Genomic DNA, 57,671 nt, shown 5'->3' on the forward strand with positions numbered 1-57,671 from the left:
ATTACCCAAGAATCTTAGTAACAACTCCAGCACCTACTGTTCTACCACCTTCACGAATAGCAAATCTTAATCCTTCTTCCATAGCTATCGGAGTTATTAACTCTATAGTAAATTTAGCATTGTCGCCTGGCATTACCATTTCTACTCCTTCTGGTAATTCGATGTTGCCTGTTACGTCAGTTGTTCTGAAATAAAATTGTGGCCTATATCCATTAAAGAATGGTGTATGTCTTCCACCTTCTTCTTTTGTCAATACGTATACTTCAGCTTCGAATTTTGTATGTGGAGTAATTGTTCCAGGTTTTGCTAATACTTGGCCTCTTTCTATTTCGTCTCTTTGAACTCCTCTTAATAATGCACCTATATTGTCTCCTGCTTGGGCTTCTTCTAGTATCTTTCTAAACATTTCTACCCCTGTTACTACTACTGTTCTCGATTCATCTGTTAATCCTACTATGTCTACACTGTCTCCTGTCTTTATTACTCCTCTTTCTACTCTTCCTGTTGCTACTGTTCCTCTTCCTGTTATACTAAATACGTCTTCTACTGGCATTAGGAATGGTTTGTCTATTTCTCTTTCTGGTTCTGGAATGTCTCTGTCTACTGCTTCCATTAATTCTATTATCTTATCTCCCCATTCTCCATCTGGGTCTTCTATTGCTTTTAAAGCAGAACCTACTATTACGCTTGCATTGTCTCCGTCAAATTCATATTCGCTTAATAGTTCTCTTACTTCCATTTCTACTAATTCGATTAATTCTTCATCGTCTACCATGTCTGCCTTGTTTAAGAATACTACTATCTTTGGTACGCCTACTTGTCTGGATAATAGTATATGTTCTCTAGTTTGTGGCATTGGACCGTCAGCTGCTGATACTACTAAAATTGCTCCGTCCATTTGAGCTGCTCCAGTTATCATGTTCTTTACATAGTCAGCGTGCCCTGGACAGTCTACGTGTGCATAGTGACGATTTGGAGTTTCGTATTCAACGTGGGATGTGGATATTGTTATTCCTCTTTCCCTTTCTTCTGGTGCTTTATCTATGTTTTCATAGCTCATTACTTGTCCTGACCCATATCTTTTATTTAATACCATAGTTATTGCTGCAGTTAATGTGGTTTTACCATGGTCTACGTGACCTATTGTACCTATATTTACGTGAGGTTTCGTTCTTTCAAATTTTTCCTTTGCCATCTGAATTCCTCCTTAATAATAAAATCCCATAAGAAAACTCTTCCGGGTGTTTCTTTTTGTGTATGGAGCCCATGACCGGACTTGAACCGGTGACCTCTTGCTTACCATGCAAGTGCTCTACCTCCTGAGCTACATGGGCATCTAAAACCACTGTAACTTATTTTACTACCAAGATATTTAGTTGTCAATAGGTAATTTAATATTCTTTTAATTCCAAATATCTTTCAAGCTTTCGTTTTACTCTTTGCAAGGCATTATCAATGCTCTTTACATGCCTTTTTAATTCGTCTGCTATTTCCTGATAGGATTTCCCATCAAGATACGCCATTAAAACTTCCCATTCCAAATCACTTAATAATTCTACCATTTTATTCTCCATTGAATATAGTTCTTCGCTATTAATTAGCAATTCCTCTGGATCAGTTATTTTAGCACCAGAAATTACATCTAAAAGGGTTCTGTCCGATTCTTCATCATATAAGGGTTTATTCAATGATATGTAAGAATTTAGTGGAATATGTTTCTGCCTAGTAGCAGTTTTAATAGCAGTAATTATTTGCCTTGTAATACAAAGTTCCGCAAAAGCTTTAAAGGAAGTTAGCTTGTCCCTTTTAAAATCACGGGTAGCTTTATAAAGGCCTATCATCCCCTCTTGAATAATATCTTCTTTATCTGCTCCAACTAGAAAATAAGCTTTAGCTTTTACTCTAACAAAATTCTTGTACTTAGTAATTAAATATTCCAAAGCTTGAGGATCCCCTGTTTTGGCTTCTTCAACGATATCTTCATCCGCCATATCTTCATAATTGATTGCATCTAAATCATTGTATAATCCAAGACCCACCAAACATCCCTCCAAAACCATGTTTGAAACATACCCCATAATTAACTAAATTATAATTTAATAACCAAAAATAGTCAAGCTATTCATTATTCTTTTGCCATAAGTCCAATTTTTTTATCGTTTCCTCGTCTAATCTTCCTATGAATAACTCGCTTTTTTTCTCCTCTTTACTCCTTCTTTTCATCATCATTCTCTTTTTGTCCTTAATTTCTGCTTCCAGCTCTCTTGCAGAAATTCTGGTTCCACCCCTGGACAAAACTATCTGTTGCTCCATCCAATCGGAAGTGGCTACTCTTATCCGTTTGCTTTTGCCAATATGGTCTAAAACCCTCTCTATGTATTGGTCTGCGGTTTCATTTTCCTTAGTATAGACTACATCCACATCCTTAATGGTTTCCTTCTTGCCAACATTTTTCTTTACCATATGGGCATCGAATACTATAATAACCTTAATCCCAGAATAGTATTGATACTCCGCCATAATCTCTATTAGTTCTTCTCTTGCCACCTCTAAATTCAAACTACTCAGTTCTCTGAGTTCACTCCATGAATTTATAATGTTGTATCCATCAACAAATAGGTATTCTTTATATTTCTTACCTTTTTTGTTCATGGTTCTGCTCTACCACTTCATATATTAATATTGAGGCTGCATTAGATGCATTAAGAGAAGAAACATTACCAAACATAGGAATTTTTACTAGGAAATCGCATTTTTCCTTAACTAACCTAGATAATCCCTTGCCTTCACTCCCAATCACTAGTGCAATAGGTCCTTCAAAATTCATATCAAAATAATAATTTTCACCATCCACATCGGCTCCATATACCCATAAACCTTTTTCTTTTAATATGTCGATTGTATTGGATAAATTGCTTACCTTGGCAACCAACATATGCTCAACAGCTCCAGCAGAACTCTTATAGACTGTAACAGTAACTTGGGCTGCCCTTCGTTTAGGTATTATAACCCCATGTACACCTGCACATTCTGCAGTTCTGATTATAGCTCCTAAGTTATGTGGGTCTTCTATTCCATCCAAAAGGACTACAAAAGGTGATTCTTTCAATTTTTCAGCTTTACTAAGTATATCCTCTATGGAAGAATAAGTATAGGAACTGGTCAAAGCGGCTACCCCTTGGTGAGACCCGCCTTTAGCTAAATTGTCCAATTTGTTTTTGTCCACCTGCTGTATTGGAATATTTCTATCCTTAGCTATGCTAACTATCTTGCTAATAGAACCTTTTAGGTCTCCTTTTAATATTAATATTTTTTCTATCTCCTTATCCGATTTCAATATTTCTAAAACTGGATTCCTTCCGATTATATATTGTTGATCCATTCCTCATTCCCACTTTCTTTCTCCATAGTATCACAAATTTTTAAACTTTTTTCTGACTTTCACTATTTCACCACATGTCATACGTCCCTCTGGACAAGGCCCCTTCAAGCATGCAGGACCTGCATTTTTAAACAATATTGGATATATCCTTTTTACCAGTTTAAGCATTTCCACTGCAAGCTCCCTTATCTCCCATTGGGCCCTATTGCAAGTCCTAAGCCTGAAAAAATTTAATAAAGCCCTTGCATTCATTGTAAATACTATTTTAGTTTCACAAGCATTTGGAAATACATATCTTGCATCTTCTATAGCTAACTTCTCAGATTTTTGTTTAGCTTCCTTTTCATTCAGTCCTTGTTTAATATACCCCTCATAATAACTATTGAATAATATTTGGGTAATTTTATTATAATATTCTTGATCTTTTTCCATAGCTTCCACAAACAGCCTTTTTGCTTCTGGATCCCCCTCTATTGAAGGTGGTATTATATAATCGAATTGGTCTAACTTTACGTATCTTTGAGATTGCTGGGAATAGCTTGCAATTCTATGCCTTACAAGCTGGTGAGTCAATGTTCTAGAAACTCCTTCTACCCCAAATGTAAAAGCAACATGCTCTATAGGTGATTCATGCCCTAAATCCATCAATAGTTCTAAAAATCTTTCCATATTTTCTTGCCCTAAGTCCTTTTCTATAGAACCAATTCCAACAGATGAATAACAAAGCTTGGCTGCAGAAGCAATTAGCCTTTCTCCATCCGGCGTATACCTCAATAGTTCTACCTTCATTTTTTTCCCCCTTTTCTTTGGTTGAATCAGCTCTCCATAGGGAGACTGATAATTTTATCAAATAGCTCTATTATTCTATTATCTTGACCAGTCAAATATAAATAACCTATTAGGGATTCAAAGCCTGTAGCATATTTATAATCCATTAGTTCTGCATTCTTAGGAATGGATTTTGGTTTCGCATTTCTTCCGCGTCTAACTAGAGATTTTTCCTCTTCCGTTAAGAGGTTTTTTAAAGCATGCAGTATATTTGACTGGGCCTTAGCCTTAACATATTGGATGGTTTCACTATGAAGTTTTTTTACAGGAGTACCTTTGTTGAGCAGATAAGTCCTTATACAAAGTTCATATACTGCATCTCCAATATAAGCCAATTGGAGAGGAGAGAGCATATTTATATCCTCTCCCTTTAAATTTTTGTTCATATATCTGAAAGCGTTGCTATACTCTCTATCCATAGGCTAAATCCTTTTCCATTTCACTCCCTCTTGTGTATCTTCTAGTATTATCCCCATTTCCTTCAATTTATCCCTTATCTCATCAGCTAGTTTATAATTTTTATCCTTTCTAGCCTGAGTCCTCTTTTCTATTAACTCTAATATCTCATCTTCTAAAATTTCTTCTTTCTTTGATAAAATTCCAAGTATATTAGACAGTTCCATTAAATTATCATAAGTATATTGTATCACAAATTTAGCTGTATGTTCATTAAAATTGGAATTTGAATATTTGACTATTTCAAATAGACTAGCTATTGCATCAGCTGTATTTATATCATCTTCCATATTATCAATGAAACGCTTTTTATACTCGTCAATCTTTTCCAATTTGCTTCTATCCTCGTGGTTTAACTCTCTATCTATGCATTTCTCCAGCAGATATTCTAAATTGGCCTTACCATTATACAACCTTTCCAATCCACTTTTTTGCTGTTCCATTACTTCTCTACTGAAATTTAAAGGTTTTCTATAATGAGCAGATAGTAAGAAAAACCTTAAAACCTCCAAGTCAAATTCCTTTCCAATATCCCTTACCGTGAAAAAATTTCCTAAGGATTTAGACATCTTCTGGTTGTTTATAGTTAACATACCATTGTGCAACCAATAATTTGCAAAAGGCTCTCCTGATAAAGTTTCAGATTGGGCTATTTCATTTTCATGATGGGGAAATTGTAAATCCTCTCCTCCTGCATGAATATCTATGGTATCCCCTAAAAGGATTTTAGCCATCACAGAGCATTCAATATGCCATCCAGGTCTTCCATTACCCCAAGGACTATCCCAATAGGGCTCCCCTTCTTTTGCCCTTTTCCATAAAGCAAAGTCCATAGGATTTCTTTTTTCCTCATTTACATCTACCCTAGCTCCAGAAATTAGGTCCTCTATGCTCTTTTTAGACAGTTTCCCGTAATCCTTTGCACTATTTATGTTAAAGTACACATTTCCATCAACATTATAGGCTGCTCCTTTTTCTATTAACTTTTCTATGAATTCTATCATATGTTTTATATATTCCGTTGCTCTAGGATGTATGGTTTTCTCTTCATAAAGGTTCAGTCCCTTCGCATCCTCCTCAAAGGCTTTTATATATTTTTCAGCAATCTCCTTAGCAGTTTTACTTTCCTCATTAGCTCTATTGATAATCTTATCATCTATATCGGTATAGTTCACAACATATTTCACTTCATAGCCTTTATACATAAAGTACCTTCTTAAAGTATCGAATACTACCATAGGCCTTGCATTGCCTACATGAATGTAATTATAAACAGTAGGTCCGCACACATACATGGTCACCATTTTTTCATTAATAGACTTAAATTCTTCCTTCTTCCGAGTCAATGTATTATATAGTTTCATAATAAAACCTCCCCTTTATTCAATAGACAATGGACAGTTGATAATTGGCAATCCTTATTCAATCGACAATTAACAAGTGATAGTTGACAATTATTCCACAAACTTAACTTCTGATTTTCTTAATATAATAAGGATTTCAAAGGCCTTATAACTGACCTTAAATAATTGTCAATTGATAAAAAATTCCGCCTCTAATTAAAGAGACGGCTTTGCCGCGGTTCCACTCTTTTTGGTTAAAAGCCCGCTTTATTACGTGTAACGCCGTAATCCGTATTGCCCTACTAGTATTTCAGGTAATCAGTTCAAAGGTGCATTTTCAACCATAATTTAACCTTAAAGTCTCTTTCAGCCAGTGGAGACTCCTCTCTGAAAGGTATTATGGTCTACTTTCCCTCTTCACCACTTTATATTGAACTATTTACTTTAATTTCACTTTAAATTAAGGTGAAATTAACCCTAATATTATAAATAGCTTTTTTCTACATATTCTATTCTATCTAGTATGTTCTGTTTCCCTAAAAGATATATTATGCTAACCAATTCTGGTCCATGAACATAGCCTGTTAAAGCAACTCTAACTGGCATAAACAAGTTTTTCCCCTTTATTCCTGTGGATTTTTGTATTTTTTTCATTATGGTCTTAGCAAATTCCCCATCTATTTCCTCAATATTTTCTAATTCTTCCTTAAAGGCATTTAAAAGAAGCGGAACCTGTTCCCCTTTCAACACTGATAAAGCTTCTTCATTTTCCGGTTCAATCTGATTATTGAAAAATATACCTACCTTACCTACTATTTCAGATAAGTTGGATAGTCCTTCTCTTACCGTTTCCACCAAGGTTCTTATCCAATCATATCTTTCAGATACAAACTGGTCATCTATTAAATTGGCCTCCTTTAGATAGGGTATGGCAAGTCTTGTCAGCTTGTCTAAATCATAACTTCTAATATGATGGGCATTCACCCAGTCTAATTTGTCCTTGTCGAAAATTCCACCAGTTTTTGATACCCTTTCAAAAGAAAACTTTTTAATTAAATCTTCCATAGTGAGTATTTCTTCATTGTCTTCTGGACTCCAGCCAACTAAGGCTAAATAATTTATCAGTCCTTCAGGAAGATATCCTTTTTCCTTAAAATCCTCTACAGATACATCTCCATGGCGTTTGCTCAATTTTTTTCTATCCTTGTTAAGAACCGTAGGTAGATGAACATATACTGGCTTTTCCCACCCAAAGACTTCATATAGATATATATGCTTTGGTGTAGACGGCAACCATTCTTCTCCCCTTACAATATGGGTAATACCCATGAGATGATCGTCTACTACTACTGCCATGTGATAAGTAGGATAGCCATCAGATTTTAATAATACTTGGTCGTCTATATCTTCAGTATTTATGGTGATACTGCCTCTCACTAAATCGTCAAATTTAATATCCTTATTTGGAGGCAATTTAAGCCTAACTACATATTCTTCTCCCTTAGCAATTCTCTCCTTTGCTTCCTCCAGACTTAAACTTCTACAAAATCCATCATACTTGGGAATAAGGCCTTTTATCTTCTGTTCCTCTCTGACCTTATCTAATCTTTCTTTAGAGCAGAAACAATAATAGGCATGCCCTTTTTCAATCAGTTCATCTACGTATCTTTTATAAATATCAAGCCTTTCCGATTGGATATAAGGCCCATAGTCGCCTTTTTGAACTAATTTGCCATCTTCTATAAATACGCCCTCATCATATTCAATGCCTGCCCATTGAAGGGATTCTATTAAGTTTTCAATAGCTCCTTCAACATATCTGGTTCTATCTGTATCTTCAATTCTCAATATGAACTTACCATCATGGTGCCTTGCAAACAGATAATTATATAGTGCAGTCCTAAGTCCACCAATATGCAAATACCCTGTTGGACTAGGAGCAAATCTCAACCTAACCTCTTTCAAGTTCGAGTACCTCCTTCCATTTTAATTACTTCTATATTATATATCAGTTATTTTTTTGTGTAAACTCAAATAACATTATCCGAAAAACCTATTGAAAAATCTAACTATAGCATCAAGTATTCGTTCTAGGATGGATTTAATCTCTATATTTTGTTCAGTGATCTTATCTATTTTCCCAGATATATCCCTTAATTGCTGTTTGATGTCGTCTATATTCAAATTTAGTTTAGAGATATTTCTCATTAAAGAAACAATTTGATCTATTTGTTCATCCGTCAATTCTATTCCTAATTCCTGTGCCATTTGTTCAGCTACCTTCTTTATGGAACCCTTACTTTTTATATTGTTGTCAATTATATAGATTTTTATATTATTAATTAGTTCCTGAGCTTTCTCCTTTCCTATTTCATTTCCTAATGAAGCAGTTTTAGCAATCTCTTCACTGGCTATTTCCTTCTCCTTTTCAGATATGCTATCTCCAGTTAAATCCTCAAAGGCCTTTATAATTCCTGTTAAAGCTGCTGTCCCTGACACCTTCACAGGACTTGAAACGATTATTTTAGCATCTTTTATTCCAGCAGTTATAGAAGCATTTCGATACATATCCTCAGTAACCCAGGTAATATTATGGGTTTCAACTGTAATCCCTTCACCTTCCGGAAGCCTTTTAACGTATACTGACGATATGGCCCTACTGCCAATAATATTGCTGTCAATATATTTTCCAAAATACTCCCTTTCCTCTTCATTGGTAACCTCTATTATCTTAATGGACTCATCTACATTGAAGAAGTTTAGAATTTCTCTTTTCTGCTCTTCTGATAAATTTTTACCCAAGGCAACTACAACACCCCCATCATGTTCCGCAAAAATCAGTGATGGAATTAATAAAATCCATATTAGAATAAAAGCGATTATGCCTTTTTTCATACCTTCCCCCTCCAAGCAAAATATGTTCCTAAGATAGGATACCTTATTAAAATAAATATTTCAAGTTAAGTATATTATACTCTAATTTAATGAAAAAATTAATTAATATGATAGAGTGAAAAATAAGGCTGAAAACTCAGCCTTATTATATCTCCAACCCTTCTTCTTCAAATGATTTCCTTATGTTATCCATTATTTTATCAGTTGGGATCTCAATTCTTCCCTCTTCTTTTCTTAATGAAAATTCCACAATATTTTCATTTGCCTTTTTACCTACTGTAATTCGGATAGGTATGCCTATTAAATCCCTGTCATTGAATTTAACTCCTGCTCTTTCATTCCTATCGTCTAACAATACTTCTAAACCTTCATTAGATAATTCTTCATAAATTTTCTCTCCTAAATCCCTTTGTACCTCATCCTTAACATTTATAACGGTTATTATTACATGGTAAGGAGTAACAACCAATGGCCAGATTATACCGTATTCATCATGATATTGTTCTACAATAGCTGCCATAGTTCTTGAAACCCCTACTCCATAAGATCCCATTACAAAAGGTTTTTCTTTCCCATCCTCGTCTAAAAAGGTAGCTTGTAGGCTTGTGCTGTATTTAGTACCTAATTGAAATATATTTCCTACTTCAATCCCTCTCGCTATATAAAGAGGTTCTCCACATTTAGGACATATATCTCCTTCTTCAACTAATAATAGGTCCTCTGCTATTTCTCCTTCAAAATCTCTACCATAGTTGACATTTTTAATATGATAATCTGTTTCGTTTCCTCCAACAATCAGATTCTTCATTTTAGTAATTCTAGAATCTATTATAAGCCTTGTTCCTTCCCTTAATCCCACTGGGCCTGTAAACCCTTTCTTAGCTCCTGAAACTTTAATGATGGTTTCTTCATCTGCCATTTCTAATTCATGTTCTGGAATTTTCAAATAATTACACAATTTAGTTTCATTAAGCTCTCTATCTCCGGGTATTATAACTACTATAGGTTCACCCGAAGCTAAATACACTAGGGCTTTACCAAAATTCCCCTTGTCAGAACGGAAAAATTCCACTAATTGATCGATTGTTGTAATATCTGGAGTGTGAACTTTTTCCATATCTTTTTCTTCTTCATCTTTTGTTTTTATTTCATAGACTACTTTAGCCTTTTCATTTGTTGCTGCATAGTCACAATTATTGCAATAAGCTATTACTCCTTCACCAGTTTCTGCCATAGCCATAAATTCATGGGACTTATTTCCTCCCATGGCACCAGAGTCACCTTCTACGACCTTATATTTTAATCTTAATCTAGTAAAGATTTTTTCATAAGCTTCCCACATTTCCCTGTAGGATTTTTCCATTCCTTCTTCATCTTTATCAAAGCTATAGGCATCCTTCATGATGAATTCCCTAGCCCTTATTACCCCAAATCTTGGCCTTTTTTCATCTCTATATTTAGTTTGAATTTGATATAAGTTTAATGGCAACTGCTTATAAGATTTTATCTCATTTTTAATGAGATCTGTAAAATACTCCTCATGGGTAGGTCCAAGGCAAAATTCCCTATCGTTCCTATCCTTTAATCTAAACATCTCTGGACCGAAATTATCCCACCTTCCGCTAGCTTCCCATAGTTCTTTTGGTTGAATAGCTGACATTAACAACTCTTGAGAACCTGCCCTATCCATTTCTTCCCTAACTACATTTTCAATCTTTTTAATTACCCTATAACCGAGAGGTAAGTAGGAATAAACTCCCGACACCAATTTCCTCATCATACCTGCCCTTAAAAGCAATTTATGGCTAGGTATTTCTGCTTCCGCTGGCACTTCCCTCAAAGTTGGCATATATAGCTTCGACATCCTCATTTTACATTACCTCCTAACCTTATTATAATAAAATCTAAAATATTTCCATATATTGTTATCTGAAATGAAAAACCTTTCATCTCAAATAATAGAGACGAAAGGTTTGCTTCCGCGGTACCACTCTAATAGACTAAGAAAGTCCTCTCGAAATCTTAACGCGACTGACGTTTAAGCATACTTTAATTCTGCTTAAATGCTCAAGGACGGGTTGGGTATTAAGAAGGTCAGAAATCTCTCACCTAATGATTTCCTCTCTTAGACCGTTAATACCTACTATTTCCTATCATAGCATGTATTCGATTACTATTAATAATACTAAAATATAGATACCGTGTCAAATAGTTTTTGCCTTAACTATCAGAAATTAACAAACAAATACTCTGAGCACTTATTCCTTCTCCTCGACCTTCAAAACCTAGTCTTTCAGTAGTAGTAGCTTTTATGTTTATGCTTGATAAAGGTGCTTTAAGTACTCTAGCTATGTTTTCTCTCATATTCCCTATGTAAGGGGACATTTTAGGCTTTTGTGCTATAATCGTAGCATCGATATTCCCAACTCTATATTTAGCCTCTTTCATAATATTATATACTCGTTCTAACAAAATTAAACTTGAAATATCCTTATACTGATCATCATTATCTGGAAAATGTTCCCCAATATCTCCTAGAGCTAAAGCTCCTAAAATGCTATCCATAATGGCATGTACGAGTACATCTGCGTCTGAATGGCCCAATAACCCCTTTTCATAAGGGATATTAACCCCTCCAATAATAAGGGCTCTGCCAACTACTAGTTTATGAACATCATATCCTATTCCTATTCTCATCATTTATCATCCTACCTACTTTGTAAGATAAATTTCCTATTATCAAAGATTATACTCTTATTCTCTAAAAATAGCTCCCCTACTGCCAAATCCTCTGGAGTGGTAATCTTTATATTATCATAACTGCCCATTATCATCTTAACTTCTACTCCAATCCTTTCCACTAATGCACTATCATCGGTAGCTAAGTAATCATCACTTATAGCCTTCTTATATCCCTCTAATATTATTTCCTTTTTAAAACATTGAGGCGTTTGTGCTATCCATAGAAGACTTCTTTTAGGTGTATTCTCAATATTATTATCATCAGCTACAACTTTTATAGTATCCTTTACAGGAACTCCAATTACACAAGCTCCATATTTGGCAGCTCCCTTAATTCCAGATACTATATCCTTTATCTTAATAAAAGGCCTGGCTCCATCATGAGATAAAACTATACCGGCCTTCTCATCTAAAGCCAATATCCCATTATATACAGAATCTTGCCTCTCCTTTCCACCTCTAACAACCTTGGATATTTTGTTGAATTTGTATTTTTTTATTATTTCCTTCTTGCAGTATTCTATTTCCTCTTCTCTTGCGACTACTATAATTTCATCCACAAATCTACACCTTTCAAATTTTTCTATGGTATGAGCAAGAATAGGCTTATTTTTAAGGTTAATAAATTGCTTATTTATTTTAGATCCCATTCTATGGCTCATGCCTGCAGCTGCAATTATAACGGATACAAAGTGGTTTTCATACATATATTTCACCTCTTAAACATTATAGCATAGATATAATTTACTTAAAACATTTTTATATTCTAGGCCACCTAATAATTTAATGTATTGTAATAAAATCCCACACCAATCGATATAGACTCATAAAAAAAGGACCATATACCGGTCCTATACCGCCTTATCGATGATCGATTTTGGCTTAGCAAATATCATCCTACCAGCAGAAGTTTGAAGTACGCTTGTCACCAATACATCAATAGTTTCACCAATGTGCTTCTTGCCACTTTCCACCACTATCATAGTCCCATCATCCAGATAAGCTAAACCTTGCCCTGACTCTTTGCCATCCTTTATTACTTGAACTACCATTTCCTCTCCTGGTAATACTATAGGCTTAACTGCATTGGCTAATTCATTAATATTTAACACTTCTATACCCTGTACTTCTGCTACTTTGTTTAAATTATAGTCATTAGTCAGGATCTTCCCTTTCAATAATTTTGTAAGTTTTAATAATTTTGAATCCACTTCTTTAATATCATCAAATTTTTTATCATGGATTATTACTTCAATGTCTAATTCCTTTTGTATCTTATTTAAAATATCCAAACCCCTTCTTCCCCTATTTCGTTTAAGGGTATCCGAAGAGTCAGCTATATGTTGAAGTTCTTCCAATACGAACTCTGGGATAATTAAAGGTCCTTCAATGAAGCCAGTCTTACAAATATCTGCAATTCTTCCGTCTATTATAACGCTAGTATCCAATATCTTAGGACAGGATTTACATTCAACTGTCAATTTATCCTTTTTGAATCCCTTGCGAATATTCCCAACTGCAGATGTAAAATCCTCTTTTTTCCTAGTAGGAACCTTAATTCCCAAATATCCAAATAGTAAATATAGAGCTATGGATATAGCAACTCCTAAAAATGGAATTTCCAATTTATAAAAGGGTTGACTTAATAAATAAGCAATTACTAGCCCCACAATGAGCCCAATAGAACCTAAAGCAATATCAGAAGCTGGAACCTTCTGAAGTTCAGCTTCCATAAATCGAATCGCTTTTCTACCAATATTTATAATCCTATTCGATAATAAGAAGAATATAATTCCAAAAATTAAACTTATGCCAAGAGATAAAGCTAAATTAACCCATCCATTATCAATAATTATTCCAAAAGCCATTAAACCCGCTACTACTCCATAACCCAATAATAAACCAATTAAAGAAATAACTCCCCTGATGATCTTGTCAAGCATCAACTCACCTCCCATAGTATATTTATTACCATTTCCTAAAATAATATAACATATTTTATTATTTTATAATATTGAATTGACTGCTTCATCTATTATTTTTTCAGTTTCTTCCTGGCTGAAGTTTGTAGCTAATACCATTTCGCTTACAAGCATTTGCTTAGCACTATTTAGCATCTTGCGCTCTCCTGTAGATAGTGTCTTTTCAGCATCTCTTAGCATTAGATTTCTAACTACACAGGCTATTTCAAATATATCCCCAGACTTTATCTTTTCCATATTGGCTCTATAGCGCCTATTCCAATTTTGAGGCATTTTTGTACTGTCGCCTTTTAAAATATCTATTACCTTTTCCAATTCTTTGGCATCAATTATTTCCCTAATTCCTATTTCTTCAACATTGTCCACAGGAATCATTACCTTCATATCTCCTATAGGCATCTGCATTATATAGTATTTTCTCTTTTCACCTAAAATTTCCCTTTCTTCAATACCCTCTATAATACCAGCCCCGTGCATAGGATAAACCACTTTATCTCCAATACTAAACATGTTACAACCTCCTGTCTTATGGCTTCTTATTATATTATACAATAATTGCTAAAGGTTGTAAAGTATATATGATACCATAGCTTCAATTCACTTGTCAACTACTTTTTTTACTCTCTTTCCTAAAAATATTGCTAGAATTATTTGACAACAACTTGTCCCGGTAAGTATAATAAAAACATAAACAATATTTATTTGACAGGGGTGGAATTAAATGGACAGAAATACCATAAGTATTGATAACGATATAAATCTTGATAACTTTCAAACACAAGTAGATGACGTGCTTATTAGACATAGAAGCATTCTTGATATAATAACTAAGTTGGATGAATATACTTCAAGGATTAATAGAGCTGTGATTAAGTCTGCCACTTATTGTGGCTGTATTGAAGTTCACGCTACAAAGCAGGATTATAATAAGGAGTCCCTTGAGGAAATAAAAAATAATATGGAAAATCATATAAAGGGTAAATTATGCCCCAGTTGTAAGGACATTCTTTTAGAAGAAATAGGAGCCTATCTTTTCTATTTATCTGCTCTAGCTAATACTTTAGACATAAAAGTATCAGACGCCATATTAAACGAATATAAGAATATAAAAACATTAGGTATTTTCAGTCTTAAGTAATATTAAATATATAGGCTAGATATTAAAATATCTTAGCCTTTTATATTTACCTATGGAAATTGATTATAAAATTTAACTCAATATCCTGAATCCTCTAGTTTTGACCTTAATGTCTAAAATATCCACTTCCTCTTTATAGCCTAATAAACTGGAAATCAATCCCAAGTTGAACAATTGATGGAGATCCAATTGTTCTATATCGCTTATTATGGTTTTATAATCTTTATACCCTTCTTTTAAATAATCCTTTATTAGATTTCTCCTGTCATCTTCTATCCCCTTAATAAGCTCTTTAACCTGCATAGCGAGTAATCTTCCTTCAGTACCTAATTCAGAAATATACATATTCAACTCATTGCCTATCCGCCAGACAATCTCCATCTTCTGTATTGTGTTTACTACGTCATAAAGGGTAGCCATATTTCTAAGTTCTAATGTGGTCAGATTGTCCATTGCCTTATCCAGCATATACTTATACTTTTCTAAAGTTTGTATAGCTTGATTGGCTTTATTTAATATTTCATTTATATCCTTTAATATATATTTATAATTTGATTTATATAGTGTAATAACTCCCCTTCTTCGAGAGATGGCAATGACTAAAACTCCAGTCTGTTTTGCTACTCTTTCTGCTGTTTTATGCCTAGTTCCTGTTTCATGGGATGGTATAAGCAAGCATGGAAATAATTGAGCATTAGCATAAAGAATCCTCCTACAATCGCTGCTCATTATTATTGCACCATCCATTTTAGCTAATTCATAAACATTAGAAGGACTATATTCACAATTGATAAAAAAACCTCCATGACTAATACTTAATACCTCTTTAGTACTACCGATGACTATCAAAGCTCCTGTTTTTGCCTTTATTATATTGTCCAATCCCTCTCTCAACTTGGTCCCTGGTGCCACCAGTTTTAAGGTATTATACAAGTCCAAATTCATGAGTTTTCCTCCAAATAAATGTATTTAAAAATATTATATGGAAAACTTAATATTCTAATACTAAAAAACTGAAAGCAGTATGCTTACTTAGCTGCCAAAAACATGATCTATAACTTCCTGTAGAGTGTTCAATCTGATTATTTCAAGTCCTTCTAACTTTATATTATGTTTTATCCCATCTTTATATATATAAACTCTCCTATAACCCATTCTATCCAATTCTCTTATTCTAGCTTCCAGAGATGGAACTGGTTTTAATTCACCAGTTAAACCTACATCTGCAATAAATACCACATCGTTAGGTATCCCTTCATCCCTTACTGAAGATGCTATGCTCATTATTATTGCTAAATTTACAGATGACTCCTTTAATCTTAATCCTCCAGTAGTCTTTATCACCACATTCTTATCAAATAAGCTCATCCTACCCCTTTGTTCAAGGATGGATATTAAGGTACTCAACTGGTCTTTTCTTAAACAATCTCCTATCCTTGAAGGATACGGGGTAAAAGATCTGGACACTAAGCTTTCTATTTCAACAACTATTAGCCTTGAACCCTCTTTTGTCATCGATAAGGCACTACCTGGTATTAACTGTTTATCACTCCTATGGGTTACGAAAAACTCTGAAGAATTTTCTATAGGTATCAATCCCTTTTCTTCCATTTTAAATAATCCAACTTCTCCCGTAGGCCCAAATCTATTTTTAGTAGCCACCAAAGTCCTTAACTCTTCGTCGCTTGCTCCCTCCAAATATATAACCGTATCTACTAAATGCTCTAAAGTCCTAAGCCCTGCCATTTCATTAGATTTAGTCATATGTCCCACCATAATAACTGCTCTAGGCCTATTCTTGTTCTTTGCTACTTCAACTAGTGCATTAGCACATTCTATGGTTTGAATTGGAGAACCCGCCCTAGATGTAAACTCATCTAATTTAAAAGTTTGAATACTGTCAATGATTACCAGATCCGGATCTATTGCATCAACAGATTGTAATACATTATCCATGCTTATATCGGACAATATCCAAATTTTATCGGGGATATCATCTAATACTCTATTAGCCCTATTTTTGATCTGGGTTTCACTTTCTTCACCAGAGGCATAGAGAACTTTATACCCCTTTTCAGCAATATTTTTTGATATCTGCAATAATAAGGTCGATTTGCCTGCTCCAGGCCTAGCAGTTAGTATGGTTACTGAATCCTTAACAATTCCCCCACCTAACACCCGGTTAAATTCACCTATATCAGTTACCATTCTATGGCTTTCATCAATATCTATTTTGGATAACTTTACGGGAAATACCCTATTTTCATTTTTATGCTTTATTTGATTTTTGCCATTACCATCTAAAACCTTTTCTTCAAAACTATTCCAAGCCCCGCACTCAAAACAGCGTCCCAACCATTTAGGGCTTTCGCTGCCGCACTGGGAGCATATATATATGATTTTTTTCTTCATATTGGCCTCCTAATTATTAATAGCTTTAAACTTATTATAGCAATTATATTATTCTCATAAAAGAGAAAAACCATAGGTTGCCTATGGTCAAATATTTAAGAAAAAACTCATAGTCTATAAATAGACTATGAGCTCTTTTCAAATACCAATTTACCATCCCTATAATCGATCAATATATCATGATCTTTGGAGACAGTTCCTTTTAGAATCGCTTCTGCTAATTGATCTTCTATCATCTTAGTTATGGTCCTTTCCAAAGGCCTTGCTCCATATACGAGATCAAATCCCTCTTTACTTATATGGTCTATAGTTCTTTCAGTAACTTTGACATTTATATCCAACTTTTTCATCCTATTTTCTAAATCTTTTACCATAATGGTCACAATTTCTTTTACATCTTCTTCTTTTAATGAATGGAACACAATTACCTCATCTATTCTATTCAAGAATTCAGGTCTGAAAGTTCTTTTCAAATTATCCATTATGGTTTCTTTCATTTTCTCATACTCTTCTTTTTCTTCCTCCAATCCTGAAGAAAATCCTAGTACATTTTGCTTCCTAAGACTAGTAGCTCCAACATTGGAGGTCATTATAATTATCGTATTTTTAAAATCTACAGTTCTCCCTTTTGAATCCGTTAACCTGCCATCATCTAAAATCTGCAACAATATGTTAAATACATCTGGATGAGCTTTTTCTATTTCATCAAACAATATTACAGAATAGGGTTTCCTTCTAACAGCTTCAGTAAGTTGCCCTCCCTCATCATAGCCTACATATCCTGGTGGAGAACCAACCAACCTTGATACCGAGTGTTTTTCCATGTATTCACTCATATCTATCCTAATCATCAAATCTTCATCGCCAAATAAAGTCTCAGCTAAAGCCTTGGCTAAGTAGGTTTTTCCAACTCCTGTAGGTCCTACAAATATAAAAGTACCTACTGGTTTCTTAGGATCTTTCAAGCCTACTCTAGCCCTTCTAACAGCACTGGCCACCGCTTTTACAGCCTGTTCTTGTCCTATTACCTTTTGATGTAATATTTCTTCTAAATTTAAAAGTTTTTGACTTTCTTCAGTAGTCATTTTATCCACAGGTATACCAGTCCAACTAGATATAACATTAGCCACCTCATCATATCCTACAACCATATCTGAAGTCTGTTTTTCTTTTTCCCATCTATTCTTTTCTCTTTCCAACTCCTCCCTTATCTTCCTTTCCATATCCCTTATTTCAGCAGCTTTTTCAAAGTTTTGAGTATTTATAGCCTCTTCCTTTTCTTGAGACAATTCCTCTAACCTTTCTTCTAAGTCTTTCAATCCATCGGGAGCAACATAAGAATTTATTCTTATCATCGAGGCAGCCTCATCTATTAAATCAATAGCTTTATCTGGCAAGAACCTATCGGTTATATATCTACTAGACAGTTCTGCTGCTGCTCTCAATGCCTCATCGGTAATTTTAACCCGATGGTGAGCTTCATATCTATCCCTTAAACCTTCGAGTATTTTAACGGTATCCTCTACTGTAGGTTCTTCTACCATTATTGGTTGGAATCTTCTTTCTAAAGCAGAATCCTTTTCTATATATTTTCTATATTCATCTATGGTAGTAGCCCCAATTACTTGAAGTTCTCCCCTAGCCAAAACTGGCTTTAATATATTAGATGCGTCAATAGCTCCTTCAGCAGCACCAGCACCAATTATGGTATGAAGTTCATCTATGAAGAGTATTATATTACCTGCTTCTTTAATTTCCTTCATAACAGACTTTAATCTTTCCTCAAATTCTCCTCTATATTTAGCTCCAGCAATCATGCCTGGTAAATCTAAAGTTACCACCTTTTTATCCCTTATAATTTCTGGTACCTGTCCTTCAACAATCTTTTGAGCTAATCCCTCTGCTATAGCTGTCTTACCTACTCCAGGTTCTCCTATAAGTACGGGATTATTTTTTGTCCTTCTACTGAGTATCTGTATTACTCTTTCTATTTCTTTAGTTCTTCCTATTACAGGATCAATTTTCCCATCCATTGCAAGTTTAGTTAGGTCTCTTCCATATTTATCTAGATTAGGGGTATCTCCTTTCACCCTTTCAACGCCTTGTTTGCCCTGCCCCTTAGATAGGATGTTCAAAATTTCCTGCCTTAACTTTAATACATCTACTCCTAATTTATTTAATATGGTAACAGCTACTCCTTCATTTTCTTCTAATAAGCCCAGCAATATATGTTCTGTCCCAACATAACTATGTCCTAAGTTTCTCGCTTCTAAGAAACTCAACTCGAAAATTCTTTTAGTTCTAGGAGTAAAGCCCATTATATCCGCATTATAACTGCCTTCACCTATGGCTGCTATAACTTCATTTCTAGCTGTTTCTAAAGTTACGCCCATTTTTTTTAGGGATGTAGCTGCAACTCCTTCACCTTCAGCTAGCAGTCCTAATAATATATGTTCTGTGCCCACATAGTTATGACGTAATCTCTTGGCTTCTTCCTGTGCTAATAATATAGCTTTTTGAGCCCTTTCCGTGAATCTTCCAAACATTGCCATCTTATCCCTCCTAATCTATAATCTTTCTCTAATATAGCTTGCTCTTACTATATTTCTTTCATTTTCAGTCAATTCCTTGCTAGCATAGTTTTGAATATAAGCTGGTTGGATTGTAATCATTAGTTTATCAATTTTTTTCAGTTCTATATCATCAATTATACCCATTTCAATCCCCAATCTTACATTTGAAAGGAGCCCCATAGCTTCCTTCGAGGATATCATTCTGGAATGTTTTAAGATACCTAAGGATCTAAAAACCCTATCTTCTACTTCGTACTTCCTATTTTCTATTAAATTCCTTCTTGCATTCCTTTCTCTTTCCAAAATTTGATTAACTATATTTTCTAATATCCTTATTATCTCTTCTTCCCCTTGACCTAAAGTCATCTGATTAGATATTTGAAATAGATTCCCAACAGTCTCAGTTCCCTCTCCATAAATACCTCTAACAGCTAGCCCAATCTTATTTAAGCTATTAATAAAATTGTTAATATGTCCAGTAGCAGTCAATGAAGGCAAGTGAACCATAACTGAAGCCCTAAGGCCAGTACCAGTATTAGTAGGACATGCTGTTAAATAGCCAAATTCCTGGTGAAAAGCATAGTCTAAAAAGCTTTCTAGAAAATCATCTACTTCACTGATAATCTGCCATGCCTTCCCAAAATTCAAACCAGGAAGCAAAGCTTGTATTCGCAGATGATCCTCTTCATTTATCATAATAGTTATGTTTTCATCATCTCTTAATAAAAAACTACTATAATCAGGCCTTTGTATTAGCCCGGGGCTAATTAAGTGTTCTTCAATATAGACTACCCTTTCAATTGGAGTTAAATTGTTGATTCTAATAAATTTATAATTCATATTTCCAGTAATGTCCTTCATCACATTCAATATATCCTGAGTAAGCTTTTCCGACTCTTCCATATTCATCTTTTGAGGAAACCTGTAATCTTTTAAATTTCGAGCTAACCGAATTCGGGTGCTTACTACCACATCATCCTCACAAGCAAATCCATCTACCCATTTTACCACTTGCCACACCTCCTTTAATTCCCCAGTTCTTTTTCCAGTTTCCTAATCTGATCTCTTATAATAGCTGCTTCCTCAAAGGCTTCCTTTGCTACTAGCTTTTCCATTTCAGCTTTTAGACTTTGTATTTTCCTTTCCTTGGCTAAATTTTCATTTGCTCTTTTTGGAACTTTCCCAACATGCTTAGTATGACCATGAATCCCCTTAAATAGAGGAATTAAATTGGATTTAAAGGTTTCATAACATTTAGAACAGCCAAATTTGCCTGTTTGTCTAAATTGAGTATAACTTAACCCGCAAAAAGGACAACTATATTCCTCAGTCTTCTTTCTTGTGGCCTCACCCTGTATATTATCTATTAATCCTGCTAATAACTTATGGAATGAAAAACTGGAATCGAATTCAAGTTCACTGTGATTTTTAGAGCATTCATCACATAAATGTAATTCCTCTATCTCACCGCCTATTATTTTAGTATAATGAACGGTAGCCTCCTTTTTTTTACAAATATCGCATAACATTTTCTCACCTCCAGCTATCTAATATGATAAGTAGCATATTTTTCAGTATATCTGCCCTTAAATTGTTTCTTTCTGCAGTAACCCTAGCTAAAGCAGTATCTTCTATAGCAGCTTTCATCAACTTTTCTTCTCTCTTTGATATTATATCTTCCTCTCTTAAATTTTCAATCAAATGTTGAGCTTTGTTTTTAGTTATAGCATCTCCTATAACATTGATTATCAAATCCTTTATATCTTCATCTTCAATTCCAACTTTCATTATCTTAATATATCCCCCTCCACCTCTTCTACTCTCAATATAATAGCCCTTATGGGGGGTAAATCTAGTAGTTAATACATAGTTTATTTGCGAAGGGGCACAGCCAAACTGTTCTGCTAATTCGTTTCTCCCTATCTCTATAACCCCATTTTCCGCCTCCTCCAACATTTCCTTAATGAAGCGTTCAATGATATTGCTTAAACGTGGCATATCATCACCTCTTTGACTTTGACTATCTTTGCCCTTTGATATATATTATACACCAATTTATTCTATTTTTAAACCTTTTTTTTGTTTCAATTAGTCCCTATTATTACACTATCATATCTATTATACCCAAAATTTATTTTATCATTCTTAGATTATATACGTATAAAGATAAAAAGCTCGATTGAGAACAATCGAACTTTTTATGATCAATCCCTATTCCTTTTTAGATTTGGCTTCTTCAATGATTTTTTCTGCAATATTAGCTGGAACTTCTTCATATCTTACAAATTCCATGGTGAAGCTTCCTCTAGCTTGAGTCATACTCCTTAAATCTATGGCATATTCGAACAATTCAGCTTGAGGTGCTTCTGCTATAACCAATTGAGTACCATCTGGTTGAGGTTCCATACCTAATATTCTACCTCTACGCTTATTCATATCACCCATTATATCACCCATGTATTCTTCAGGAACTAATATTTCAACTCTCATAATAGGCTCTAGTAATACTGGATTAGCTTGTTCCATACCCTTCTTAAATGCAAGGGATGCGGCTATCTTAAAGGCCATTTCGTTAGAATCTACTGGATGGTAAGATCCATCAAATAATGTAGCCTTTATATTAACTACTGGATATCCTGCCAACACTCCTTCTTCTAGGGACTCTCTTAATCCCTTTTCAACTGCTGGGAAGAAGTTTTTAGGTACAGCTCCTCCAAATACCTCTTCTGCAAATACAAATTCTTCTTCACATGGTTCAAACCTTATATGAACATCTCCGTATTGACCTGCACCACCAGATTGCTTTTTATGCTTTCCTTGAACGCTAGCAGTTCCTTTTATGGTTTCCCTATAAGCAACCTTAGGTTTGGTTAAATTAACCTCTACTCCAAAAGTATTTTTCAATTTATCTATTATAACTGACAACTGTGTATTGCCTTGTCCGCCGATTAATAATTGTTTTGTTTCTGAGTTTCTTTCTATTACAAAAGTTGGGTCTTCTTCAGTCAATCTCTGTAAGGAGGCACTTATCTTTTCTTCATCACCTTTAGCTTTTGGTTCAACAGCTAAATATAATGTAGGTTGTGGATATTCTATTCTATCATATGTGGTTGGGTCAGCTTTTGAACAAATACTGTCTCCAGTTTGAGTTATCTGTAATTTAGAAGTAGCTCCAATATCCCCAGCTCCTACTTCAGATACCTCTATTTGGTTCTTACCTCTAAGTACAAATAAACCACTTAATTTTTCGGTTTTATCCTTGCTTGAGTTATAAATATCTTGATCTTTGGTAATCTTGCCAGATAATACCTTGAATAAGGATAATTTTCCAACGAATGGGTCTACAATGGTTTTAAAGACTATAGCTGAGAAAGGCTCATTAACGTCTACTTTTCTTTCAACTTTTTCTTCACCCTTGTAACCAGTATAAGATCCTACTTCAGCAGGATTTGGTAAGTAATCCTTTACAATACTCAACAATTGATCAATTCCCATGGCCTTTTCTGCTGAGCCAACCAATAGAGGTACCAAATCACCATTTGTTATGGATAGCCTTAAACCTTTTTTGATTTCACTCTCAGTAAATTCTTCACCTTCAAAGTATTTTTCCATCAATTCTTCGTCTGTTTCTGCAATTCTTTCCATTAGCATTTCCTTTATGGATTCAATTTCTCCTTGAATATCCGCCGGTACATCTACTTTCTTTGAATCTTTTCCGTTATATTCAAAAGCTGTCTCATCGATTACATTAACTACTCCCTTAAAGCTTTCCGCCTGCCCAATAGGTAAAGTAAATGGCACTACCTTATCTCCAAATTGCTCTTGAATTTCATTTAAAACCTTTTCAAACTCTACATTTTCCTTATCCATCTTATTAACGAATATGATTCTGGGAATTTTTTTCTCTTCTAAATATTTCCATGACTTTTCTGTTCCTACTTCCACTCCTGAAGAAGCATCTAAAATTATTACTGCAGATTCACTTGCTCTTAAAGCGCCGTACATTTCCCCCACGAAATCAAAATAACCAGGAGTATCTAAAAAATTATATTTAATATTCCCCCATTCCACAGGAATTGCTGCAGTTGCAATTGAAACCTTTCTTGCAATCTCTTCCTTATCAAAATCCGATACAGTATTTCCGTCATCTACTCTACCTTGCCTTTTGGTTATGCCTGTAACAAATAGTATTGCTTCAGTTAAAGTTGTCTTTCCACTACCGCTGTGCCCAACTAAGCTTAAGTTCCTAATTTCATTAGTTTGATATACCTTCATGAATAACTTTCCCCCTTAACCAGCATATTTGTTATTTATAATCAAAGATTTTATATTATAAAACCTTTCAAACAAAATTTATACCTATCCTTTTAGATTATATCATGAATCTATTGTTTGTCATAGTGTTTTTTATTGTCAGTAAAATTATACATGATATACTATAAATAGAATATAAATGAGAGGAGTTGTTCTAATGTCAATAGCCTTTAGAAAAGAACTAAGGGACTTAAAGCCTTATGTCCCAGGAAAGCCTATTGAAAGTGTTATGAAGGAATTTGGAATCAAAAATGTAATTAAATTGGCTTCCAATGAAAATCCTTTAGGGTTTTCTGAAAAGGTAAAGGAAATACTAATGAAATCTTTGGATAATTTAGCCCTTTATCCTGATGGCAATGCTACAAACCTTAAAGAAGCCCTTTCTGAAAAATTGGATATAGATGTTGATAACATACTACCCTCCAGTGGAGCAGATGAAATGATAGATTTAATAGCTAAAACGGTTATATCTCCAGGAGATGAGGCCATAACTGCAGATATTACTTTCCCAAGATACATATCCACAACTAAGATGATGGGAGGAACCCCTATAGTTGTTCCCCTAAAAAACTTCACCTTTGATTTAAACGGAATATTAAATAATATAACTAATAGAACTAAACTTATTTGGATATGCAATCCCAATAATCCTACTGGAACTATAGTTACAGAAAAGGAACTAATGGATTTCTTCGAAAAAGTCCCAGAAAACATATTAATAGTTTATGATGAAGCCTACAGGGAATATGTAACTCGAGATGATTATCCTAAAAATAGCATTGAATTCGTTAAAAAATACCCAAATATTCTTGTAATGAGAACCTTCTCAAAAGCTTATGGATTGGCTGGATTAAGGGTGGCTTATGCTATTGGAAGTAAAAAAATAATAGAAAATATAAATAAGGTAAGAGGTCCTTTTAACGTGAATTCCTTGGCTCAAATAGCAGCCATTGCTGCCTTAAAAGATGATGAATTTTTAGAAAGAATATATAATTTAAATCTAGAAGGTAAAAACTATTTATACGATCAATTTAAGAATATGAATCTTGAATTCCCACCATCGGAAGCCAACCATATTTATGTAAACGTAGGAAAAGATGCCCAAGAAGTATTTGTTGAGCTTCAGAAAAGAGGAGTTATAATTAGACCTATGGGCGGTACTTGGATTAGAGTTTCCGTAGGCACTATGGAAGAAAATAGGACCTTTATAGAAAAATTAAAGGAAGTACTAGGAATGTAGAAAGAGAGCCTACTAGGCTCTCTTATTTATCCTGCCTTTTTCCAATTTGATATAATCTTGAAACAGCTTTACTGTTTCTCCTATTTCATCATCTCCACCATAATAAATGTATGCTATCTAAAACTCTATAACCATTTCATAATACTTTTCTATTCTTACTTTTTCTCCATCTTATCCTAATCTGGCTTCTAAATCTTTTATCCACCCATCTTGTCCCTTCCCATATCCATAAACCGTATCTCTATCCATTAAGCTGCCATCTTGCCAGTCTATTTTTAAAACCATGTCTGGAACAGAGTTTACACCTTTTTCGGCATATTTATTTAATAAGGAAACATAAAAGGATATTATGGAGCCTTTATGATAATCGTCTACATACTTAGCATTCCTAACCCCATTTCTATATATATCGATCAGATCTCGTCCATCTTCTGTTATAAATTTCCCATTCTTCACTTTAAGGTCATTTATATTTAATCCTGTGTATTTCTTTATTTCCCTCATTAGCAAGTACTTTTCATATATATCTTTTGTTTTCTGTGGTGAATCAGCTCTTAAGGTCTGTGATATATGGTAAAATAATTCTCTTCCGTTATTACCTTCATTTAATACTGCTTCTATTAAACTCTTCATTTTTTTATCCTTAAGCCCTTCTACGGTTATTATATAATTAAATGGATCTACAGAAAAAGTTAACCTTTGCCCTAGAGGAATTTTAATATTGTTTTTTTCTAATATATTTTGAATCTGCTGATTTATCATATTCCTATTATGAAGTTTTCTTTTTTCGCTTTCTACAAATCCATTTGCAGGTCTAATACCCTCATATATGGGATCATATATACTCCAACTGCCCAAACCTCTTTCTTCGGTATAGTCTCTCTCAATTTGATAACAATAACTTCTTTGCTGCGATGTTAATCCATGAATATAATGAGGTGCACTGGGATCAAAATATCTCCGTTGTATATATCTTATTCTTTCCTGTTTTGACATATGTTTGGTTTCCTGATAAAGTCTATAATATTTCTCTTCAGCCATTCTCTTTAATTCTTCTTCCCTACCATAATATTGGTTTCTACTTTTTATCTTCGTTTTGGAAGCATCTTCATCTATGTTGTTCTTACTATAGTAATCATATGCATTGTTTATTCCAATGCCATCAATTCTCATCTCTATCCCTCCTATATTTTTCTATATTTGTTATCGGCATGGAAATTTATTCATTTACTTTTTTTTGATTTTTGAATATAAAATATTTGAGTATTTAATATTTTTCAATTATAAAAACACATTGACATGTACTGGATACCATGTTATAATTTTCCATAAAGGAGGGGTATTTATGTTAAAAAAGAAAAATCTAATTAAATCAGCCATTTTATTAATAATGACATTTTTCTTATTAACCTGCATACCTATGAATAAGAGTTATGCTTCCGATCCCATAACTGGAAACAATTCTTTTGAAACTGCCTATAATTTTGGGTATTGGAAATATAAGTACGGAACAGCAATTTTACCTGCAGGCGAAAATGAAGCTTATTTTTCCTTCACTGCTGATTCTGGAGAAAGAATAATGGCTCAGTCAACTTATAGAGATGAATACTGGGGAATGGAGATTACAATTTATGATGAAGCAGGGCAATTGATAGACACTAGAAATAACCCTGTAAAACCAGGATATGTCCCATTTATCTACGCTAAATGTGATCCTATTAAGATTAGACAGAAATTTTATGTAAAAGTTACAAGAGGTAATTATGAGGGGGATATGTATTTCACAGTATCCTTTGAGGACCGAATAAGAACTGGTCATAAAACCTTCAATTTCCCAGGAACGGCTACTAATCCAGGAAATAAAAATTATGACCCTAACGGGGTAGACTCAAATGTCCTGACATTAGATCTTAGAAATGATACCTCTATCCCAAATAAGGCAATTGTTAGGAGTGTGACAACTTCTGCTAGACAAACTCCCTCCCAAGGGAATGTTCACCATTGGATAATGTGTTCTCAAACCGAACATTGGTATGAATCGAAAGTCTCAAGTAGTAGTAGTGGACATTATTATATCACAGTAGAGGATAATTTAAAAGTTGCTAATGTATGGAACTTTAAATACAATGCTAAAGCTACTGCCCCTTCAAAGATGACAAATGTTAAAATGGATGTAGAGTACGAATATGACATCACCGATACTTACGTTCCTTATTAAATTTTTAATTTTCATCATATTTATAGCACCACCTTTTAAAAACTAAACCAAATCCTCTGCATGCTCATTTAAGTACAGAAAAGGGATAGTCCCTTTCACTTAAGACTATCCCCTATTCTGATTAACACTTTTCCAATTTTATTCCTGTCATATGTCCATTTAGATCCTGTTTTTCAAAAGAGTCGTCTTTTACTCTAGTGATGGATGCTGCTAAGGTTTCCTCCTTAATATAATCTTCAAATAGCCTTACTGCTTCTTCTATTTCGTCATCTCCATCATAATAGATGTTGATCCTATCCAACACCTCATAGCCATTGTTCTTTCTCATCTGCTGCACTTTGGAAATGAATTCCCTTGCATACCCTTCATTGATTAAATCCTTAGTAAGAGTAGTATCTAATATAACAAATAGGTTGTTTTCCATTGCTACATCAAAGCCTTCCTTAGCAGTTATGGTAACCATTACATAATCCTTATCTATCTCTACTTCCTCTCCATCCAAATTCAAAACTAACTTTTCCCCTGATTCTAATTTTTCTACCACCTCATGAGAATCGAGCTCATTTAAAGCCTTCCCAAAGGATTTTATCTTGGAACCTAAAACCGGACCTGCAACCTTAAAATTAGGTTTCAAGGAAAAATCCATGAACTGACTTAAATTCTTTTCAAATACAACTTCTTTTACGTTTAATTCTTCCTTTATTAGCGGAACTAAACCTTTAATCTTATTTTCATATTTTCCGTCTATCAATATCTCTTTTATAGGTTGACGTACTTTTATTCTAACAGCTTCCCTTGAAGCCCTTCCTAACCTTACTAAATCCCTAACTAAATCCATTTTTTCCTCTAATTCTAAATCTATTAGCCCTTCATTACAGTCAGGATAGTAATCTAAATGAACAGACTCATTGTTTGTCAAATTTCTGTATAGCTCTTCAGCTATAAAGGGCACAAAGGGTGCTATCATCCTGCTAATACCTACTAATATTTCATAGGTGGTATTATATACAGCCTTTTTATCATCATCTAGTTCAGTGGACCAGAAGCGTCTTCTGGAACGTCTAATATACCAATTAGAAAGGTCCTCTATGACAAATTCTTGGATAGATCTCACTACTCTAGTTAATTCGAATTTATCCATATCTTCTCTTACTTGTTTTATTAGGCTATTGTATTTCGACAGGATCCATCTATCTATCTCTTCCCTCTGTTCATATTCTACGAAAAATTCCCTTGGGTCTATATCGTCCGTATTAGCATACAAGGAGAAGAAATTGTATACATTTCTTATACTCCTAAAGAATTTGCTTTCTATCTCTCTAAGCCCATCTTCATCAAACTTAGTTGGAGTCCATGGAGGTGATACATAGATTAGATACCATCTTAGTGCATCAGCTCCATATTTTTCGAATAATTCAAAGGGGTCTACGGTATTTCCTCTTGATTTAGACATCTTCTTACCGTCTTTATCCAATATTAAATCGTTCACCAACACATTTTTAAAAGGAGATTTCCCCGTTACAAAGGTAGAAATAGCTATTAAGGAATAAAACCATCCTCTCGTCTGGTCTATTCCCTCACAGATAAAGTCTGCAGGAAACAATTTATCAAAGTTTTCCTTGTTTTCAAAAGGATAATGGTGTTGGGCAAAAGGCATTGCACCACTATCAAACCATACATCGATTACATCCAATTCCCTATTCATAATTCCATTACACTTCTCGCACTTAAAGTGGACCTTATCCACATAGGGCCTATGGAGTTCTATGGATTCATCAATATCCTCTATTGCCCTTTCTATCATTTCACGTTTAGAACCTACACTTGTAATATGACCACAGTCTTCACATCTCCAAATTGGTAGAGGCGTTCCCCAATATCTGCTTCTCGAAATAGCCCAGTCGTTAAGGTTCTCCAACCAATTGCCAAACCTTTTTTCCCCTACAAAATCTGGATACCAATTTACTTCATTATTGTTCTTTATTAATTGATCTTTTAATTTTGTTATTTCAATATACCAGCTAGGTTTTGCATAGTATAGTAGCGGTGTATGGCATCTCCAACAATGAGGATAATTATGGGCTATTCTCTCCTTCTTGTAAAGCTTACCATTTTCTCTTAACCATTTTATTATGTCTGGATCCGCATCCATAACAAATTTACCCTTCCAAATGGTATCGGTAAATTTACCCTCATCATCTACTGGTTGTAATACTGGCAAGCCATACCTTACCCCTGTATTATAGTCATCCTCTCCAAAGGCTGGGGCTGAATGAACGATTCCAGTACCATCCTCTGTAGTTACATAATCTCCTAATGTGATGAAGAAAGCTTTTTTGCCCTCCTGTACCTTCATAAAGGGGATTAATTGTTCGTATTCTACGTATTCAAGGCCTTTACCCTTCAACTCTTCTAATACTTCATAATCTTCTCCTAAAACCCTATTTGCTAATACTTTGCTTACATAGTATACCTCATCATTTTGTCTTACCTTTACATAAACCTCCTCTGGATTAACGGTAAGACATACGTTGCTAGGCAAAGTCCAAGGTGTGGTAGTCCAAGCTAAGAAATATTCATCCTTATCCTTTCGTTTAAATTTAACTATAACTGTATCCGTTTTTACCTCTTCATAGCCCTGTGCTACCTCGTGGGAAGCCAGCCCAGTGCCACATCGAGAACAATAGGGCAGTATCTTGTGGCCTTCATAGATTAGCCCCTCTTTAAAAAATTTATCTAAAATCCACCAAACGGATTCTATATAATCATCTTCCAAAGTAATATAGGGGTCATCCATATCGATTTCGTAGCCCATTCTATTGGTCATCTCTCTCCAGAGCTTTTCATATTGGAATACGGATTCTTTACACTTTTTGTTAAACTTCTCAATTCCATATTCCTCTATTTCTCGTTTGTTTTTCAAATTTAATTGTTTTTCCACTTCTATTTCCACTGGAAGACCGTGGGTATCCCATCCAGCCTTCCTCTTGACTCGATATCCTTCCATAGTCTTATATCTACAAACTAAATCTTTTAATGTTCTAGACATTACATGGTGAATTCCAGGCTTCCCGTTGGCTGTTGGAGGTCCTTCATAGAAAATATAGGGTTTGTTTTCATCTCTAGTCTCTACAGACTTATGAAGAAGGTCAATCTGTTCCCAGTATTTTGAAATCTCCTGCTCTCTTTTGCTTACTGGCTCATTTGATAACTCTTTAAACCTTTTCACCTTTTTCATCCTTTCTTAATTTAGTCTAAATAAAAATCCCTAAGCATATGCTTAGGGACGGATTTCCGCGGTACCACCCAAATTATAGGGTAAAATAATACCCTATCACTCATTTTAGTTAACGCTAATAGCGTAATACCCTACTAAAATTCAGGTATTATACTCAGAGGTGATCTTCGTAAAAGGCTTATTAATAATCTCTCAGCCAAGGATTATTTCTCTGTATAATAAATTCCTTTTACTACTCTCCTCGTCATAGTAAAATTTATTTATTTTGTTTATTAATATATAGAATTACCAGCCCTTTGTCAAGCTAATTATATTATACAAGTCATTATATCATCTTTTGTCATTCCTGAAAAATAATAACCTATATCTATTGTATCCAATATGCTGGAAATCTCGTCCTCTTTATACCTGATACCAACTAATTTATTCTCTACATCGGATATTTCTCCACTACCAAAGAAGTCACCATAGAATTTAATGCCTTTTATAATGCCTTCCTGTACATCAATTTTAGTTTCAACTTTTCCAGAAGAAAACCTTCTAGATTTTTCGATATTGAAATCTGGAGAGCTTCCAAAATTCCATTCCCAGGTAGCATATCTTTCTTCCATTAATTTATTTATATTAGCATAGTCTTCTTCCGTTAACTTATACTCTTTAATTTCCTTATTCCCTTTAAACATGTGCTCTAGTAAAAGCTGTTTAAAATCTTCTATGGTTATGTCTTCCTTTAAATGATCTTTAATGTTGGTTACCCTGCTTCTAACGGATTTAACGCCTTTAGATTCTATCTTATCCTTTGATACTTTCAATGCCTTTTCTAAAACCTCTAAATCCGTATCGAACAACATGGCTCCATGATGAAGCACTTTGCCTTTTTTCATATACTGTGCATTTCCACAAAACTTTTTACCATCTATGGTTATATCATTTCTTCCAGTAAACTCAGCTTTTATTCCCAGCTTTGCCAATACCTCTATTACCGGTTTAGTAAAGGCTTCAAAATTAAAAGCAGATGTGTCCTTGCTTTTAGATATTATTGTATAATTCAAATTACCATAATCATGATATACTGCTCCACCACCTGAAAGCCTTCTAACCACGTTTATATTGTTTTCTCTTACATAATCTAGATTTATCTCCTGTATAGTATTCTGATGCTTCCCAACAATTATGGAAGGCTCATTTATCCACAATAAAAAGATCTCATCAAATTGATCTAAATTATCGAAAACATATTGTTCTAAAGCTAAATTGAATTGAGGCCTGTTATCATCATTTCTAATATAAATCATCCCGTAACCTCCTCTAAATATTTATTAAATAATATAATAATATTTTAATAGATATTGCATTAATTGTAAATCATTCCCTATACTTTCAATATGTAATTTTAAAACAGGGAATCAAATTCCCTGTTTTAAGTATGACTCTCCATGTTACATTTTAGGTAAGTGAATAGCCTTTCCTAAACAATCGGCACAAGCCTCAACTAAAGCTTCTGAATAGGTTGGATGACCGTGGATAATCTGGCCTACCTCGTGGACTGTAATTTCCATTTCCATTAAAGCAGCAGCTTCATTTATCATTTCTGCAGCTCCTGGCCCTACAATGTGTACACCTAATATTTCTCCATATCTTTTGTCGCTAATCACTTTTACAAATCCTCTAGTGCTGCCAGATGCTAAAGCTCGACCATTCCCTACAAAATTGAATCTTCCTACCTTAATATCATATTTTTGTCTAGCTTCTTCTTCAGTTAAACCCACACTAGCAGCTTCAGGTACAGTATATATAGCTTGTGGAGTATTCTTTAAGTTTATCTTAACCCTTTCACTCATGGCATTTATTGCAGCTATTTCACCCATCTTAGATGCTGCATGGGCTAACATCTTCATTCCGTTAATATCTCCTGGTGCATATATTCCCTCTATACTTGTTTCCATATAATCGTTTACTTTAATTCTTCCTCTTTCCATTTCAAAATTCAATTCACCTAAAGCTTCCATATCTGGAACCCTTCCGATAGATAACAGTGCTTTATCAGCAACTACATCTTCTTTTCCAACTATTCTTAAAACAAGTCGATTGTTTTCCTCTTTAATTTCCGTTAATTCTGCTGATGTTAATACTCTTATTCCCCTTTCTTCCATTAATTCTTTCATAAATATGGAAATATCCTGGTCCATGTTGGGAACTAGCCTATCCATTTTTTCAATTATAGTTACTTCAGAGCCAAAGCTACTGAAGGCTAATCCTAACTCTATTCCGATTACACCACCACCTATTACAGCTAAGTGGCCTGGTACTTCCGTTAAATTGAATATTTCATCACTGGTCAAAACCAAAGGATTTTCTATACCGGGTATATTAATTTTAGCAACCTTAGAACCTCCAGCTACTATAATCTTATTTCCTTCCAAAATCTCCTTATCGTCTACTAGTACCTTCTTATTCTTTGAAATACGACCAACACCCTTATATATATCTATTTGGTGGTTCTTTAACAATCCCACAACCCCATTGACAAGTGTCATTACTACTTCATTTTTATATTGGATCAACTTTTTCAAATCCATATTAATACTACTTCCAACTGTTATTCCCCTTCTCTCTCCGTTTTTCAATTCTTCAATAATTTCTGCATTTTTCAAATAAGTCTTAGTAGGAATACATCCTTTATTTAGGCAAACTCCTCCAAAAGCACCCTTCTCAACTAAAGCCACCTTCCCACCTAGTTGAGCTGCTTTTATAGCTGCCACATAGCCCGCTGGTCCTCCACCAATGACTATTACATCATAGGTTTTATCATTAAATTTAATGATTTCCTTTCCCTCTTTTTCTAATACTTCTACCTTCATTCTTTCTTTTCCTTCACTTAATTGCTCAGGAACTTCTTCTCCTTTTTCACCTATATACGCTATTGTGGTTATTACAGGTACTTTAGCTCCTTCTCCATAAAGTATTTTTAATAGATATCCGGAAGTTTCAGCCTCTACTTCCATATTAACCTTATCGGTCATTATTTCTAAAAGAACTTCGCCAGCCTCAACGTAGTCCCCTTCTTTTTTCTTCCATTTAATTATCTGGCCTTCCTTCATATCCATGCCTGCTTTGGGCATTATTACTTCCGTAGCCATACAAACATCGCTCCTCTATAAATAAACTTAAATTAACATAGATAATGGGTTTTCCAATAAATATTTCAACTCTTGCAAGAACTTAGCTCCTATAACTCCATCAATAACCCTATGGTCTAAAGTCAGGCTTAAATTCATAACTGGTATTGTAGTTATTTCTTCGTCAATTTTTACTAGCTTATCAACTATTGCACTTACTCCTAATATGGCTGTATTAGGTGGATTGATAATAGGATTGAAATATGTGATACCAAACATACCTAAATTGCTAACAGTAAAAGTACTGCCTTGCAATTCATCTGGAGTTAATTTCCTATTCAAAGCCCTTTCCTGTAAATCCTTTGCTGACGCAACTATTTCAGATAAGCTCATTTCATGAGCATCCTTTATAACAGGTGTTAATAGACCATCTTCCAATCCAATAGCAAAGGCAAGATTTACATATTTATGGAGTATTATATTGTCTCCTGATAGACTGCTATTAATGAAAGGATGCTTCATTAATGCCCTGCTGGTAGTTAATAGTATTATGTCATTTATTGTTGCCTTTTTGCCTGTTTCCTTTAATATTATATCTTTTACATCTTCACGTAGCTTAATAGCCTTTCTCATGTTTACTTCTATATTCAAAGTAAAGGTTGGTGCTGAAAAGTAGCTTTCAGTCATCCTTTCGGCAATTATCTTTCTTACATTGGACATAGGAATGATCTCTGTCCCTGTTTCATCTAGAACATCATAATCTTCAAAGGATCCTACTCCTTTGCCTCCTAAAGCTTTTATTACATCTTCTTTTAAGATCTTACCATCATGTCCGCTGCCTTCTATAGTTTCTAAATTTATTCCTTCAATTTCTGAAATTCTCTTTGCTAAAGGTGTAATCTTGAATAAATCTTCTTTATAGCTTTCAACGTCAGCCCTTTGAATTCTTCCCTTGGGCCCTGTCCCTTTTATCTTAGTTAAATCTATATTTCTCTCTCTAGCAATCCTCCTTGCTGATGGAGTTGCCCTTACTTTGCCAGTTTCAACTATAGCCTCGGAGACTGTCCTACTTTCTTCCTGAATTAGCTCATTTTCAACAGAAGGTTTTTCCTGTTCTGATGGTATTTCTGCTTTTTCTTTTATTTCAGGTATATCTTCCCCTTTATCGCCAATATATGCAATAGTGGTTATTACAGGCACCTTGGCTCCTTCTTCATAAAGTATTTTTAGCAGATATCCGGAAGTTTCCGCTTCTACTTCCATATTAACCTTATCGGTCATTATTTCCAAAAGAACTTCGCCTGCCTCAACGTAGTCTCCTTCTTTTTTTCTCCATTTAATTATTTGGCCTTCCCTCATATCCATGCCTGCTTTGGGCATTATTACTTCCGTTACCATATAATTCACCACCTTTACCTATTCATTACCTTCAGTATTCCAGCCCTAATCTGTTCTTCACTTGGTACTGCTGCTGCCTCTAACTTTGGATTATATGGTATTGGTATATCTAAGCCAGCCAATCTAACAATTGGAGCATCTAAATAATCAAAAGCCTCGCTCTCAGCAATCATAGCTGCAATCTCGCCGATATACCCACCAGTTTTACAAGCTTCATTAACCAAAACCACTTTTCCTGTCTTGATAACTGAATTTATTATCAATTCTTTGTCTAAAGGCACTAAGGTTCTAGGGTCAACTACCTCTACACTAATTCCTTCGTTTTCAAGTTCTTCTGCTACTTTAAGGACTCTTGGAAGCATTCTACCATAGGTTACTACCGTTACATCTTTACCTTCCTTTTTTATTTCCCCTTTCCCTAAGGGTATAATGAAATCATCATCTAATGGAACCATTCCCTTTTCTTTATAAAGAGTTTTTTGTTCAACAAATACTACTGGATTATCGTCCCTAATAGCTGCTTTTAACAGCCCCTTAGCATCTGCTGGTGTGCCAGGTACTACTACCTTTAATCCAGGTATATGACAAAACCAAGCTTCTAGACTTTGGGAATGTTGTGCTGCAGCTCCAGTTCCAGATCCACCTGGGCACCTTAAGGTCATTGGGACCTTGGCCTTTCCTCCAAACATATATCTCATTTTAGCTGCTTGATTGACCAAAGCATCCATGGCAATAGTAGTAAAATCCATAAACATTATTTCAACTATAGGTCTCATCCCTGTAACAGCAGCTCCAGCTGCTGCACCAGTTATAGCAGCTTCTGAAATGGGAGTGTCTCTAACCCTTTCTTCTCCAAATTCTTCAATCATTCCAACAGATACTCCAAAAGCTCCTCCATAAATCCCAACGTCTTCTCCCATTAAAAATACATTCTCATCTTTTCTCATTTCTTCACGCATAGCAAGATTTATGGCATCCTTATATGTCATTTCCTTCATTTCCATCATAAAATTCCCCTCCTTTAAGCATATACATCTTCAGTTAAAATTTCCAATGGTGGTTCAGGACTTTCATTGGCAAATTCTACAGCCTTTTCAATATCATCTACAGCTTTCTTTTCAATCTTGTCCAATTCTTCTTCAGTTGCAATTTTGTTTTCCAACAAACAATTCCTTAATCGTTTTATAGGGCATTTAGCTTTCCATTCTTCAATTTCTTCCTTAGTCCTATATACTTGGGCATCAGATTTCGAATGGCCTAGCCACCTGTAAGTTCTACTTTCTATTAAAACCGGACCGTTTCCACTTCGTACGTACTCAGCTACTTCCTTTACTGTTTTATATACTTCTATAGCATCATTACCATCTATGGTATACCCAGGCATACCATAGGACTTAGCCCTATCTGCTATGTTTTTAATATTCATGGATTTACTTTGAGGAACGCTCATACCATAGAAGTTATTTTCACAGAAAAATATTACTGGCAATTTCCATACGGATGCTAAATTAAGTGATTCATGAAAGCTTCCTTCGTTAGTAGCACCATCGCCAAAGAAACACAAAACTAGTCTCCCTGTCTTTTTCATCTGTTGGGTTAATGCTGCTCCTACTGCTATAGCAATGCCTCCTCCCACTACTCCATTTGCTCCAAGGTTTCCTGCTTCTACGTCAGCTATATGCATTGAGCCACCTTTCCCTTTGCAATAACCAGTGTATTTTCCTAACAACTCTGCCATCATTCTGTTTAAATCTATACCTTTTCCAATTACCTGACTATGTCCCCTATGGGTAGAGGTGATATAATCATCTTCTCTCAAGGCCATACAAGAAGCTATACCTGAGGCTTCTTGTCCAATGGAAAGATGGGTTGTTCCATGAACCATCCCTCGAGCAAAAAAGTAACTTACCTTGTTCTCAAAAGCCCTCGCTTCATTCATACGCTTATACATTTCAAGTAAAATATCCCTACTTATATCCACCATCTTTTATCCCTCCTAGTTTTATATAAGTATTATTCATAATTTTTTAAAATTTCCTTAGCCACTTCTTCATCAGTAACCAGTACATCCATTAGTTTACCCTTTAAAGCTGCATGGATAGCTTCTGTCTTTTCTACTCCTCCTGCAACAGCAATTATTTTAGGTATTCTTTTTAATTCTTCTATAGTTAAAGCTATAGTTCTTTCTGATAAATGAGATTCAACTACCTTACCATTTTTGTCAATGAATATGGTGTTTATATCCCCTATTGCTTCTAATTCCAATAATTTAGATACATCTTCTTCACTAAGGGTCCCAATTTCTCTCATTACTGATGATAATATATTCCCGATGCTAACTATAGCAATATGGGCTTTTCTGCTAGTTTCAATGACTTTATTAATGCTTTTATCTTTAAAAATAACATCTTTTACTTCTTTACTAGATACAAAAACTGGCGCATATAATCCTAAAGAATTGCCTCCTAAATTATTGGCCATTATGTCGCATATAACATTTGAATGATACATATTCATTTCATTGCCTATACCGCCAACTAATGGAGATATGGTTAAATTGCTCTTGCCTTTTGACCTTATCCTGTTGGCAATCTGATATAAAGTTCTTCCCCAAGAAACAGCTATAGTCATATTATCTTCTATAATTTGATTTAAATAATCTATACAGCTATCGGCTAATTGATATAGTAAGTTGGTTTCGTTTTTTGATAACCTCGGAATTATTATTATCTTTTTAATTCCAAATACGTGCTCCATTTTTTTTTGCAGTTCTAAACAATATAGGTCTGAATCTTCAATCTGTATCTTTACTATACCTTTTGCTCTAGCCTCCGAAAGCATAGTAGATACCATGGACCTAGAAATAGAATATTCTCTAGCTATTTCACTTTGACTCATACCGTCAATATAGTACATATATGCAATCTCGGCTAATCGTCTCTTTTTATTATCATCCATAATATTTCACTCGCTTTTCTTCATATTGATTTCCTAGTTCAATTATTATTATATAGTCGCTATTGACAAATGTCAATAGCGTTGACATTTGTCAATAATGTTTTATTCTTTTTAAAAAATTAGGAACTCTTTTCAGCATACTTATTATCTTACTAAAAAGAGTTCCTATGCATTCTCAAATCAGTTTGAATTTATAAAGTATTTATCTAATAGGCAGCAAACATATCATATAATTCCCTTGAAAGAGCTATATTTTCATATCGCTACTTTGCTTTAAAATTCTTTTTCTATTATACAAGGCCAATCCAATTGAAATAACTCCCATTATAACAAGTCCTAATATGTCAAGTCCTCCTGTCTTTGCAAATATCCAGCTTAGTGGATTAGCACCGTCACAAATGCTAGATATTAAAGATGCGCCTTCAGGCATCGTAAAGTTTGCATCAATTGCCATTTGGGTATGCAATGGTGCAAGATTAGTAGCAATTAATAATCCAAGAGAAATAATAAGTAAGCCTACAATAACTGTTCTAAATACATTACCTTTAGTTACAGGTACAATCATTACTAAAGCAAATGGAATAACTGCTAAGTCTGCAAAAGGCAATACCTTATTCCCAGGTATTATTGCTGCTAGAACCACCGTCAACGGTACTAGTATTAATGAAACAGCTAATGTAACAGGATGTCCAACCCCAATAGCAGAATCTAGCCCAATGTATATTTTTCCGCCTTTAGAAGTTCTTTTTTGAATAAATTGCTGAGCAGATTCTGAAATGGGTAATAAACCTTCCATCAACATTTTTGCCATTCTAGGAATTAAAACCAATACTGCCCCTAATGTAATTCCCATTTGCAATATTTCTCCAATTGGGTACCCTGCTGCTACTCCTACCAAAATTCCTAATATTGTACCTACTAATATAGGCTCTCCAAAAACACCTAATTTTTTCTCCATTCCCTCTGCACTTATATCTATTTTGTTTATACCTGGTATCATATCTATAATTTTGTTAACCACTATAGCTATTGGTACATAAGCGGCTGAAAAACCATGGGGAAGAGAAATCCCTGGCATTCCTAAGTTTTCTTCAATCATTGGAGCAGTTAAATCTGCAAGAACCATAATTATGATCATATTGAAAGCAGCAGCTATTAATCCATAAGTAATTCTACCTGTAACTCCAGCAACTAGAGCACCAGTAAAGGCAAAATGCCAATAATTCCATATATCAATATTCATAGTTTCAGTAGTCTTAGTAAAAAGCATTAAAAGGTTCACTGCAAGTCCTAATGGGATAATTAAGGCTCCAACTTTTGAGGCAAAAGCAATAGCTGAAGCCGCTGGCCAACCAACATCAATTATTGTCAGTTCCAAACCTAGCCTATGTACCATAGCTTGAGCAGCTGGTCCTAAAGTATCTCCTAATAATCCAATTACTAAATTTAATCCTATGAAACCTACTGCTACTGTTAAGCCTGACCTTAGTGCTTTACCAAATTTAACTCCAAAGGCCAAGCCCATAATTGTAAAGATTATAGGCATTACCACCGTAGGCCCTAAGTCGACAAATTTATCTAATAATTCCACGTTTACCCCTCCTTATAAATACATGTTAATATTATTATGATTTTAATTTTTCTATTATATCTTCAATAACCTTATCCAGTCCTATTCCTGTTAAAAAAGGTAATCCAGATATAACTGGTATCTTAACATCTGATGGAACTTGGGTAGTTGAAACTATTAAGTCATAATTACTCCACAATGAAGAAACTTCTGCTACCTTACATTGATCTATAACTACATCTATGGCTTCATTCCTATTGGCTATTTCACTTTGTATCTTATTTGCTACCATTGTGGAAGTAGCTATGCCTGTCCCACAAGCTACTAAAATTCGTTTTTTCATTTTTCATACCTCCTTTTCCTTAAATAATATTTATTTATAATTTTATTACTTAAAAATTTTAGGCTCATATTTCATTCTCAAATATGTTGGCTATTTCCTCAAATTCCCTTGCTTTTCTCATCCTATTCAATAAATCATTTTGCTGAAATATAGTCATAAGCGTTTTTAACATTTCTAAATGTTTGCTTGGCTCATCTATGGCCATCATAAAAATAATGTTTACAGATACACTTTCTTCAGGCATTCCCATCATATGAAATTTAACAGGTTCTTTCAAAATTCCTATCGCTAATGCAGCTTTATTGACATGAGTTGCATCTGTATGAGGAATAGCAACTCCCATATCTCCGGAAGATAACCCTGTAGGATAATTAGCTTCCCGTTCTATAATTGCTTCTATAAAAGATTCTTTTACATAACCTGCCTTAAATAGCCTATTAGCTAGTTGTCTAATAGCATCTTTATCGTCTTTAGCTTCCAAATTTAGTATTATTAATTCTTCATTAAATAATCCCTTGATGTCACTCATTTCACGACCTCCTAAATAAAACTTCAATATCTTCAAAATCTTTTGTTTTTATTATTTCATTGTAGTTTTCATCGTTTTCAAAAAATCTCTTTAGTTCTAAGATTAGTTCCATACACTCATCATTAATAGCTAGTAAGAGTACAAGATTAACCTTATACCCACTCCAATCAATAGGATTTTTCAATAATCCTATTGCTATATGAGGTTCAACGACAAAGCTTGGATCTGCATGGGGGAGAGCTACACCTTCCCTTAAAAAAGATGGCCCTAACTGTTCTCTATTAAGAGCTGCATCTATAAAACCTTCTAACACATATCCTTCTTTGTGTAATAGATGACCTAATTCCTTTATGGTATCCTCCTTGTTCATAGCATCCATATCAAATATAGTGGTATTTCTATGGAACATATTTATGATTTTATTTTTTTGTGTTTTCTTGAATCCCACTTCCTTTGCCATTATGTTTTTTAATTTGGTATCTGCACTTCCATTCACAATATCTTCTATAGATATATAGGGAACATCTTTTACCATTGGGTTTATAGTCCCCACTGCTGCAATTATCTCATTATCCCTTTGAATTTCCTCTATGATATTATTAATATTCTCATCCAAAACTCCTATTGGGATTACGGTAACATCTTCTTTATATTCTCCAATAATATCTATAACCATTTCTTGAATTCTCTTAGCTGAACCCTGTCCTGTTATGCAAACAGTCAATATGATCTTAGGCTTTGGTAAACTCTGCTTACCACCCATTTTCTTTTCATATTTAGGTTCTCCTACTAGCGATTCTACTATTTCATCCAAGTTGGCATTAGGTAATATGCATCGTCTTACCGCATCGACGACCATTAAGGTATCAGTTCTTGAAATGGTTCTAGTTTTGATTCCTGTGGTCTTAGTAATTATATCACCAAAAGTAACCAATGACCCCATATCTACCATAAGAAGGACTCCTTTTCCTTCGTCAACTCTTTTTACTAAATCTATAGCTCTCTTTAAAGCTTGTTCTGGGTTTTCATCTAAGGACATTTCTATGGCCTTAGCATGGTTTACTCCCAACAATCTATTAGCCACCTCTGCCATACCAGTAGCAACATTACCATGAGATATCAATACAACTCCAACTCGTCCTTCCATTAAATTATCTTGAGACGTGGTCATTTGCAAATACATAGTGATAAAACCTATTTCATCTTCTGTAAATTTTATATTCAACTCTTGCTCTATAATATTTACCATATCTTTTGCAACTTCAAATTCTCTACTATATTCTTTCTTTATCTTATTTAATTGAGGATTTTTAATGAATATTCCCTTTTTTGCTCTATCCACCGTAGCCCTTAAATGGGTTGCTAAACAAAAATATAAACTATCCTCATTAACTCCTAACTTCCATTTAGCTATTTTTATTATATTTTCAACCACATTAATTATCTCAATTCCTACAATATTGGACAGGTCTTTTTTATCTATAGGATTTACAATTTTTTTCACCTTGTCCATTAATTTTTCAAGTTTCTCTTCCATTTCGTTACCTATGATATAATTTATCAATTCCTCATTTATACTTTGTTTTTGTAACTCCTTATATCTTCTTTCTATAAAACTATAAGTTTCATTAGGTAGGGTATAAAGATCCTCTTTTAAGGTTTCTTCAATTATTTCATCATCTGCATAAACTATTAAATCTTCGTTCCCAACTAGCTTGTCAATTTCCATACGATAATTCGGAATCTTCAATAACCCTTTTTTTGCACTTATAGGCAATTCATTTATGCTTATCTCCATAATTCTTGTTTGATTTACAACATGATTCAGAAAACTCCTAGCACAGGATACTTGTATATCACTCCTTAACTGCCCTATATTCCCTGGGCAGTCATAAAGAAGCAATGCCTTTAATGCATCATTGGAAATTTTTATAGAACTTTTTGTTCTATTGGCTTCCCTTCTCATGAAATCTATTATCATTCCTAATCTTTCGTTCAAGGGCCTTAGGCTTAAAGAAGGCAATTCTATGGTCATGGGTATCCTTCTTCTAAAGCTATCCAACAATATTGAATCGGGATTTTCAGTAGTGGCAGCAATAATCATCAAATTTGCCGTTCTCTTATTGTCAGTTTCGCCTAATCGCCTAAATTTCCCTCTATCAATTAAATAAAATAATAGTTCCTGTCCTTCTGGTGGTAATCTGTGAATTTCATCTAAAAAAAGTACTCCTCCATCAGCCTTTTCCACCAATCCTTCTTTGTCTTCGTCAGCTCCTGTAAAAGCTCCCTTTACATATCCAAATAACTGAGATATTAGTAACTGAGGATTATCTGCATAGTCAGCACAGTTAAAAACTATAAACTCAGAATTATGGTCTCCCTTGTTAATTTCTAACTTGTAATTATACATAGCTTGAGCTAACTCGCTCTTCCCCACCCCAGTGGGGCCTAATATTAAAGTATGAAGACCATTGGGAGGATACATAATTGCTGCTTTTGCTTGTTCTATTACAGGCTTTAAACTGCCATCAAAACCAATGATATTTTCGAAAGCCAATGGTTTTTTATAGGTTTTTTTAAAATCAGGCTTCTCTTTAGCAGCAACTTTAACTATATTGTCCATTTCTGAAATTTCTCTTTTCAACATTCTTACAGTGTGTCTAGAAACATTAAATCCGCAATCATTTATTTTCTTAGTTAGTTCGCGTTCTGACACACGATTATTTTCATTAATAAGGTCTCTTATCAAATGGAGTAGTACTTCCTTCCTTCTTTCCATTGAATTAGGAATATTAAGCCTACTACGCAAAGATGTTATAGTTTCTCTTTTAGTATTAAGTAGTTCAGCAAGTTCATAATCCGTATAAGGGTTTTTCTTATCCTCCTTTTCAATAATATTTAATAACCTATCTTCCATCTCTATCCTCCTTGCTACAATTAATAAGCAATATTCATACCAACTTTTTATAAAAATTCAAAAGTGTTAATTTACTAGCTTTAAAGTGCTTGCTCGACATAAAAAACCACTTTTTATAATTAAATACCCCAATTCGCCCACATATTCTACCACTTTTGCTACTAAAAATACCGATATAATAAAATAATCTGGTCAAACCGACCAGATTATTTTATGGTTTCTTCTTGTAATTGTCTAAGTTTATATATTAGGGTAGTTGTATCCAACTCAACCATATCGTAAGTCAAATATTCACCCTTTTTAATGTCCCTTTTTACTATTGTATTCTTATTAACTAATCCTATTGGAAGAAGTCTTTCTTCTTTAGCTTTCTTGTAAGTCTCTATACTGCCGTATACCGTAAATCCACCAATACCGTCTAGCCTTTCTCCAGCCTTTAAATCCCTCTTAGCAACTGTTATGGTTTCAGCAACGGGTTCTCCATCTAATGGTACTATAGTTGGTTCGTTATAAATAGCTGCCCTTGCAACAGTTAAAGGGGTTTCCAAACTAGTTAAATGATATGGTCTATATAATACATAGTTAGGACCAGGTCCCATACTTAAATACTGCATCTCATGATGTACCTGTGGTAATTTACTAGTAACTATGATAAATACTCCTGGAGCAACCCCATTCACATAATCAACTATCTTATATTGATTCAATATACCGCCGTCTTCTTTTAATCTATAGATGCCGGGTAATTCATTTACTGTTGCACTTACCCCATGTCCACCTCTTACATCTGGAATAAATCCTGTAGCATTAGCCATAGCAGTCATTTCAACCATGGTCTTTGTACCATCTTTAAAGGAAGTCAACATCTTTGGACTTACTCCAGATTTCAAGGCTTGTTCTCTAACATTATCAGGATTAGCTTCTAAATTAACTGGATTATTTTTCCCCTTCCCTATAGCGACAATATCAAATCCCAAAGCATCCGCAAAATCATAAAGTTCTTTAACAGCCCCTGGTTCATCACCAGCAGTTCCAGTATATACAACGCCAGCATTTTTAGCTAATTTATTCAATATATGTCCAATTACCACATCTGTTTCTACATTTAACATAACAATATGTTTTTTATTGAATATGGTATCCATTGCTACCTTAGCACCAACTTCAGGCACTCCAGTAGCATCTACTACAACATCTACCAGATTTGCTTTAGAAGCGAACTCAGCATTTTCACTAACAACATACTTATTCTTTTCTATAGCTACATTTATTTCTTCCAAAGTATTGGCTATTACTATATCTTCTTTAGGTATTCCTGCTAGAGTAAAGGACTGAATAGCATTTTCCAAATTGATGTCTATTACTAGAGAAGGGATCATACCATTCATGAGCATAATCTGACTTATCATACCTTTGCCCATTTGACCAGCACCAACTAAAGCAACCCTTATATGGGCATTATTTGCTTCCAATTCCCTTAATTTTTCATTTAATCCTAACATAAAATTCCTCCCATTTGAAATTTATTTCACTATTTAATATTTATTTCACGTTCATTATATACCACTATATAAAAATAATCAATATATTAAAATAAATCTAATAATTAGTAGAAATTTTTGTTCCATTATTATACAATATAAAAGGAGAAAATCCTTCTCCAAAGGAGAGAGGATTTTCAACCAGTTGCCTCTTTAGGAGATATTATCCATATATGATTAATATATGGATATAATATCTCCATTTTTTATATTGGGTATCTGCCCCTTTAGACTTATATCTCCCGGTAATTCCGTTTTGCTCAATCCATTAAATTTAAGTGTACAATGTCCTAACTCTCTTAATGTTTTGTTTGCCTCACTACCTACTCCAGTGACGGTATACTCCATATCGCCAATTTTAACTTTATCACCAGGCTTTACATCTTCTACTAGATCATATCCAGTATGCAATACTGAAATCTCTGCTAAATCCTCTGGCGCATCGGCGTTAAATAAAATTAGTATTTTTTCTCCCAATAGTTCTTCAACCATTTCTCCAATTTTTATAATTTCAACTCTGTATTTCATTAATGCTGCCCTCCAATTTAATTGAATAGTCTAATAATACTAGTTTAACTGAATAATCCAAAACTAAATAAATATGCAATAATTACTGCAAGAGGCCCAGTAATCAATCTAGAGAATAGTATCGCTGGTACTCCTATTTCAACAGTTTCAGGCTCAGCTTCGCCCAAACTCAAACCTACAGGTATAAAGTCACAACCTACCTGTGGATTAATAGCAAATAATGCAGGTAAAGCATAATGAGGAGGAATATTCCCCTTTCCTATTTCAACTCCTATTAATACACCAACTACTTGAGCTATTACAGCACCTGGCCCAAGTAAAGGCGATAATACTGGTAAAGCTGCAACAATAGATATTAACAATAACCCAGGCAAAGTCCCTGAAAAAGGTGCTACACTTTTAGCTATAATATCGCCAATACCTGATTTAAGTATTATACCTATGAGCATTGAAACAAAAGCCATGAAGGGTAGTATATTTTTAATCACAGATTCAATTGTTTCCCTACCAGAAGCATAGAAAATACCGACTGCCTTTCCAGCACCTTTTCCTATTCTTTCCACAATATTGCCTTTAGATTCTATAGTTTTCTTATTCTCTTCCTTGTATTCTACTCTCTTTTCTTCCTTTACAGCATTTTCTTTTGTTTCATTAACTGGTATGTTTTCATCATCTACATAAGTTATATTATTTTCTTTTACACCAGAAACATATATATCTTCCGTAATATATTTAGCCAAAGGTCCAGATTGTCCTACAGGAGTTAAATTTACAGTATAAATGCGTTTCTTAGGATATACTCCACACCTTGCTGTACCACCACAATCCACTACTGCTAATAGAACCTTTTCATCTGGCACAGAGGTCTTAAACCCATCAACAGCCTCAGCACCTGTCATGTCAGCAATTAATTGGGCAATAGGATTTATTCCTCCACCAGTAACTGATAAAATAATATTTTTCTCTTTAGTAGGTTTAATTACTAGAGGTCCTCCAAAGCCTCCAGGTCCTTTTGTTATCTTTACAGCCTTATACATTATATCCCTCCTTCTTATTTAGAAGATTCTGCTTGATAACGTCTCTTCATCATTCTGGCAGTAATAATCTCTGTTACAATTCCTCTTATAAATATTACAATTAATCCCACAATGAAATACCTTATTGCTATACCGCCTAAGGAATATCCTAATTGTCTCAAACCTTCAGTTATCCCCAAATATACAAACAATTCTGCAGGATTAGCATGAGGGAATAATCCAGTTATAGGATGTACGAAGGATACAGCTGCATCATAAAAAGCTGGCTTATATTTTTCATCTAAAAACTTCCCAAAAGTATAGCACATAGGGTTTGTTAAGAAAAATACTGCTAACACCGGTAATATAATATATCTAGTAAATATATTTCCTGTTGCTTTTTGTGCCAATCTTTGTACTTTTTCCTCACCAACTAATTTTACAATGGAATTTACAAAAGTAATTAAAACTATTAAGGTAGGTAATATTCCTGTTACTTGCCCTACAAAAGTTTCTCCACCTTGTTGAAATAGCCCAATAAACCATTCTGCAGCCCTTGCTAAAGCATCCATCAAAATTCCTCCTTTACCTTTTAAAATTAAAGTATTTTATTAAACTCTACCCTCCTTTCTATATAATCTTTATTCTAAGTCCTCCAAAGCTTTTTTAATAGCTTTGGTGGTTATGGTATCTTTCTTTTGTTGTTTTAACTCTTTGGACAACTCATCTATAGATTTACCAATATAAACATCCTTTTTTCTAAACCTATCAAATACGCTTATACCCTTCATTTCCTCTACATCTATTATTATCCCATTATCATCTATTACTAATAAAATTATACTGCCCGGCTTAAACTTCCCTTTTTCATGTCCTACGAGTACCTTGCCTTTGTATTTTAATCTTGATAAGGTTTTCCTATAATGGGTAATTTGAACGTATGATAATACTCCCTGTAGAACCCATAATCCAAAAATAAATAGTAAAGCTTTATGAACCACTAATAATCCCTCATTTCTATTTCTCACAAATAGTGCATGCTTAATTCTCTTTCAACATGCTCCTCGCTGCCACTTCATCTACTATTAAAACCCTGATATAATTTCCTCTTATTGCTGCTAGTATGGCATCCCTTTTCTCAATGGAACCTGCAATTCCAATGGTTAGTGGGATTTTCTTGATCCTTTCTAAATCTATTCCAACCACTCTATTATTAAACTCAAATTTATCTCCATTTCCATCCTTATCAATAAATAAGGAACTAATGTCAGCTACTGCTCCCTGCCGAACTAGCATCTTTATGTCCTCCATAGTATAATAACCGCTTTCCACTAGAGTTGAAGTATTAAGCAAAGGAGAACCTATTCCTATCAATGCTACATGGATATTGTCAAAAAGCTTGAAAAATTCCCAAATATTCTTATCAGAAATTAAACTTTCCTTCCTCTCCATGCTATCTACTTGATAAGGTGCATGTAATAGCTTGCTCTCAGCATTGAACTTTTTAGCTAATTGTAACGCTATCTGATTGGGATGGATATCGATTTCCGCTTCACCGATACCACCTAACATTGGAATAAAAGTTACCTTCCTCTTCCTATCGTTTTCAACAAACTGTGGAATTTCCTTTAAAGTAGTTCCCCAAGTAACTCCAATAATCTGACCATCTTTCATAATTCTTTGTATATATTCAGCAGCTGCCTTCCCCAAGTTTCTTTTGGTCTCTTTCGCATCATTGCCACTGTCTACAATTATTACTTCTTTTAGACCAAATTTACTTTCTATTTCCTTTTCTAACTGTATATAATCATCTTTTAATGGGTTATCGACAATAATTTTAACTATCCCTTTATTCCTTGCAGCTGCAAGTATTCTTGAGACGGTAGATTTTGATACTTGTAATATTTCAGATATTTCATCTTGGTTCATATTATCCTCGTAGTACATCTTTGCACATCTCACCATTAACCTAGTGCTATAATTGGCTCTAGTCACACAAAAATCCCCTCTCATGAATAAAATTTCAATATATAATATTAATTTCATTCTACCTAGAATGTTCCAACATGTCAATAATTGTTATTTTTTTAACGTTTTAAAAATTTTGAAATCGAAAGGCTGAGAATCTTAAATAGTCCTCAGCCTTTCTTTCTTAGTTATATTATTAAGTTAAATATCCCAAAACTTTCTAATTACATGGCTAACTCCATCTTCATCATTTGACAAAGTTACATAATCTGCTTTATTTTTGACTATATCTAAAGCATTTTCCATTGCTACACCTATTCCTGCATATTCAAACATGGAAATATCATTTTCGCCATCTCCAATAACGACCATTTCTTCACTTTTAATATTTAGTATTTGTCCTATTATAGTCAAAGCATTGCCTTTACTTACATCCCTATTAAATAACTCCAAAAAATTTGGTAAAGAAAATTCTAAAGATAGGTTTTCATTGGTCAACTTGTTTAAGATTGTTCTATGTTTTAATAGATTTTGATTTTCTTCCATCAATAAAATCTTACTGATTTTACTCCACAAATTATTGTCCTCAATATACCTAATAATATTATCAATGGCTTTAATATCTGTTGATATGTATTTTCTAACTATTTCAAGGTCCTCAAATTCAATGTTAGAAGATAATACAATGTTCCTAATAAAAACCAAAGTATGTATGTTTTCATTATAAACATAGCTAATAGTCTTCTTAGCAGATTCTTCGCTTAAACATTTTTCATATAGTATTTTTTCACCAGTATGATCGACAATAATTCCGCCATTAAGCCCTGCTAAAGGTTCTCTGATTTCCAATTCCTTTGCAAATGCTGTAAGGGAATTAGGCTCCCTTCCAGATAATAATACTATTTTAACACCCTTTTTATATAACAACCTTATATTTTTCTTATTTCCCTCCGATATTTTATGTTCGCTATTTAATAATGTCCCATCTAAATCTATACCTAATAACTTATACATTTCTACCTCCTATTAATATGCTGAATTTTCCCCTGATATATAGCCTGAGGACCAAGCCCATTGTAGATTAAATCCTCCACAATCCCCATCTATATCGACAATTTCTCCTGCAAAATATAATCCCTTAACTAATTTTGACTCCATGGTGGAACTATGAATTTCATAGGTATTTACTCCACCTGCCGTAACTTGAGCATCTTTAAAGGATTTGCTTCCAGTTATTTTAAATCTCCAATCGGTAAGGATCTTGGCTAATCTACTTATTTCTTCTTTGCTTAAATAAGCAATATGCTTATCTTTGTCAATTTTCAATTCTTTCAATATAGGTAAAATTAACCTTTTATTTATTAAGCCAATTAACCCCTTTTCTATGGTCTTTTTGCCCATAAAGCCAAATCTAAATACAAGATAATCGTATAGTTCTTCTTTCGTCTTATTATGAATTATGGATACTTTTAACTTTATATCCTTATTATCCTTTAAGTACTCTAAGGCAGTTCTGCTCAATTGAAGTATAGGGGGACCAGATATGCCATAATTGGTAAATAATATATCTCCTCTATCCTCTTTTATCAATTTATTTTCACTATAAAGGCCTGCAACCCCTACAAATTTCACTCCATCAATCTGTTTAAATATATCCCCTTCCAATTTAAGCTGTACTAGGCCAGGAAAAACATCTACTATACTATGTCCCATCCTTTTAGCTAACTCATAACCATTACCATCTGAGCCCGTATTGGGTGCTGCCTTGCCTCCAGTAGCTAAAATAACCCTATCTCCATATATTATTCTGCCATCTACTAAAGTCAATTTGAACATTTTGCCCTTTTTTATATCCATAACAAAAGCATCGGTTAAAACTTCTACCCCGAGTTCCTCAAGCTCAAATCTCAACACATCTAGTATGCTAGAACTTTGAAAGGATAATGGAAATACTTTGCCATTATCCTCTATGGCTGGAGTAATCCCCAGCCTTTCAAAGAATTCTAATGTTTTTTCTACTCCAAACTGTGACAAACAACTATAAGCAAATTTAGGATTATTACCATGATAATTTTCTATGGAAAGATTAATATTGGTGTAATTACATCTGCCATTTCCAGTGGCTAATATTTTTTTACCTACCCTATTATTTCTTTCAAGTAAAGTTACATCTGCACCATGATTTTTAGCAGAGATGGCAGCCATCATTCCTGCAGCTCCTCCGCCTACAATCAATACTTTAGGCATGATAAACTTCCTCTCTAAAAAATTCTTTTTTTATGTCCCCTTACATTTTATACATTATTTATCGTTTTGTCCATGTAATTAAGAAAAGGTTATAGATACTTCCTTTTATGGAAAATCTATAACCTTGAGATTCCTAGCCTAATGATTTATATCGAAAATTCTAATTTAAATTTTTGCCAAGGCCTTATATGATCTAATAGGAACACTTCTTCATCTACTATCCTTCCCACAACACTTGTTCTCCCACTATTTTTCATAGGTTTTAAAGCTATTTGCAATTCCCCAGCATAATTCCCATATGAAGAACTATCTATTAATATGTCTCCTTTTTTAATATCTCTAGGATTTATCAATTTAAAATCGTAATCCTTATATTTAACCCTACTCTGGGTAGATCTGATTAGGTATTCCGATATATCTCCTCTATTTACGTGGACCTCTTCCAAGATAATCTTTCTTTCTAGCTGCGGTAATTCTTCAATCAAGTCTACTTCTAATGTAAGAATATCCTTATCCATACCTCCTAAAGCCCTTAATTCTTCTTCAGATGCATAACAGTTGGCTATTATAACGTCATCTATAAGATCTGTGTTAAAAAGATCTTTGGCTTGGGTTTCTATGGGAAGATACCTATGCTCTTCTAATGTAGGCAATCCTTCGTTAATAGGCCAAGGTCCAAAAGTTGCATTCGGTGAAGAAATAAAAGCAGCAGTTCTAAGGCCATATTTTTTAAACTCCTTAGAGGTCTTAATAAAATGTTTCCTAGATAAGCCAGTATACCTATGGGGATAGAAATTATGACAGCCAATAATATTGTCCTTATTTGGTGCATAGGCCATGATATTTTCTAGATGCTTAACATTGCTACTCATATTAATCTCTATCTTTATACCATAAGGATTAAATGACATTATGCTTTCTTCATTTCCAGTAAAGCCTAAATCCAGTCTAATCCCTGTTAAATTCATATCCTTAAAGAACTTTAAATCTGAATAATATATCCCTAAGGATTTAAACACTTCTGGAGATACATCCGCTATAACCTCCATACCAAGACTTCGCCCATAGTTTATTATTTCTTTGAATTTCCCTAAGCTATTATCATCAATTGAAATCAAATTAGTAAATATCCTTTTAAATCCATATTTAGCTGCCAGGCTTAGGTATCTTTTATCTTCCTCTAAAGACGATTTATTAGGATAAACAGATACACCTAATCTACGCATTGACCCTATCACCCTTTACCATTGAGCTGTTATATACTAGCTCGTATAAATCTATAAACTCCAAGGCCATATCTCTGGTAGTTATAGCATTCATCAAATGATCTTGAGCATGAACTAGAAGTAAAGAAAATTTTTGTTTCTCCCCTTGAGCTTCTAACTGTATCAATTTAGTTTGACTTTTATGTGCACATCCAATCTTTTCATTAGCCTTCTCGATATTAATTCTTGCTGCATTTATATCTCCCTTCTTTGCATAGGATATTCCCTCCATACACAGGCTCCTAGCTTCACCACTATAGTTTATAATGTTCATTATTATCATTTCTAACTCCATATTGCTCTCTCCTTTAAAAGTTATATTACCTACTACAACAGACTATATATCCTCCTACAATTATATATTATATTTATTTAGTAAAGAAATTTGGAAGATAGTCTTTATGTGCCTGTAACAATTCGTCCAACATTTTACGTCCCCCTTTATCGTTGGCAACTAAAGGATTGGTTATCATCGCTAGAAGGGCCTTATCATAGTTTCCTTCTACTGCAGCTTCCGCTCCTAATATTTCAAAAGCCTTTATCTGGTGAATAAGTCCCCTTATGGGGATTGGAAAACGATCGATGAATTTGTGAGGAATAGGACCATCTTTTGTTATCTTACAGGTAATTTCAATTGCATTATTTTCATCTAAATCCTTAATCGTATCTCCGTTTAGAGTATTGACTACCTGTAGATCTCCCTTATCATTATATATGGAACTTATAAGATTGCAGGCTGCATCAGAATAATAAGCTCCTCCCCTTTTTTCCAATTCCCTTGGCTTATGTTTTAGTGCTTCATCCTTGTAAAGTTCAAACAGTGCCTTTTCTATGTCCTTCACTTCTTCAGCCCTATTCCACCCTTCTTTGAACTTTTCTAAATCATTTCCAAGCATGTCCTTAGTTTTATAGTAATATTTGTGGTAGGGACAAGGTATTAATCTAAGAGCCTTAATAAATTCTCCATCCCATTCCATAGGATCTATATTTTCCATATTTACTGAAGCAGAATTCCTTGCAAATATATTTAATACCTCGTCAGTCCTATTCTGGCCATCTATATATACATTAAAGCCATAAACCATGTGATTTAATCCAGCAAAATCTATCCTAACCCTTTCCCCTTCTATTCCTAATATTTCCGCTACGCCCCTTTCAACTCCAATAGGAACATTGCAAAGACCTATAAACTTTTTGTGCTTTGAATATTTTGAGAAGGCTTCAGTCACCATACCTACTGGATTGGTAAAGTTTATCAGCCAGGCATCAGGACACAAACTTACCATATCATCAGCAATTTCCAATAGGACTGGTATAGTTCTTAGCCCCTTAAAAAGTCCACCTGCACCATTTGTTTCTTGACCTATAAAACCATGGGATAAGGGAATCCTTTCATCTTTACTCCTAGCTTCAAGCATTCCCACCCTTAATTGGGTTGTAACAAAGCTGGCGCCATACAAGGCTTTCTGCCTATCCAAGGTTAAAAAGATATCTATCGGTAGATTGGCTTCTTTCACCATTCGCTTAGCTAAATTCCCAACTATAGCTAGTTTTTCCTTCCCCTCCTCCACATCTACCAACCAAAGTTCATCTACTGGTAGTTCATCATATCTTTTGATGATTCCCTCTACAAATTCAGGGGTATAGGATGAACCACCACCAATTACTGCTATTTTTAATTTCTCGGTCAAATTAACCACCTCACCCTTTGTTAGAATAAAGATTGCAAGAAGTAGAGAAGGTTCTCTACTTCTTTTATTTGGCAGTCTCCTTTTTCCTAGACCTATCAGCTAATTTTATAAATGGTAGGTATATAATCACTGAAACCACTAGGTTTATAGCCGCTAATACTGCCGCTCTCCAACTTGCTGCCGTTGCACCTGTTGCTAAAAAGGCTCCAACTATAGGTGGACTAGTCCAGGGTATGGCTACATAGGTTGGAGGTGCAAAACCTATAGCAGTCCCAATATAAGCTATAAGGGTTAAAATTCCTGGTGTTATTATAAATGGAATAAATAAAATGGGATTTAGCACTATAGGAAGTCCGAACATAATAGGCTCATTTATTTGGAAAATACCCGATGGTGTTGATAATTTTGCCACTTCCCTGTATTCTTTTCTCCTCTTTGAAGCTATGAAAATAGCAATAATCAGTCCTAATGTGGCCCCTGAACCACCCAAGTGCACATATGTGTCAAAGAAAACTCTAGTTATAACATTTGGAGCTTGCATTCCAGCATCTATAGCAGCCGCATTATCCGTTAGAGCTGGTAAATATAAGGCATTCATTATAGGGTCGAATATGTTTGCACCATGAAGACCAAAGAACCAAAACAAGTTGATTAGCATAGCCATTACCATAGCAGAACCTACTCCCTGGCTAAAACCCTGTAGGGGTTTTTGAATTCCTTCGTATATTACATCATATAGGCTTATTCCTCCTAAATTATCTACAATTAGAAACACTATCCCAAAAGTAAATATGGTAATCATCCCCGGTATAACTGCTGCAAAAGCTCTACCCACTGCTGGGGGCACTTCCTCAGGCATCTTTATTGTTAAATCTCTTTTAGTCAACCTTACAAATATTTCAGTAGCAATTATAGCCACAATTAGACCTGTAAAAAGGCCCGTAGCCTGTAAATATCCCCAGTGAATATATCCCCAACCTGCATCGCCATGAGATTGTGGCAAAGTAGCAAAATAAGAGCCTACTGCAATTAGCCCTGATGCAAGTGCGTTTGCATCATAGGATCTTGCTAAGCTATAAGCTGTTGAAAAAACAACCAATAAAGTCATTATCGCTAAAGAACCCCACCATACTTGGTCGCATATGGGAATCAATACTTCCAATGACGCTATCCAGCTAAATATAGTGTTTTTTAACAATACTGCTGTAGAACCTGCAAGTATTAAAGGCATAATGGCAACAAATCCATCACGGATAGCAACTAAATGCCTTTGTCCCCCAATTTTAGCAGCAACAGGGACAAACTTTCTTTCCATAAAATCCATAAACCTATCCATTTTTATCCCCCTTTGAAACCAACTTTATTTATCCTTTACCATACTTAAAGCCTGTTCTAAAACCTTTTCCCCATTCATAGTTCCATAGCTTACGGTATCTACTATATCAACGGGTACCCCTTTTACTTCCATCATCTCCTTCATCTTTGGCAATAGATATCTTACTTGAGGTCCAAGCAACATAACATCTACCTTGTCCATATTGTTCTTTACATCTGCTTCTGCTATAGCAATTACATTTACATCCAAACCTTTTTCCTTAGCTACCTTATTCATCTTGCTAACCAATAAACTAGTCGACATACCTGCTGAGCAAACAAGCACAATATTCAGCATATAAATCAGTCCTTTCAGTAAATTTCATAATCAGTTCTAAAAACCACTCACCTCCAAAAAATTATTTTTATGTAAGCTATCTCTTTGTATCCTTCTCTTATTGCAAATACCTTGCCAACACTTATAATAAATGGATTTTTAAAATATATGAGAGGACAATAGCTCGCCTCACAGTTTATTGTGTTTTTCCTTTAATATTTTGTAATCCCAACCATAAAAAAACCGTGCAAAGTCGATAATAAAAAAAGAAAAGAGTGTGTAAAATCTTACACACTGTTACACACCCTTTTGATTCAGTAAAAACAATTTTAAAATATATGCCAATTCGTCCTCTTCCACTGAAATCCCATATTTTTTTTCCACAAACAAAATGCTTCTTTTAACAATGCCCATCTCCTTTGCATATAAATTGCTATAAACCTCTAAGTTATCAAACTTTCTAGGTACTACACCATTTAGAAGATTATCTATTAAAAAAGCAATATGGAGCACTATTCCTATTTTAGCATCGGAAACCACTTCTATACCTAAACCTTTTTCGATACTCCTAATCAAATATTTAATATCCCTTGTTACTTCTTTTCCATCTAAATTTGTAATATGTTCTTGTAAAGATTCTCCTATCTTTGAGTATATATTTTCCTGTTCTATAATTTTTTTCAACCTTTCTATGCCATCGCCCTGTAATATATCCATTGCAGCTACAAAAGGTATATAATCTATATCTATATCCACAGTTGCTACAATAGCCATAACATTATATTTGTTAGCTAATCTATCTATCCTCTTCTCAAACCTTTCTTCATCTATAATATTAATGGGTACTATTTCCAGATTTTTACCATCAAGATTTGCCCTTATTATTGATTCGAGTTTTTTGGAAGCACCATCCCCTGTAAAACAAGCAGTAATAATTACATTTTCATCCCTCATTGGCTTGGACACTTCATCTTTAATAGAAACCTTTCCCACAAAGGAATTAACAACTTCATCCAGTTCATAACCTAATATAACCTTTCTTAATACTTCAATTACCATTGGAGTGCTCACTTTTTCTATAGTCCTTACCTCTATTCCAGTCTCTTCCCATATCATATCTCCGAAGTTTGTCAACGAACCCATATCCACCATCATGATTACGCCTTTTCCTTCATGAACTTCTAAAACTTTATTTTTTGTTAACTCATACATAATCTTTGGGTTCATGGAAAGTGGCATATCCAGGGCAACTGCATGTTCTACACCTATTAGACTATTAGCCACCTCTACCATGCTGCTGGCTGTTGACCTACCATGCATAGCAACTATTACTCCCACCTTTGGTTTTTTCTCTATGAATTTATTATTTGAATCTGTTGTAAAAAACATGGCCAAATAGCCAATTTCATCTACAGGGGTTTCTATATTAAACTTATTATCTAGAAGCTTAGCTATTTTTACTGCAAATAAAAATTCTTCTTCATAATTAATCCTTATGAAATTCAGCTTAGGATTATATATCTTCTCCCCTCTTCTTATCCTTTCAATACTCCTTTCCAAATGGAAAGATAGCCCAAAATATATTTTTTCATCAAATTCCTTTCCTAAATGTTTTTGAGCTAGTAATAGGATTTCTTCAGCTACTTGGAGTATGTCTTCATTCACTACATTTGAAATTCCTCTTCTATCAAACCGCCTATATATATGCCCTATATACTTCCTAAAATGAGATTCAATATCGATATTCATTATCTCATTAATAGCCTGTTCATCCATGCCAGCTTCCTTCAAAGATTCTAGTCTTTCCTCAATCGCAGTATAAAAGTCACCCGATATATTCTCATCTTCTTTCAATGATAAGGGCAGTCTTTCATGCTGATCGAATTTTAAAACATCATAAGTGGAATTTAACAATTCATCGATTTCTTTTCTATACTGATTGATATTCAATATTCCTTTTCTTACATGGTTGGGTAAATCTCCTTGATTAATGATTAGATAATCATCCTGTTCAGATTTATATCTTAAAAAAGCCTTGGCACAAGCTAACTGTATATCCGATTTAAGCTGCCCTATATTGTTGGGACAATCATATAATAGATAAGAAATAATTGAGTTCTTGTTTATATATATACTCATACCTAATCTATGGGATTCTTCTCTAATAAA

General features: G+C 34.2%; 50 protein-coding genes, 1 tRNA gene and 3 other annotated features (1 of these 54 running past the window's edge). Of the genes, 3 read left to right on the forward strand and 48 right to left on the reverse strand.

The annotated features are described in order from the left end of the window. Window position 1: 1 nt before the first annotated feature. The 15 genes from tuf to BLV68_RS12585 all read right to left on the reverse strand — a co-directional run bounded on the left by tuf (window position 2) and on the right by BLV68_RS12585 (window position 14,138). Window positions 2-1,195: an elongation factor Tu gene (gene tuf / locus BLV68_RS12515; RefSeq protein WP_093751704.1), complete on the reverse strand. Its 1,194-nt coding sequence runs from the start codon at window positions 1,193-1,195 to the stop codon at window positions 2-4. Between the two features lie 63 nt (window positions 1,196-1,258). After that, window positions 1,259-1,334: transfer RNA gene (locus BLV68_RS12520), tRNA-Thr, on the reverse strand. 57 nt (window positions 1,335-1,391) lie between these two features. Further along, complete coding sequence (sigH, locus tag BLV68_RS12525; RefSeq protein ID WP_234949921.1) at window positions 1,392-2,039, reverse strand: RNA polymerase sporulation sigma factor SigH; 648 nt, start codon at window positions 2,037-2,039, stop codon at window positions 1,392-1,394. A 79-nt stretch (window positions 2,040-2,118) separates the two neighbouring features. After that, complete coding sequence (locus tag BLV68_RS12530) at window positions 2,119-2,652, reverse strand: NYN domain-containing protein (RefSeq protein WP_093754356.1); 534 nt, start codon at window positions 2,650-2,652, stop codon at window positions 2,119-2,121. Beyond that, window positions 2,636-3,382 carry a 23S rRNA (guanosine(2251)-2'-O)-methyltransferase RlmB gene (gene rlmB / locus BLV68_RS12535; protein WP_093754358.1) on the reverse strand — a complete coding sequence of 249 codons (747 nt, stop codon included), beginning with the start codon at window positions 3,380-3,382 and terminating at the stop codon, window positions 2,636-2,638. Before rlmB ends, BLV68_RS12530 begins: the two co-directional genes overlap by 17 nt. A 30-nt stretch (window positions 3,383-3,412) precedes the next feature. Then, the gene (gene thyX / locus BLV68_RS12540; RefSeq protein WP_093754360.1) at window positions 3,413-4,171 is read right to left on the reverse strand and encodes an FAD-dependent thymidylate synthase; all 759 of its coding nucleotides are present in this window, start codon (window positions 4,169-4,171) and stop codon (window positions 3,413-3,415) included. A gap of 26 nt (window positions 4,172-4,197) precedes the next feature. Further along, the gene (locus BLV68_RS12545) at window positions 4,198-4,629 is read right to left on the reverse strand and encodes a Mini-ribonuclease 3 (protein WP_093754362.1); all 432 of its coding nucleotides are present in this window, start codon (window positions 4,627-4,629) and stop codon (window positions 4,198-4,200) included. A gap of 3 nt (window positions 4,630-4,632) precedes the next feature. Continuing rightward, window positions 4,633-6,030 carry a cysteine--tRNA ligase gene (gene cysS, locus BLV68_RS12550; protein ID WP_093754364.1) on the reverse strand — a complete coding sequence of 466 codons (1,398 nt, stop codon included), beginning with the start codon at window positions 6,028-6,030 and terminating at the stop codon, window positions 4,633-4,635. Between the two features lie 196 nt (window positions 6,031-6,226). Further along, window positions 6,227-6,439 (reverse strand) — a binding site (T-box leader). Between the two features lie 53 nt (window positions 6,440-6,492). Beyond that, a complete protein-coding gene (gene gltX, locus BLV68_RS12555) occupies window positions 6,493-7,974 on the reverse strand; it encodes a glutamate--tRNA ligase (protein ID WP_093754366.1) in 1,482 nt (493 codons plus the stop codon). A gap of 75 nt (window positions 7,975-8,049) precedes the next feature. Beyond that, window positions 8,050-8,904, reverse strand: coding sequence for a DUF1002 domain-containing protein (locus BLV68_RS12560; protein ID WP_093754368.1), 855 nt, complete (start codon window positions 8,902-8,904; stop codon window positions 8,050-8,052). 145 nt (window positions 8,905-9,049) lie between these two features. Beyond that, entirely contained in the window at window positions 9,050-10,774 is a 1,725-nt protein-coding gene (locus tag BLV68_RS12565; RefSeq protein WP_093754370.1) for a proline--tRNA ligase, read from the reverse strand. An 87-nt stretch (window positions 10,775-10,861) separates the two neighbouring features. Further along, window positions 10,862-11,070, reverse strand: a binding site (T-box leader). Between the two features lie 54 nt (window positions 11,071-11,124). Continuing rightward, window positions 11,125-11,601, reverse strand: coding sequence for a 2-C-methyl-D-erythritol 2,4-cyclodiphosphate synthase (gene ispF / locus BLV68_RS12570; RefSeq protein WP_093754372.1), 477 nt, complete (start codon window positions 11,599-11,601; stop codon window positions 11,125-11,127). Between the two features lie 11 nt (window positions 11,602-11,612). Beyond that, entirely contained in the window at window positions 11,613-12,353 is a 741-nt protein-coding gene (gene ispD / locus BLV68_RS12575) for a 2-C-methyl-D-erythritol 4-phosphate cytidylyltransferase (protein ID WP_093754374.1), read from the reverse strand. A 144-nt stretch (window positions 12,354-12,497) separates the two neighbouring features. Then, window positions 12,498-13,589, reverse strand: coding sequence for a PIN/TRAM domain-containing protein (locus tag BLV68_RS12580; protein ID WP_093754376.1), 1,092 nt, complete (start codon window positions 13,587-13,589; stop codon window positions 12,498-12,500). A gap of 63 nt (window positions 13,590-13,652) precedes the next feature. After that, window positions 13,653-14,138 (reverse strand): CarD family transcriptional regulator, encoded by a 486-nt coding sequence (locus tag BLV68_RS12585; RefSeq protein ID WP_093754378.1) that lies wholly within the window; start codon window positions 14,136-14,138, stop codon window positions 13,653-13,655. A gap of 211 nt (window positions 14,139-14,349) precedes the next feature. Between BLV68_RS12585 and BLV68_RS12590 the strand changes: the two genes are divergently transcribed. Continuing rightward, a complete protein-coding gene (locus BLV68_RS12590; protein ID WP_093754380.1) occupies window positions 14,350-14,766 on the forward strand; it encodes a nucleoside triphosphate pyrophosphohydrolase family protein in 417 nt (138 codons plus the stop codon). 72 nt (window positions 14,767-14,838) lie between these two features. Here the strand turns inward: BLV68_RS12590 and disA are convergent, their stop codons facing one another. The 7 genes from disA to fusA all read right to left on the reverse strand — a co-directional run bounded on the left by disA (window position 14,839) and on the right by fusA (window position 24,026). Beyond that, a complete protein-coding gene (disA, locus tag BLV68_RS12595; RefSeq protein WP_093754382.1) occupies window positions 14,839-15,711 on the reverse strand; it encodes a DNA integrity scanning diadenylate cyclase DisA in 873 nt (290 codons plus the stop codon). A gap of 87 nt (window positions 15,712-15,798) precedes the next feature. Continuing rightward, on the reverse strand, window positions 15,799-17,178 hold the full coding sequence (gene radA / locus BLV68_RS12600; RefSeq protein WP_093754384.1) for a DNA repair protein RadA: 1,380 nt from the start codon (window positions 17,176-17,178) through the stop codon (window positions 15,799-15,801). A 125-nt stretch (window positions 17,179-17,303) separates the two neighbouring features. Then, window positions 17,304-19,730, reverse strand: coding sequence for an ATP-dependent Clp protease ATP-binding subunit (locus BLV68_RS12605; protein ID WP_093754386.1), 2,427 nt, complete (start codon window positions 19,728-19,730; stop codon window positions 17,304-17,306). 15 nt (window positions 19,731-19,745) lie between these two features. Then, window positions 19,746-20,762 (reverse strand): protein arginine kinase, encoded by a 1,017-nt coding sequence (locus BLV68_RS12610; RefSeq protein WP_093754388.1) that lies wholly within the window; start codon window positions 20,760-20,762, stop codon window positions 19,746-19,748. Between the two features lie 14 nt (window positions 20,763-20,776). Continuing rightward, entirely contained in the window at window positions 20,777-21,280 is a 504-nt protein-coding gene (locus BLV68_RS12615) for a UvrB/UvrC motif-containing protein (protein WP_093754390.1), read from the reverse strand. A gap of 4 nt (window positions 21,281-21,284) precedes the next feature. Further along, complete coding sequence (locus BLV68_RS12620) at window positions 21,285-21,749, reverse strand: CtsR family transcriptional regulator (protein WP_093754392.1); 465 nt, start codon at window positions 21,747-21,749, stop codon at window positions 21,285-21,287. Between the two features lie 213 nt (window positions 21,750-21,962). Then, window positions 21,963-24,026, reverse strand: a complete 2,064-nt coding sequence (gene fusA / locus BLV68_RS12625; RefSeq protein WP_093754394.1) for an elongation factor G — start codon at window positions 24,024-24,026, stop codon at window positions 21,963-21,965. A 196-nt stretch (window positions 24,027-24,222) separates the two neighbouring features. Here fusA and hisC point away from each other — a divergent pair, with 196 nt between their 5' ends. Continuing rightward, a complete protein-coding gene (hisC, locus tag BLV68_RS12630; protein WP_093754396.1) occupies window positions 24,223-25,305 on the forward strand; it encodes a histidinol-phosphate transaminase in 1,083 nt (360 codons plus the stop codon). A gap of 171 nt (window positions 25,306-25,476) precedes the next feature. On the opposite strand, the gene BLV68_RS12635 is transcribed toward hisC, so the two are convergent. Further along, window positions 25,477-26,478, reverse strand: coding sequence for a DUF4885 family protein (locus BLV68_RS12635; protein ID WP_093754398.1), 1,002 nt, complete (start codon window positions 26,476-26,478; stop codon window positions 25,477-25,479). A 172-nt stretch (window positions 26,479-26,650) separates the two neighbouring features. Between BLV68_RS12635 and BLV68_RS12640 the strand changes: the two genes are divergently transcribed. Further along, window positions 26,651-27,523 carry a hypothetical protein gene (locus BLV68_RS12640; protein WP_093754400.1) on the forward strand — a complete coding sequence of 291 codons (873 nt, stop codon included), beginning with the start codon at window positions 26,651-26,653 and terminating at the stop codon, window positions 27,521-27,523. 121 nt (window positions 27,524-27,644) lie between these two features. Here the strand turns inward: BLV68_RS12640 and ileS are convergent, their stop codons facing one another. From ileS to BLV68_RS12765, 25 genes are all read right to left on the reverse strand, one after another. After that, the gene (gene ileS, locus BLV68_RS12645) at window positions 27,645-30,752 is read right to left on the reverse strand and encodes an isoleucine--tRNA ligase (RefSeq protein WP_093754402.1); all 3,108 of its coding nucleotides are present in this window, start codon (window positions 30,750-30,752) and stop codon (window positions 27,645-27,647) included. 50 nt (window positions 30,753-30,802) lie between these two features. Continuing rightward, window positions 30,803-31,018: a binding site (T-box leader), on the reverse strand. Between the two features lie 51 nt (window positions 31,019-31,069). After that, window positions 31,070-32,056 carry a lipoate--protein ligase gene (locus tag BLV68_RS12650; RefSeq protein ID WP_093754404.1) on the reverse strand — a complete coding sequence of 329 codons (987 nt, stop codon included), beginning with the start codon at window positions 32,054-32,056 and terminating at the stop codon, window positions 31,070-31,072. A gap of 144 nt (window positions 32,057-32,200) precedes the next feature. After that, window positions 32,201-33,901 carry a dihydrolipoyl dehydrogenase gene (lpdA, locus tag BLV68_RS12655; protein ID WP_093754406.1) on the reverse strand — a complete coding sequence of 567 codons (1,701 nt, stop codon included), beginning with the start codon at window positions 33,899-33,901 and terminating at the stop codon, window positions 32,201-32,203. 27 nt (window positions 33,902-33,928) lie between these two features. Continuing rightward, on the reverse strand, window positions 33,929-35,278 hold the full coding sequence (locus tag BLV68_RS12660) for a dihydrolipoamide acetyltransferase family protein (RefSeq protein ID WP_093754408.1): 1,350 nt from the start codon (window positions 35,276-35,278) through the stop codon (window positions 33,929-33,931). Window positions 35,279-35,292: 14 nt separating this feature from the next. Beyond that, window positions 35,293-36,285, reverse strand: coding sequence for an alpha-ketoacid dehydrogenase subunit beta (locus BLV68_RS12665; RefSeq protein WP_327192050.1), 993 nt, complete (start codon window positions 36,283-36,285; stop codon window positions 35,293-35,295). 14 nt (window positions 36,286-36,299) lie between these two features. Continuing rightward, entirely contained in the window at window positions 36,300-37,262 is a 963-nt protein-coding gene (locus BLV68_RS12670; RefSeq protein WP_093754410.1) for a thiamine pyrophosphate-dependent dehydrogenase E1 component subunit alpha, read from the reverse strand. 29 nt (window positions 37,263-37,291) lie between these two features. Continuing rightward, window positions 37,292-38,236, reverse strand: a complete 945-nt coding sequence (locus tag BLV68_RS12675) for a sugar-binding transcriptional regulator (protein WP_093754412.1) — start codon at window positions 38,234-38,236, stop codon at window positions 37,292-37,294. A gap of 247 nt (window positions 38,237-38,483) precedes the next feature. After that, window positions 38,484-39,827: a PTS galactitol transporter subunit IIC gene (locus BLV68_RS12680; RefSeq protein ID WP_093754414.1), complete on the reverse strand. Its 1,344-nt coding sequence runs from the start codon at window positions 39,825-39,827 to the stop codon at window positions 38,484-38,486. Between the two features lie 34 nt (window positions 39,828-39,861). Beyond that, complete coding sequence (locus BLV68_RS12685; RefSeq protein ID WP_093754417.1) at window positions 39,862-40,149, reverse strand: PTS sugar transporter subunit IIB; 288 nt, start codon at window positions 40,147-40,149, stop codon at window positions 39,862-39,864. 64 nt (window positions 40,150-40,213) lie between these two features. Continuing rightward, complete coding sequence (locus tag BLV68_RS12690) at window positions 40,214-40,678, reverse strand: PTS sugar transporter subunit IIA (RefSeq protein WP_093754419.1); 465 nt, start codon at window positions 40,676-40,678, stop codon at window positions 40,214-40,216. A gap of 1 nt (window position 40,679) precedes the next feature. Further along, window positions 40,680-43,595: a sigma 54-interacting transcriptional regulator gene (locus BLV68_RS12695; protein WP_093754421.1), complete on the reverse strand. Its 2,916-nt coding sequence runs from the start codon at window positions 43,593-43,595 to the stop codon at window positions 40,680-40,682. 206 nt (window positions 43,596-43,801) lie between these two features. Then, entirely contained in the window at window positions 43,802-45,097 is a 1,296-nt protein-coding gene (locus BLV68_RS12700) for an NAD(P)H-dependent oxidoreductase (protein ID WP_093754423.1), read from the reverse strand. Between the two features lie 216 nt (window positions 45,098-45,313). Further along, a complete protein-coding gene (locus tag BLV68_RS12705) occupies window positions 45,314-45,664 on the reverse strand; it encodes a PTS glucitol/sorbitol transporter subunit IIA (RefSeq protein ID WP_093754425.1) in 351 nt (116 codons plus the stop codon). 44 nt (window positions 45,665-45,708) lie between these two features. Continuing rightward, complete coding sequence (gene srlE / locus BLV68_RS12710) at window positions 45,709-46,701, reverse strand: PTS glucitol/sorbitol transporter subunit IIB (protein WP_093754427.1); 993 nt, start codon at window positions 46,699-46,701, stop codon at window positions 45,709-45,711. A gap of 14 nt (window positions 46,702-46,715) precedes the next feature. Beyond that, window positions 46,716-47,252 carry a PTS glucitol/sorbitol transporter subunit IIC gene (gene srlA, locus BLV68_RS12715; protein ID WP_093754429.1) on the reverse strand — a complete coding sequence of 179 codons (537 nt, stop codon included), beginning with the start codon at window positions 47,250-47,252 and terminating at the stop codon, window positions 46,716-46,718. A 69-nt stretch (window positions 47,253-47,321) separates the two neighbouring features. Continuing rightward, window positions 47,322-47,708, reverse strand: a complete 387-nt coding sequence (locus BLV68_RS12720; protein WP_159428697.1) for a transcriptional regulator GutM — start codon at window positions 47,706-47,708, stop codon at window positions 47,322-47,324. Between the two features lie 13 nt (window positions 47,709-47,721). Further along, entirely contained in the window at window positions 47,722-48,675 is a 954-nt protein-coding gene (locus BLV68_RS12725; RefSeq protein ID WP_159428698.1) for a sugar-binding transcriptional regulator, read from the reverse strand. Window positions 48,676-48,849: 174 nt separating this feature from the next. Next, window positions 48,850-49,662, reverse strand: a complete 813-nt coding sequence (locus BLV68_RS12730; protein WP_093754435.1) for a Cof-type HAD-IIB family hydrolase — start codon at window positions 49,660-49,662, stop codon at window positions 48,850-48,852. A gap of 12 nt (window positions 49,663-49,674) precedes the next feature. Further along, window positions 49,675-50,895, reverse strand: coding sequence for a BaiN/RdsA family NAD(P)/FAD-dependent oxidoreductase (locus tag BLV68_RS12735; RefSeq protein WP_093754437.1), 1,221 nt, complete (start codon window positions 50,893-50,895; stop codon window positions 49,675-49,677). 146 nt (window positions 50,896-51,041) lie between these two features. Then, on the reverse strand, window positions 51,042-52,121 hold the full coding sequence (locus BLV68_RS12740; RefSeq protein ID WP_093754439.1) for a DUF871 domain-containing protein: 1,080 nt from the start codon (window positions 52,119-52,121) through the stop codon (window positions 51,042-51,044). Next, window positions 52,114-52,455 carry a PTS lactose/cellobiose transporter subunit IIA gene (locus tag BLV68_RS12745; RefSeq protein ID WP_093754441.1) on the reverse strand — a complete coding sequence of 114 codons (342 nt, stop codon included), beginning with the start codon at window positions 52,453-52,455 and terminating at the stop codon, window positions 52,114-52,116. Before BLV68_RS12745 ends, BLV68_RS12740 begins: the two co-directional genes overlap by 8 nt. A gap of 73 nt (window positions 52,456-52,528) precedes the next feature. Next, window positions 52,529-53,851, reverse strand: coding sequence for a 6-phospho-beta-glucosidase (locus BLV68_RS12750; protein WP_093754443.1), 1,323 nt, complete (start codon window positions 53,849-53,851; stop codon window positions 52,529-52,531). 64 nt (window positions 53,852-53,915) lie between these two features. Continuing rightward, window positions 53,916-55,187, reverse strand: a complete 1,272-nt coding sequence (locus tag BLV68_RS12755; protein WP_093754445.1) for a PTS sugar transporter subunit IIC — start codon at window positions 55,185-55,187, stop codon at window positions 53,916-53,918. A 24-nt stretch (window positions 55,188-55,211) separates the two neighbouring features. Next, window positions 55,212-55,523: a PTS sugar transporter subunit IIB gene (locus BLV68_RS12760; protein WP_093754447.1), complete on the reverse strand. Its 312-nt coding sequence runs from the start codon at window positions 55,521-55,523 to the stop codon at window positions 55,212-55,214. Between the two features lie 276 nt (window positions 55,524-55,799). Further along, window positions 55,800-57,671: the 3' portion of a sigma 54-interacting transcriptional regulator gene (locus BLV68_RS12765; RefSeq protein ID WP_093754449.1), read on the reverse strand. It continues 834 nt past the right edge of the window; only the last 1,872 of its 2,706 coding nucleotides appear in the window; its start codon lies off the right edge, out of view; its stop codon occupies window positions 55,800-55,802.

Source organism: Tepidimicrobium xylanilyticum, from assembly GCF_900106765.1.
Lineage (GTDB): Bacteria > Bacillota > Clostridia > Tissierellales > Tepidimicrobiaceae > Tepidimicrobium > Tepidimicrobium xylanilyticum.

Coding starts and splice junctions, on each gene's coding strand:
- BLV68_RS12660 (WP_093754408.1), bottom strand. CDS start 35,278: ATGGTAACGGAAGTAATAATGCCCAAAGCAGGCATGGATATGAGGGAA.
- BLV68_RS12620 (WP_093754392.1), bottom strand. CDS start 21,749: ATGCCACGTTTAAGCAATATCATTGAACGCTTCATTAAGGAAATGTTG.
- disA (WP_093754382.1), bottom strand. CDS start 15,711: ATGAATTTGGACTTGTATAATACCTTAAAACTGGTGGCACCAGGGACC.
- BLV68_RS12585 (WP_093754378.1), bottom strand. CDS start 14,138: ATGTTTAGTATTGGAGATAAAGTGGTTTATCCTATGCACGGGGCTGGT.
- BLV68_RS12760 (WP_093754447.1), bottom strand. CDS start 55,523: ATGCTGAATATTGTGCTTGTTTGCTCAGCAGGTATGTCGACTAGTTTA.
- BLV68_RS12590 (WP_093754380.1), top strand. CDS start 14,350: ATGGACAGAAATACCATAAGTATTGATAACGATATAAATCTTGATAAC.
- BLV68_RS12700 (WP_093754423.1), bottom strand. CDS start 45,097: ATGTTAGGATTAAATGAAAAATTAAGGGAATTGGAAGCAAATAATGCC.
- BLV68_RS12580 (WP_093754376.1), bottom strand. CDS start 13,589: ATGCTTGACAAGATCATCAGGGGAGTTATTTCTTTAATTGGTTTATTA.
- tuf (WP_093751704.1), bottom strand. CDS start 1,195: ATGGCAAAGGAAAAATTTGAAAGAACGAAACCTCACGTAAATATAGGT.
- BLV68_RS12670 (WP_093754410.1), bottom strand. CDS start 37,262: ATGGTGGATATAAGTAGGGATATTTTACTTGAAATGTATAAGCGTATG.
- radA (WP_093754384.1), bottom strand. CDS start 17,178: ATGAAGAAAAAAATCATATATATATGCTCCCAGTGCGGCAGCGAAAGC.
- rlmB (WP_093754358.1), bottom strand. CDS start 3,382: ATGGATCAACAATATATAATCGGAAGGAATCCAGTTTTAGAAATATTG.
- lpdA (WP_093754406.1), bottom strand. CDS start 33,901: ATGGCTACGGAAGTAATAATGCCCAAAGCAGGCATGGATATGAAGGAA.
- BLV68_RS12650 (WP_093754404.1), bottom strand. CDS start 32,056: ATGATTTATATTAGAAATGATGATAACAGGCCTCAATTCAATTTAGCT.
- hisC (WP_093754396.1), top strand. CDS start 24,223: ATGTCAATAGCCTTTAGAAAAGAACTAAGGGACTTAAAGCCTTATGTC.
- BLV68_RS12695 (WP_093754421.1), bottom strand. CDS start 43,595: ATGGAAGATAGGTTATTAAATATTATTGAAAAGGAGGATAAGAAAAAC.
- BLV68_RS12740 (WP_093754439.1), bottom strand. CDS start 52,121: ATGCGTAGATTAGGTGTATCTGTTTATCCTAATAAATCGTCTTTAGAG.
- BLV68_RS12665 (WP_327192050.1), bottom strand. CDS start 36,285: ATGATGGAAATGAAGGAAATGACATATAAGGATGCCATAAATCTTGCT.
- BLV68_RS12705 (WP_093754425.1), bottom strand. CDS start 45,664: ATGAAATACAGAGTTGAAATTATAAAAATTGGAGAAATGGTTGAAGAA.
- fusA (WP_093754394.1), bottom strand. CDS start 24,026: ATGAAGGTATATCAAACTAATGAAATTAGGAACTTAAGCTTAGTTGGG.
- BLV68_RS12605 (WP_093754386.1), bottom strand. CDS start 19,730: ATGGCAATGTTTGGAAGATTCACGGAAAGGGCTCAAAAAGCTATATTA.
- BLV68_RS12640 (WP_093754400.1), top strand. CDS start 26,651: ATGTTAAAAAAGAAAAATCTAATTAAATCAGCCATTTTATTAATAATG.
- BLV68_RS12735 (WP_093754437.1), bottom strand. CDS start 50,895: ATGCCTAAAGTATTGATTGTAGGCGGAGGAGCTGCAGGAATGATGGCT.
- BLV68_RS12755 (WP_093754445.1), bottom strand. CDS start 55,187: ATGGATAGGTTTATGGATTTTATGGAAAGAAAGTTTGTCCCTGTTGCT.
- BLV68_RS12675 (WP_093754412.1), bottom strand. CDS start 38,236: ATGGATGATAATAAAAAGAGACGATTAGCCGAGATTGCATATATGTAC.
- BLV68_RS12565 (WP_093754370.1), bottom strand. CDS start 10,774: ATGAGGATGTCGAAGCTATATATGCCAACTTTGAGGGAAGTGCCAGCG.
- BLV68_RS12545 (WP_093754362.1), bottom strand. CDS start 4,629: ATGGATAGAGAGTATAGCAACGCTTTCAGATATATGAACAAAAATTTA.
- ispD (WP_093754374.1), bottom strand. CDS start 12,353: ATGTATGAAAACCACTTTGTATCCGTTATAATTGCAGCTGCAGGCATG.
- BLV68_RS12685 (WP_093754417.1), bottom strand. CDS start 40,149: ATGAAAAAACGAATTTTAGTAGCTTGTGGGACAGGCATAGCTACTTCC.
- BLV68_RS12530 (WP_093754356.1), bottom strand. CDS start 2,652: ATGAACAAAAAAGGTAAGAAATATAAAGAATACCTATTTGTTGATGGA.
- ispF (WP_093754372.1), bottom strand. CDS start 11,601: ATGAGAATAGGAATAGGATATGATGTTCATAAACTAGTAGTTGGCAGA.
- BLV68_RS12730 (WP_093754435.1), bottom strand. CDS start 49,662: ATGTATAAGTTATTAGGTATAGATTTAGATGGGACATTATTAAATAGC.
- srlE (WP_093754427.1), bottom strand. CDS start 46,701: ATGTATAAGGCTGTAAAGATAACAAAAGGACCTGGAGGCTTTGGAGGA.
- srlA (WP_093754429.1), bottom strand. CDS start 47,252: ATGGATGCTTTAGCAAGGGCTGCAGAATGGTTTATTGGGCTATTTCAA.
- BLV68_RS12615 (WP_093754390.1), bottom strand. CDS start 21,280: ATGTTATGCGATATTTGTAAAAAAAAGGAGGCTACCGTTCATTATACT.
- cysS (WP_093754364.1), bottom strand. CDS start 6,030: ATGAAACTATATAATACATTGACTCGGAAGAAGGAAGAATTTAAGTCT.
- thyX (WP_093754360.1), bottom strand. CDS start 4,171: ATGAAGGTAGAACTATTGAGGTATACGCCGGATGGAGAAAGGCTAATT.
- BLV68_RS12635 (WP_093754398.1), bottom strand. CDS start 26,478: ATGAGAATTGATGGCATTGGAATAAACAATGCATATGATTACTATAGT.
- BLV68_RS12745 (WP_093754441.1), bottom strand. CDS start 52,455: ATGGAGTTAGAAATGATAATAATGAACATTATAAACTATAGTGGTGAA.
- BLV68_RS12560 (WP_093754368.1), bottom strand. CDS start 8,904: ATGAAAAAAGGCATAATCGCTTTTATTCTAATATGGATTTTATTAATT.
- BLV68_RS12690 (WP_093754419.1), bottom strand. CDS start 40,678: ATGAGTGACATCAAGGGATTATTTAATGAAGAATTAATAATACTAAAT.